Consider the following 44,631-nt stretch of genomic DNA (forward strand, 5'->3'; position numbering starts at 1 on the left):
CTCCCGGGGGAACGTGGGGGTGGACGGCATGGCGATGACCGCCATGGTGAAGGACGAGCTCTCCCGGGTGGAGTGCACGAAGACCTCCGAGCGCAAGGCGGAGGTGACCGCGCTGCTGCGGTTCTCCGGTGGCCTGCACATCGTCGGAGGCCGTGTCGTCATCGAGGCGGAGCTGGACACCGGCTCGGTGGCCCGGCGGCTGCGCCGGGACATCAGCGAGGTCTACGGCTACACCAGCGGGGTGAGCGTGCTCGCCGGCGGCAACATCCGCCGGGGGGTGCGCTACCTGGTCCGCATCGCCAAGCACGGCGAGGGCCTGGCCCGCCAGACCGGGCTGGTGGACCAGCGCGGCCGCCCCGTGCGCGGCCTGCCGCCGGCCGTCGTCTCGGGCAGCATCAACGACGCCGAGGCGGCCTGGCGCGGCGCCTTCCTGGCCCACGGCTCGCTGACCGAGCCGGGGCGCTCGTCGTCGCTGGAGGTCACCTGCCCCGGCCCGGAGGCCGCGATGGCCCTCGTCGGCGCGGCCCGCCGGCTGGGCATCGCCGCCAAGGCCCGGGAGGTGCGCGGGGCCGACCGCGTGGTCGTCCGGGACGGCGACGCGATCAGCGCGCTGCTCACTCGGATGGGCGCGCACGACGCGGTGCTGGCCTGGGAGGAGCGGCGGATGCGCCGCGAGGTGCGGGCCACCGCCAACCGTCTGGCCAACTTCGACGACGCCAACCTGCGCCGCTCCGCGCGGGCCGCCGTCGCCGCGAGCGCCCGGGTCGAGCGGGCGCTGGAGATCCTCGGCGAGGACGCGCCCGAGCACCTGCTGGTCGCCGGCCGGCTGCGCCTCGAGTTCGGCCAGGCCTCGCTGGAGGAGCTCGGCCAGCGGGCCGACCCGCCGATGACCAAGGACGCCGTCGCCGGGCGGATCCGGCGGCTGCTGGCCATGGCCGACAAGCGCGCCAAGGACCTCGGCATCCCGGACACGGAGTCCGTCGTCACCGACGACATGCTGGCCCAGTAGAAGGACCCCCTCGCCCCCGCGCCTCGTCCCTCGGCGCGGGTTCCTGGTCGGGGTGTCCTTGCCCGACGTCGAGGGTCCGGGCTCACCGTCGGTGCTGAGCCAGGACCTTCTCGATCAGGTGACCTGGCCGACAGGGAGCGGGAGCCAGGGCCCAGCGCGACCGATAGGGTCTCCACGGAGCGAGGCCGCGCGGTCCGCGCGGCAACCGACGTGACGGTTCCCATGGGAGGTCTGCAGTGACGGTCCGGGTAGGCATCAACGGATTCGGCCGGATCGGCCGCAACTTCTGGCGGGCCGCCGCGGCCAGCGGCCAGGACATCGAGATCGTGGCGGTCAACGACCTGACCAGCAACGAGGCGCTGGCGCACCTGCTGAAGTACGACAGCATCCTGGGCGTCCTGAAGGAGGACGTCGCCGCCGACGGCGAGGGCATCAAGATCGGCGGGAGGACCATGAAGGTCCTCTCCGAGCGCGACCCGGCCAACCTGCCCTGGGGCGACCTCGGCGTCGACGTCGTCGTCGAGTCGACCGGCTTCTTCACCAAGGCCGCCGACGCCCGCAAGCACGTCGACGCCGGTGGCGCCAAGAAGGTCATCATCTCCGCGCCGGCCACCGACGACGACATCACGATCGTCATGGGCGTCAACGACAACCTCTACGACGGCTCGCAGACGATCATCAGCAACGCCTCGTGCACCACCAACTGCCTCGCGCCGCTGGCCAAGGTGCTCAACGACGCCTTCGGCATCGAGCGCGGCCTGATGACCACGATCCACGCCTACACCGCCGACCAGAACCTCCAGGACGGCCCGCACAAGGACCTGCGCCGGGCCCGCGCCGCCGCGCTGAACATGGTGCCGACCTCCACCGGCGCCGCGAAGGCCATCGGCCTGGTCCTGCCCGAGCTCAAGGGCAAGCTCGACGGCTACGCCATCCGCGTGCCGGTCCCCACGGGATCGGCCACCGACCTCACGGTGCAGGTCTCCCGCGAGGCCTCGGCCGACGAGATCGACGCCGCCTACCGCGAGGCCGCCGCCGGGCCGCTGGGCAAGTACCTCACCTACACCGACGCGCCGATCGTCTCCTCGGACATCGTCACCGACCCCTCGTCGTGCATCTACGACGCCAAGCTGACCAAGGTCTTCGGCCCGATGGTCAAGGTCCTGGGCTGGTACGACAACGAGTGGGGCTACTCCAACCGCCTCGTCGACCTGACCACCCTGGTGGGCAAGTCCCTCTGATGCGCTCCGTCGACGACCTCATCTCCGAGGGCGTCTCGGGCCGGCGCGTGCTGCTGCGCGCCGACCTGAACGTCCCGCTGGACAAGAAGACCGGCGAGATCACCGACGACGGCCGGATCCGCGCCAGCCTGCCCACGCTGCAGGCGCTGCGGGAGGCCGGGGCGCGGGTGCTGGTCGCCGCGCACCTCGGCCGGCCCAAGGGCACGCCCGACCCGCAGTTCTCGCTCGCGCCGGTGGCCGCCCGGCTGGGCGAGCTGCTCGGCACCACCGTGCCCCTCGCCGCCGACGTGGCGGGGGAGGACGCGCGCGAGCAGGCGGCCGCCCTCGGCGACGGCGACGTCCTGCTGCTGGAGAACGTCCGCTTCGAGGCCGCCGAGACGAGCAAGGACGACGCCCAGCGGGGCGAGCTCGCCGACCGGCTCGCCGCGCTGGCCGACGTCTACGTGGACGACGCGTTCGGCGCCGTCCACCGGGCGCACGCGTCGGTCTTCGACGTCGCCGAGCGGATCCCGCACTACGCCGGGCGGCTGGTCGCCCGCGAGCTCGACGTGCTCACCCGGCTGACCACCGACCCCGAGCGGCCCTACGTCGTGGTGCTGGGCGGCTCGAAGGTCAGCGACAAGCTCGCGGTGATCGAGGCCCTGCTGCCCAAGGTCGACCGGCTGCTCGTCGGCGGCGGGATGTGCTTCACCTTCCTGGCCGCCCAGGGCCACGGGGTGGGGAAGTCCCTCCTGGAGGCCGACCAGGTGGAGACCTGCCGGCGGCTGCTGGCCGAGGCGGGGAGGAGGATCGTGCTCCCGGTCGACGTCGTCTGCGCGCCCGAGTTCAGCGCGGACGCCCCGACCACCACCGTGCCGGTCGACGCCATCCCCGAGGACCAGATGGGTCTGGACGTCGGCCCGCGCACCGTGGAGCTGTTCGGCGCCACGCTGGGCGACGCCCGCACGGTGTTCTGGAACGGCCCGATGGGCGTCTTCGAGCTGGCGCCCTTCCAGGACGGCACCCGCGGTGTGGCGCAGGCGGTCTCCGCCGTCGACGGGCTCTCCGTCGTGGGTGGCGGGGACTCGGCGGCCGCGGTGCGGGTGCTCGGTCTCGACGAGAGCGCCTACGGGCACATCAGCACCGGTGGCGGCGCGTCGCTGGAGTACCTCGAGGGCCGGGACCTCCCGGGCCTCGCGGTGCTGGCCGACTGAGCGAGGAGCGACATGGCACGCAACCGGTCCACCCCGGCGCCCGAGGGGCGCCGGCCGCTGATCGCCGGCAACTGGAAGATGCACCTGACCCACCTGGAGGCCATCGGCCTGGTCCAGAAGGTGGTGTTCACGCTCAAGGAGAAGGAGCTCGAGGCCGCCGAGGTCGTCGTCCTCCCACCGTTCACCGCGCTGCGCAGCGTGCAGACCCTGGTGGCCGGCGACAAGCTCGACATCGGCTACGGCGCCCAGGACCTCTCCGCCCAGGACTCCGGGGCCTACACCGGTGAGGTCAGCGGCGGCATGCTGAGCGCCCTGGCCTGCGGCTACGTCACCGTCGGGCACTCCGAGCGGCGGGCGCTGCACGGGGAGGACGACGCGGTCGTCGCCGCGAAGGTGCAGGCGGCGCTCCGGCACGGCCTGGTGCCGATCCTGTGCGTGGGGGAGGGGCTCGACGTCCGCCGGGCCGGCGAGCACGTCGCCCACTGCACCCGGCAGCTGGACGCCGCGCTCGAGGGGCTCTCCGCCGAGCAGGTCGCCGGCCTGGTCGTCGCCTACGAGCCGGTGTGGGCCATCGGCACCGGCGAGGTCGCCACGCCCGACGATGCGCAGGAGGTCTGCGGGGCGCTGCGGGCGCGGCTCGCCGAGCGCTTCGGCGACGAGACGGGCGCGGCCGTCCGTATCCTCTACGGCGGGTCGGTGAAGGCCGCGAACACGGCCGGGATCCTGGCCGGGGCGGACATCGACGGTGCGCTCGTCGGCGGGGCCAGCCTGGACGCCGACGAGTTCGCGCAGATCTGCCGGATCGCCGCGGGCGGTAGCTGAACCCTGCTGCCCGCCCCCGGCCGGACACGGATGGGGGTGGGCAGCAGGTGGAGCCTTCGACGGCGGATCGGCTGCCGGGCTGGGCCCGTGGCTGGTCGCGCCGGCGCCTGCTCGGCTCGGCGGCGGTCATCGCGCTGGTCGTCGTCCTCGCCGTCAGCTGCCTCGGCGGCGCGGGCGGGCGGGCCGACGTGCCGGTGCTGGGCGACGGTCCCGACGCCGGCGTCGAGGGCGTCCGGTCGCCGTCGGACGAGCGCGGCGGCACGCTGCGGGTCGTCGCCCCCACCCTGGACAGCCTGGACCCGCAGCGCTCCTACCTGCCCGGCGTGTGGAACCTGATGCGGCTCTACGCCCGCACCCTGGTGACGTTCGCCAGCGCGCCGGGGGGGACGACCGAGCTGGTGCCCGACCTCGCCACCGACCTCGGGACGGTCTCCGAGGACGGGCTGAGCTGGACCTTCACGCTGAAGGAGGGGGTCCGCTTCGAGAGCGGCCGGCCGATCACCAGCGGGGACGTCAAGTACGGCATCCAGCGCTCGTTCGCCTCGGACGTGATCGTCGGCGGCCCCACCTACCTGGTCGGCCTGCTCGACGACCCCGCCAACCCCTACCCGGGCCCGTACTCCACCGAGGAGGACGACCCGGTCCTGTCCTCGATCGAGACGCCCGACGAGCGCACGATCGTCTTCCGGCTGCGGGCCCCGCAGCCGGACCTCCCGTACGTGCTGGCGCTGCCGTCGGCCAGCCCGGTGCCGGCCGAGGCCGACACCCGCGGCGAGTACGGCGCCGACCCGGTGTCCTCGGGCCCCTACGCGGTCTCCTCGGTGGACCCCGAGACCGGCATCCTGCTGGAGCGCAACCCCGAGTGGGACCCCTCCACCGACGAGGTGCGCACGGCGCTGCCCGACGCCGTCGTGGTGCGCACCGGGCTCTCCGGCCTGGCCCGGGACCAGGCGCTGCTCGCCGGCTCCGCGGACCTCGACCTCTCGGGCACCGGGGTCATGCCGGCGACGACGGCCCGCCTGGCCGGGGACGGTGGCGAGGAGCTGCTGGACCGGGTCGACGACGTCACCACCGGCGCCGTCCGCCTGCTCGCGCTGCCCACCGACGTCGTCCCGATGGACGACGCCGGTTGCCGCGCCGCCGTCGCCGCCGCCATCGACCGCCGCGGCATCCAGGAGGCGCTCGGCGGTGCGGTCGACGCGGTGCGCAGCAGCACCCTGTGGCCGCGGGCGCTGGCCGGCGGCCCCGACGCCGGTGAGCTGGAGCCCGATCTCGACGCTGCCCGCGCCGCTCTCGAGGAGTGCGGCCGGCCCGACGGGTTCACCACCGTCCTGGCGGTCCCCGACGTGAGCAGCAGCGTCGACGTCGCCGAGGAGATCGCCGCCCAGCTCGCCGAGGTCCGGATCGACGTCGAGGTCCGGCCGCTGGACCCGGCCACCTTCTACGCCACCGACGTCGGCAACCCGGACAACGTCGCCGCGAGCGGCTACGGGCTGGTCCTCGCCACCCGCACGGCCGACTTCCCGACGCCGGGGTCGTTCCTCGTGCCCCTCGTCGACGGGCGGAGCATCGCCCGGGTGGGCAACCCGAACTACGCGCGGCTGGCCGATCCGGAGATCGACTCCCTCGTCGACCGCGCCCGGGCGGGGGACGCCCGGTGGGCCGAGGTCGCCGCCGCGGCGCAGGACCGGGCGGCCTACGTGCCGCTGGCCGAGACCCGCATCCAGCTGCTCGCGGGGCAGCGGCTGCGCAACGGTCTGGTCATGCGGCCGTACGACGGCTACGACGTGGCCACCGCCGGCGTCCGCTGACGGGCGCCCGCCGCGGGCGGCTGATCCGCGGGGGCGCCCTTCCCGGCAGGGCTGGACCGCGGGGTGCGGTCCGTCGGCTACCCTCGGGCGGAGAACTGGCGTCGGTCGCCGGTCGCCGACAACCTTCCGGAGAGGTCGATGGAGCTGGTCCTCAACGTGCTGCTGGTGCTCAGCAGCCTGCTGCTCGTGGTGCTCATCCTGCTGCACCGCGGCAAGGGGGGCGGTCTGTCCTCGATGTTCGGCGGCTCGGTCTCCTCCTCGCTGTCCGGGTCGTCGGTGGTCGAGAAGAACCTCAACCGGCTGACCGTGCTGACCGCGCTGGTGTGGACCGTGTGCATCGTCGGCCTCGGCATCCTGATCAAGGTCACGCCCTGACCTGCCCGTGAGTGGGCCGCTTCACAACCGGCGCGGAAAAGTGACCGGGAAGCGGCTGCCCAGGCCCTAGACTCCTCCCGCGGTGCCGGCGGCGCCGCGCCCGGACGGACGATCAGGGGGCACACGTGGCTGGTGGGAATGCGATCCGGGGCACCCGGGTCGGGGCGGGTCCGGTCGGCGAGGTGGAGCGCGGCGAGTCCGCACCCCGCCGGAGGATCCCCTACTGGTGCGCCAACGGGCACGAGACCCGCGTGGTGCTCGCGAGCGAGGCCGAGGTCCCCGAGCTGTGGGACTGCCCGCGCTGCGGGCTGCCCGCCGGGCAGGACAGCGCCGCCCCGCCGCCCGCGCCGCGGATCGAGCCGTACAAGACCCACCTGGCCTACGTGCGCGAGCGGCGCAGCGACGCCGACGGCGACGCCCTGCTCGAGGAGGCCCTCGACCGGCTGCGCGTGCGCCGCGGCGGCTGACTCAACCTCCGGCGCGGGGCAGGCGTGACGCCGCGCCGGCATCCAGCAGCCAGCGGGTGGCGCGCGTGCCGTGCACCCCGGCCGCCGGGATGTCGGCGGGGTCGGCGCCGCCCAGCGCGGCGGCCACGGCCTCGGCCTTGCCCTCGCCGGTGACGAGCACCCACACCTCCTCGGCGCTGTTGATCGCCGGGTAACCGAGGCTGATCCGGGTCGGCGGCGGCTTGGGGCAGTCGCGCACCGCGACCACCGGTCGCTCGTCGCGGACCGCCGGCGACCCCGGGAAGATGGACGCCGTGTGGCCCTCGGGCCCCATGCCCAGCAGCAGCACGTCGAAACGGGGCAGGCCGGCCCCGCCGGCGTGGGCGCGGAGCTCGGCGAGGTAGGCCTCGGCGGCCTCTTCGGGGGAGGCGCCCGAGTCCGTGGCGGGCATCGCGTGCACCCGCTCCGCGGGCACGCCGACGCGGTCGAGCAGCGCCGTCCGGGCCTGCCCCTCGTTGCGCTCGGCGTCGCCGGCGGGGACGAAGCGCTCGTCGCCCCACCAGACGTCGACGGCGGTCCAGTCGACCGTCTCCCGCACCGGCTCGGCGGCCAGGCCGGCCACCCGCTCCAGCACCGCGATGCCGATGCCGCCACCGGTCAGCACGACCGACGCGGTGCCGTGCACCGCCTGGGCGGCCGCGAGCCGGGCGACGAGCGCCTCGGCGACCGACCGGGCCAGCCGGTCGGCGTCGGGTTCGATGACGACGTCCGCCACCTGGCCCTCCTGCTGGGGCCCGGTGCCGGCCTGCGAGTGGTGGGCGGCGGGAGGGTCAGTTCTCACGAGGTCCTCCCCGGTCGGACGTCGGTGGGCGCGGGCTCCCCGGCGTTCCGCTCCCCGTGGAGGGCGACCTCGTCGGAGTCCTCGGAGTCGCCGGGCACGGTGGGGCCGGTCGGGCCGGTCGGGCCGGTCTCGTCGCCGTCGTTCTCGGCCGGGTCGAACCAGATGTGCTGCCGGGACCGCGCACGCTCGGCCAGCCCGGCGATGCCGGTGGCGGAGGAGAGCGCGTCGGCGTAGGGCTCGTCGGGGTCCAGCCGCCGCAGCTCCTCGCTGAGCAGGTCGCCCAGCACCCGCTCCGGCAGGGCGACGGTGGAGTCGGGCCGGTAGGGCTGCGAGATCACCGCGCCGCCGCGGTGGTCGGCGGCGACCCGCACCTCCTCGTCCTGGTCCAGGCGCAGCGCCACGGCCTCCACGCCCGAGGGCCCGGCGCGGCGGGTGCCCGCCTCGATGTCGACCGGGCACCCGCCGCGGGCGGCCAGCCACCCGGCGAGCAGTTGCGCGGTGGGGTTCCGCGGGTCCCCGGTGAGCTGCCCGCTGCGCACCCGGACCGGCTCGCCGCGGCGGCCGGCCACGGCGTCGAGGGTGGAGGTGAGCGTGGCCCGCCACGCGGTGCCCCGGGTCCAGGCCAGGTCGGTGTCGCCGGGCACGTAGTCCTGCCCGCGCGTGCGCAGCGCGGCGAGCGGGTCCTCGGCGAGGGAGCTGTCGGTGATCCGGCGGTCGGCGACGACGGACAGCGCGTCGGTGGCCAGCTGCTCGGGCGCCGGCGCGTGCCACCAGGCGACCACCGGTGCGTCCGCGGCCAGCAGCGGGAGGACGACGGACTCGGCGTGCAGCGCCAGGCGGCCGTACATCCGCATGACCACCGCCTCGCCCGGGCCCAGCCGCCCCCCGATGACCACCTCGGCGTCGAGCCGGGGGACCGGCGCGTCGATCTGGCGGCGGACCACGACGAGCACCCGGCAGGGGTGCATCTCGGCCGCGTGTGTCGCGGCCTCCTCGGCCTCGGCCACCCGGCTCTCGTCGGCCACGACCACCAGCGTGAGCGCCACGCCGGAGAGGACGGCGCCGCCGGTGCGGCGCTGGGCGGCCAGTTCCTTGACCACCGCAGAACCGGTGGTGTCCCAGAGGGTCGTCACGGGGTCTCCTCCGCTCGTGGCTGCAGGCCGGTCGCGCGCCCGCCGGTCACGGCCGCCGCCAGCGGCGGCCCTCGGCGGCCAGCATCGCGTCGGCCGCGCGCGGCCCCCACTCACCGGCCCGGTACGGCGCGGGCTCCGAACCGGCCCAGAACTCCTCCAGCGGGTCGATCACCGCCCAGGAGGCCTCCACCTCGGCGTTGCGCGGGAAGAGCGTCGCGTCGCCGAGGAGCACGTCGAGCAGCAACCGCTCGTAGGCCTCGGGGCTGGTCTCGGTGAACTGCTCGCCGTAGAGGAAGTCCATGGACACGTCCCGGACCTCCATCACGCTGCCGGGGACCTTCGACCCGAACTTGAGGGTGACCCCCTCGTCGGGCTGCACGCGGACGACGAGCTGGTTGTTGCCCAGCTCCTCGGTGTCGGTGTCGGCGAAGGGCAGGTGCGGCGCCCGCTTGAAGACCAGGGCGATCTCGGTGACCCGGCGGGGCAGCCGCTTGCCTGCGCGGAGGTAGAAGGGCACGCCCGCCCAGCGGCGGGTCTCCACGCCCAGCCGCACCGCCGCGAAGGTCTCGGTCGTCGACGCGGGGTCGACCCCCTCCTCCTGGCGGTAGGCCCGGACGCGCTCCCCGGCGAGCCACCCCTGCTCGTACTGCCCGCGGACCGCGAAGGTCGAGAGGTCCTCGGGCAGCGAGACCGCCCGCAGCACCTTGAGCTTCTCGGTGCGGATCTCCTCCGCCGAGAACTCGACCGGCTCCTCCATCGCGGTCAGGGCCAGCAGCTGCAGCAGGTGGTTCTGCAGCACGTCGCGGGCCGCGCCGGTCTTCTCGTAGAAGCCCGCCCGGCCGCCGATGCCGACGTCCTCGGCCATGGTGATCTGCACCGAGTCCACGTGGTGGCCGTTCCAGACCGGCTCGAACAGGCTGTTGGCGAACCGCAGCGCCATCAGGTTCTGGACGGTCTCCTTGCCCAGGTAGTGATCGATGCGGAAGACGTCGTCGGCGCTGAACACCGAGTCGACGAGCGCGTTGAGCTCCCGGCTGGAGGCCAGGTCGGTGCCGAAGGGCTTCTCGACGACGACGCGGCGCCACCGCCCGGGGGTGTTCTCGGCCATGCCGGTGCGCTGCATCTGCTTGAGCACCACCGGGAACATCCCCGGGGGGATCGACAGGTAGAACGCGGCATTACCGCCGATGCCGTGCGTCCCCTCGAGCTCGCCGAGCGCCGCGGCGAGCTCGTCGAACGCGGTGTCGTCGTCGAACGACCCCTGGACGAAGTGGACGCTGCCGGCCAGCCGCTCCCACACCTCCTCGCGCCAGGGGGTGCGGGCGTGCTGGCGGATCGCGTCGCGGGCGAGCTCGGCGAACTCCGTGTCGCCCCAGTCGCGCCGGGCGAACCCGAGGAGGGCGAAGTTGGTCGGCAGCAGCCCCCGGTTGGCGAGGTCGTAGACGGCGGGCAGCAGCTTCTTCCGCGCCAGGTCCCCGGTGATGCCGAAGACGACCAGGGCGCACGGTTCGGGCACCCGGGGCAGTCGCCGGTCCCGGGGGTCGCGCAGCGGATTGACGATCATCGCGGACCGCGCAGCGGGTGGGAGGTCATCGTCCGTCCTCGTGGTCGGGGGCCCGCCGTCCGGTCCGGGCGGACCGGACGGCGGGGAGGGGCGGGCGCGGCTCGGGCGGCTCCCCGGCCGGCTCGCCGCCCTCAGCAGTGCAACGCGGTGAGCAGCTGGTCGATGCCCGCCGCCCGGTCGGTCAGGTGCAGGTGGAGCAGCGGGCGGTCCCGATCGGCCAGCGCCTTGCGGTCGCCGGCGGCCTGTGCCGCCTGCAGGGTGCCGAAGGTGTACGGCTGGTCGGGGACCGGCAGGTCCTCGTCAGCGGCGCCGGTGATCTGCAGGAAGACCCCGACCTGCGGCCCGCCCTTGTGGTACTGCCCGGTGGAGTGCAGGAAGCGCGGGCCCCACCCGAAGGTGACCGCCTGCTCGGTGCGCTTCGCCAGCGCGGCGCGGACCTCGGCGGCGCGCGCGTCCCGGAGCCGGTCCAGGTAGGCCATGACGGCCAGGTAACCGCGGGGCGGGACGGCGGCCAGCAGCGCGTCCAGCGTCAGCGACAGCCCGTCGTGGGAGGTGAGGTCCACCCCCTGGAGCAGCTCGGCGGTGCCGCGGATCTCCACCGCGCCGATCGTGGCCTCGGCCGGCTCGTCGGGCAGCCCGGCGGCGAGGATCGCCTGGGTGTTCTCCTTGCTCTCGGTCACGTTGGGCTGGTCGAAGGGGTTGATGCCCAGGACCCGTCCGGCGACGGCGGTGGCGTACTCCCAGCCGAGGAACTGCGCCCCCAGCGGACCGGTGACGCAGACCGCCGGACCGGCCGGCGGGGCGTCGGCACCGACCAGGCCCAGCAGCACGTCGGGCCCCGAGCCGCCGGGCGCCTCCGGGGACTCCAGCACGACGGGCAGGATGCCGCGGCCCTCCTTGCCCGTCGACTCGGCGATGAGCTGCTCGGCCCAGTCGCCGAAGCCCTCGATCGGGGTCTCCCCGGCGTCGGCGAGCGCGAGCTTGTCGCGGTCGGCTCGGAACGCCGCACCCAGCGCCAGGCCCAGCTCCAGCGCGGGGTTGCCCGGCTCGGCCAGCCGCTCGGCCAGCCGCTCGGCGTCGTCGACGAGCGCGGTGACGTCGGCCCCGGCCAGCGCCGAGGGCACCAGCCCGAAGGCCGACAGCGCGCTGTACCGCCCGCCGACGGTGGGGTCGGCGAGGAACACCGCCCGGGCACCCATGGCCGAGGCGGTCTCGGCGAGCGGGGAGCCGGGATCGGTGACGACGACGAAGCGCCGGCCGGTCTCGGCCTCGTCGAGCCCGGCGCGGGCGAACGCGGCCACGAACGCCCGGCGCTGGCTCTCCGTCTCCACGGTGCCGCCCGACTTGGAGCTCACCACCACGACGGTGCGCTCCAGGTCGGTCATGGCCGCGAGCACCTGGCCCGGGTCGGTGGTGTCGAGCACGACCAGCGGCACACCGGCGGTCCGGCAGATGACCTCCGGGGCGAGCGACGAGCCGCCCATGCCGCACAGGACGATGCGGTCCAGGCCCTCGGCGACCAGTTCGGCCCGCAGCTCGGCGAGCGAGGCGAGCAGCGGCCGCGACGTGGCCGGGAGGTCCAGCCACCCCAGCCGCACCGCGGCCTCGCTCTCGGCGTCGGGCCCCCACAGCGTCGCGTCCTTGCGCGCCAGGCGGGCGGCGACGTCGTCCTGCTCGAGCTCCGTGCGCAGCGGCCCGGGGACGTCCAGGTCGGCGCGGGTGACCTGGAGCGTCACGCCTTGTCCTCCAGCTGCTCGCGCACGGAAGTGGTGAGCTCGTCCCAGGAGTCGACGAACTTCTGCACGCCCTCCTCCTCGAGCACCCGGAACACGTCGTCGAGGTCCACGCCGGCGTCGCGCACCGCCTGCATGACCGCGGCGGCGTCGTCGTAGGACTTCTGCACCGGCGTGCCCGGGGTGCCGTGGTCGGCGTAGGCCATCAGCGTCTTCTCGGGCATGGTGTTCACCGTGCCCGGGGCGATCAGCTCGCTGATGTACATCGTGTCCGAGTACTCGGGGTTCTTGACCCCCGTGGAGGCCCACAGCGGACGCTGCGCGACCGCGCCCTCCGCCTCGAGGGCCTTCCAGCGGTCGCTGGAGAAGACCTCCTCGTACGCCTGGTAGGCCAGCTGGGCGTTGGCCACGCCGGCCTTGCCCTTCAGCGACGCGTCCGCACCCGCCGCGTCGAGGCGCTTGTCGATCTCGCTGTCCACCCGGGACACGAAGAACGACGCCACCGAGGCGATGCCGTCGAGCGACCCGCCCTCGGCGACCCGCTTCTCCAGGCCGGCGAGGTAGGCGTCCATGACCGCCTTGTACCGCTCGAGGCTGAAGATGAGGGTGACGTTGACGCTGATGCCGTTGGCGATCGTCTCGGTGATCGCCGGGAGCCCGGCCTCGGTGGCCGGGATCTTGATGAACAGGTTCGGCCGGTCGACCAGCCACCACAGGTGCGCGGCCTCGGCGGCCGTCGCATCGGTGTCGTCGGCCAGCCCGGGGGCCACCTCCAGGGAGACCCGCCCGTCACCCGGCTGCCGCTCGGCCACCGGCCGCAGCAGGTCGCAGGCGTCGCGGACGTCGGCGGCGGTGATGGTCCGCAGCGCCTCCTCGACGCTCACCTGGCGGACGGCGAGGGCGTGCAGCTGGTCGTCGTAGGACTCCGAGCCGCTGATCGCCGCCGCGAAGATCGTCGGGTTGGTGGTGACGCCGACGACGGAGTGCTCGTCGACGAGCGACTGGAGGTTGCCGCTGCGGATGCGGTCGCGGGACAGGTCGTCGAGCCAGACGGCGACCCCGGCCGAGGAGAGCTCGGCCAGCTTCTCGTTCTGTGCCATGTTCGTCAGCCCTTCTGGTGAGGTTCTGGAACGGCCCTGTCGCAGGGCCCCGGCCCGAGCTCGCGAGGGCTGGGGGGCGACGGGCTCCTTCTGCTTCAGCGGTCGCCGGTGGGGTGGGGGAGGCCGCCGGTGGCGGCCACCGGGCCGGCGGGGACGGCGTTCCCGGCGCGGGCCGCCTCGAGGCTCTCCCGCGCCGCGGAGACGACCGCCTCGTCGGTCAGGCCGAACTCCTCGTAGAGCACGGAGAAGGCGGCGCTGGCGCCGTAGTGGGTGAGCCCGACGATCCGGCCCGCGTCGCCGACGAACTCGCGCCAGCCCATCGGCACGCCGGCCTCCACGCTCACCCGGGCGCGGACCGAGGGCGGGAGCACCTCGTCCTTGTAGGCCTGGTCCTGGTCGGCGAACCACTCGACGCAGGGCACGGAGACCACGCGGGTCGGGACGCCCTCGGCCTCCAGCCGCTCCCGCGCGGCGACGGCGATCTGCACCTCGGAGCCGGTCCCCAGCAGGATCACCTCGGGGCTGCCGCCCGACGCCTCGGCCAGGACGTAGGCGCCGCGGGCCACGCCCTCGGCGGAGGCGAACTGCTCGCGGTCGAACACGGGCAGGTTCTGCCGGGACAGGAGCAGGCCGGCGGGCCGGTCGTTGTTCTCCAGGATCGTGCGCCAGGCGACGGTGACCTCGTTGGCGTCCGCGGGGCGGACGACGTCGAGCCCCGGGATGGCGCGCAACGCGGCGAAGTGCTCGATGGGCTGGTGGGTGGGCCCGTCCTCGCCGAGCCCGATGGAGTCGTGGGTCCAGACGTAGGTGACCGGGAGCTGCATGAGCGCGGCCAGCCGCACCGCGCCGCGCATGTAGTCGGAGAAGGTGAGGAAGGTGCCGCCGTACACGCGCGTGCCGCCGTGCAGGGCGATGCCGTTCATCACCGCGCCCATGGCGTGCTCGCGGACGCCGAAGTGGATGGTGCGTCCGTAGGGGCCGCCGGACCACATCTTGGTCTGCCGGTCGGCGGGCAGGAACGACGGTTCGCCCTCCACCGCGGTGTTGTTGCTCTCCGCCAGGTCGGCCGACCCGCCCCACAGCTCGGGGAGCCGCGGGTAGAGCTCGGCCAGCACCTTGCCCGAGGCCTTGCGGGTGGCCACGCCCTTCGCGTCGGCGGGGAAGGTCGGCAGCCCCTCGGCCCAGTTCTCCGGCAGCCGGCGCTCGCGCATGCGGGCCAGCAGCGCGGCGCCCTCGGGGTTGGCCTGCTCCCAGGCGGCGAACGCCTCGTCCCACTCGGCGCGGGCGGCGCGGCCGGTCTCCACCACCGAGCGGGCGTGGGCCAGCACCTCGTCGTCGACCTGGAAGGTGCGCTCGGGGTCGAAGCCGAGGATCTCCTTGGTGGCGCGGACCTCGTCCTCGCCCAGCGCGGAGCCGTGCGAGGCCCCGGTGTTCTGCTTGTTCGGCGCGGGCCAGGCGATGATCGTGCGGAGCTGGATGAACGACGGCCGGCCGGTCTCCGCCTCGGCGGCGGCGAAGGCTGCGTCCACGGCGGCGAGGTCCTCGCCGTCGTCCACGGTCTGCACGTGCCAGCCGTAGGCCTCGTAGCGGGCCGCGACGTCCTCGGTGAAGGCGACGGTCGTGTCGTCCTCGATGGAGATGCGGTTGTCGTCGTAGACGACCACCAGGTTTCCGAGCTTCTGCGTGCCCGCCAGCGACGACGCCTCGCCGCTGACGCCCTCCTCCATGTCGCCGTCGGAGGCGAAGCACCAGATGGTGTGGTCGAACAGGCTCTCGCCCTCGGGGGCGTCGGGGTCGAGCAGCCCGCGCTCGCGGCGGGCTGCCATCGCCATGCCGACGGCGTTGCCGACGCCCTGGCCCAGCGGGCCGGTCGTCGTCTCCACGCCCGGGGTGTGGTTGACCTCGGGGTGACCCGGGGTCTTGGAGCCCCAGGTGCGCAGCGCCTGGAGGTCCTCCACCTCGAGGCCGTAGCCGGCGAGGAACAGCTGCACGTAGAGCGTCAGGCTGGAGTGCCCCATGGACAGGACGAACCGGTCGCGGCCGACCCAGTTCGGGTCGCTGGGGTCGTGCTTCAGCCACTTGTGGAACAGCAGGTAGGCCGTGGGGGCCATGCTCATCGCGGTGCCGGGGTGGCCGTTGCCGACCTTCTGGACGGCGTCCATCGCGAGCACGCGGGCGGTGTCGATGGCGCGGCGGTCGAGGTCCCCGAAGCCGTCGGGGAGGGTCGGCTGCGGCTGCGCCGGGCTGCCGGTCGGCGCGTCGGTCGCGGCCTCGGCCGGTGCTTCCGGCCCGGTGCTGCGCGTGTCCATCTGGTCGGTTCTCCCTCGAGGTAGGCCTGACGTCGTGCCCGGGCGCGGCCGGCCGCCGGCGGGCTGGTGGGCCCGGAGGACGGAACGGCGTCGTCGGGTCGGGCCCTACCCGCTGCGCCGGCGGCAGCAACGTGATCAACCCTAGTCATCCGAGGTCATGCCGCGCGGCGGCCTCGGGACGGGCCGGGGCTACAGTGGGGGAGTTCCGCCCCCGGTTCGAAGGGATCCCGTGGTGCCCTGCTGCCCGCGCGCGACCGCGCACGAGGGCACCCGGTGACGGTGCTGTCCGAGCGCACCGCCGCCCCCGCCCCTGCCCCCCGCCTCGCCTCCCGCTTCCGGGCCCGCGTCGGCGCCTACGTCGGCCTCACCAAGCCGCGCATCATCGAGCTGCTGCTCATCACGACGGTGCCGGCGATGATGCTGGCCGACCGCGGCTGGCCGTCGCTGTCGCTGCTGTTCTGGACGCTGCTGGGCGGCACCCTCGCCGCCGGCGCGGCCAACGTCTTCAACTGCTACTTCGACCGCGACATCGACCGGTTGATGCAGCGCACCCAGAAGCGGCCGCTGGTGACCGGCGAGGTGACCCCGCGGGCGGCCCTCGTCTTCGGCTGCGTGCTCACCGTCAGCTCCATCGCGCTGCTGCTGGCGACGACGACCCCGCTGGCGGCGGTGCTCGCGGCGGTGGCGATCTTCTACTACGCCGTCCTGTACACGATGGTGTTCAAGCGGCACACCCGCCGCAGCACGGAGTGGGGCGGCGTGCCCGGGGCGGCGCCGGTGCTGATCGGCTGGGCCGCGGTCACCGGGTCGCTGGACTGGCCGGCGGTCGTGGTCTTCGGGATCGTGTTCTGCTGGCAGATGCCGCACTTCTGGGCGCTCGCCCTGCGGTTCAAGGACGACTACGCCCGCGCCGACGTCCCGATGCTGCCCGTGGTCACCACCGCGCTGTCGGTCGGCCGGCAGTCGGTGGCCTGGGCGTGGGCCACCGTCGCCGTCTCCCTGCTGCTGTGGCCGGTGGCCTCCGGCTACGGCATCGGGCTCGGCTACGCGATCCCCGCGGCGCTGCTGGGTGCCTGGTTCGTCGTCGAGTCCCACCGGCTGCTGGCCCGCATCAAGCGCGGGGGCGAGATGAAGCCGATGCAGCTGTTCCACGTCTCGATCTCGTACCTGTCGCTGCTGTCGGTCGCGATCGTCGTCGACGCCATCGTCTGACCCCACCGGGCAGCAGCTGGGCGCCGAGATCGAGCGGCGCCCGTGCCTGCGTTGGCGCGTGGCGCTCGTGGAGCTGGTGGGCCTCCTCGCCGACGCTGCCAGGGCGAACCGGAGAAACGGGGTGCTCCAGGTGCTGCGCGGGCCGGGCATGCCCCCGTTCACCCAGCAGCGGGCGGTCGCGGTCGGCGGTCGGAGCCACCTGCTGGATGCCGCCTACGACGACGTCCTGCTCCCCGTCGAGATGGACGGCGCGGCGTGGCACGGCTCGCGGGAGCAGCGCGAGCGGGACATCCGCCGAGACGTCGCCCTGCCGGCCACCGAGGGCTGGCAGAGGCTGCGCTCCAGCTACCGCCGGCTGAGCGCTGAGCCCGAGGAGTGCCGTCGGGAGATCCGCTCGGTCCATGCGGCCCGGCGCATCCCCCGCGACGACGGGCGCTGACCCCGGGTTGTCCCGACCCGTTCCCGGCGTGGGCGCGCACGCGGGGTTCGAGCGCGCCGATCCCGGCGTGGGCGCGCACGCCCGGCGCGGGACCGGTGCACCCGCCCGGCCGCGCGACGGCGGCTCAGCGGGCGGCGACCGCCGGCTCGGCGGGTGCGGTGAGCGGACGCTCGGACACCGGCCCGCGGACCGACCACACCAGGCGGGCGGTGTAGGCGGTGATGAGCACGGCGCCCAGCATGTGCAGGAGCACCAGCAGGATCGGCAGGCCGGTGAAGTACTGCACGTAGCCCACGACGCCCTGCGCCAGCTGCACGACGAGCAGGTCGCGGGCGGCCCGGCGCACCCGGCCGGGGGAGTCGGTCGTGTAGAGCGCCACCAGCAGGGCGACGGTGAGCCCGAGGAGCAGGAAGACGGCGTCGGCGTGCAGGTGGCTGACCAGCTCGGGGTCCAGGCCGGTGCGCCCGGCCTCGGGGTCGCCGCTGTGCGGCCCGCTGCCGGTGACCACGGTCCCCATGACGAGCACCAACGCGGTGACGGCGGCGATCGCGCCGACCAGCAGGCGGAACGGACGGCCCAGCAGCGGCTCGCCGACGCCCGGTTCCCGCGACCGGAGCCAGAGCACGGTGGTCAGCGCGACGAGGCCCATGGAGACGAGGAAGTGCGCGGCGACGGTCCACGGGTTGAGGCCCGTCAGGACGGTGATGCCGCCGACGACGCCCTGCGCGGGGATGCCGAGGAACGCCGCCACGGCCAGGGGGCGCAGGTCGCGGCGCGGTGAGCGCACCACCACGACGACGAGCGAGACGGCCAGGACGGCGAGGACGAAGGTGAGCAGCCGGTTGCCGAACTCGACCACACCGTGGATGCCCATCTCCGGCGTGGTGACGAAGCTCTCGTCGGTGCACCGGGGCCAGGTCGGGCAGCCGAGGCCGGAACCGGTGAGGCGGACGACGCCCCCGGTCAGGACGATCGCCCCGTTGGCCAGCAGGTTGGCGAACGCGACCCGCGAGATGGTCGTGGACGAGAAGGAGGCGGGCAGCACCGGCACGTCCCGATGCTAGGCCGTCGCCGGCGACCGGCAGGGGACGTCGGCCCAGCGGCTCCGCCGGATGAGCGGCCGGCCGCCGGGGGGCGAGGGCCGAGGGTGACCCGCGGGAGCTCCCCACCGGCTGTCCCGGCTGGTCACGAGGGGCTGGGGCCGCGGTGGCGTGAAGCTGATCACGAAGACCGCCCGTCGGCGCCGTTCTTAGGTCGACCTTGCTTGCGAGGTCCCCGAAATAGGACACACTCGTGTTGTGGAAATTCTCGCGGCGAAGCTCCGGCCGTCGGCGTCCGCCGACGACGGGCGCACCCGCGACCGCGTGAGCGGGCTGCTGCTGGAGCACGGGCCGCAGACGGCGACCGAGCTCGCGGGCCGCCTCGGCATCTCCCCGGCGGCCGTGCGGCGCCACCTCGACGCGCTGGTCGCCACCGGCCGCGTCGAGGAGCGGCAGGTGCGCGACGCCCACCGCGGCCGGGGGCGCCCCGCCCGGCGCTTCCACCTGACCGACGCCGGCCGGTCGGCCTTCCCGCACGCGTACGACGACCTGGCCCTGACCGCACTGCGCTACGTCGCGGCGGCCGGGGGCCCCGACGCGGTCCGCGCCGTGGCCGAGCAGCAGCTCGCCGGCCTGGAGGCGCGCGCCTCCAGCGCGGTCGAGGCGGCCACGACCGGCAGCCCCGGCGCCCCGGCCGACCGGGCCCAGGCGCTCGCCGCCGCCCTCACCGCCGAGGGCTACGCTGCCACCGCCTCGGCGCTGTCCGGCGGTGGGCAGCTCTGCCAGCACCACTGCCCGGTGGCGCACGTCGCGGCGGAGTTCCCGCAGCTCTGCGAGGCCGAGACGGCGGTGATCGGCCGGCTGGTCGGCACGCACGTCCAGCGGCTGGCCACGATCGCCCACGGCGACGGGGTGTGCACCACGCACATCCCCGGCCCGGTGCGCGCCGGGCAGGCCCTCGATCACACGCGGACGGGGAACAGATCGGCCCCCGGACGCCCTGTACCAGGTGAGCGTGCAGCGCCCGATCGCGCGCGCACCCGCACGACCGAGTCCACCAGCACCGCCCCCACGAACGACCGGGAGAGGACGCCCGCATGACCAGCACCCAGCAGCCGGCCACGGCCACGCCGCTGACGCAGGACGAGCAGATCGAGCAGCTCGGCCGCTACGAGTACGGCTGGGCCGACGCCGACGTCGCCGGCGCCTCCGCCAAGCGCGGTCTGTCCGAGGAGGTCGTCCGCGACATCTCGGCCCGCAAGAGCGAGCCCGAGTGGATGCTCGAGCGCCGTCTCAAGGCCCTCAAGCTGTTCGACCGGAAGCCCATGCCCGACTGGGGCTCGGACCTCTCCGGCATCGACTTCCAGAACATCAAGTACTTCGTCCGCTCCACCGAGAAGCAGGCGACGTCCTGGGAGGAGCTGCCCGAGGACATCAAGAACACCTACGACAAGCTGGGCATCCCCGAGGCGGAGAAGCAGCGGCTGGTCGCGGGTGTCGCCGCGCAGTACGAGTCCGAGGTCGTGTACCACCAGATCCGCGAGGACCTGGAGGAGCAGGGCGTGCTGTTCCTGGACACCGACACGGCGCTCAAGGAGCACCCGGACCTGTTCCGCGAGTACTTCGGCTCGGTCATCCCCTCCGGTGACAACAAGTTCGCCGCGCTCAACACCGCCGTGTGGTCGGGCGGCTCCTTCATCTACGTGCCGCCGGGCGTGCACGTCGAGATCCCGCTGCAGGCCTACTTCCGGATCAACACCGAGAACATGGGCCAGTTCGAGCGGACGCTGATCATCGTCGACGAGGGCGCCTACGTGCACTACGTCGAGGGCTGCACCGCGCCGATCTACAAGTCGGACTCGCTGCACTCCGCGGTCGTCGAGATCATCGTCAAGAAGAACGCGCGCTGCCGGTACACGACCATCCAGAACTGGTCGAACAACGTCTACAACCTGGTCACCAAGCGGGCCGTGGCCCACGAGGGCGCGACCATGGAGTGGGTCGACGGCAACCTCGGCTCCAAGGTGACGATGAAGTACCCGGCCGTCTGGATGACCGGTGAGCACGCCAAGGGCGAGGTCCTCTCGATCGCCTTCGCGGGCGAGGGTCAGCACCAGGACGCCGGCGCCAAGATGGTGCACGCCGCGCCGCACACCTCCTCGACGATCGTGTCGAAGTCGGTGGCCCGCGGCGGTGGCCGCACCTCCTACCGCGGCCTCGTGCAGGTCGACGAGGGCGCCTACGGCTCGAAGTCCACGGTGAAGTGCGACGCGCTGCTGGTGGACACCATCAGCCGGTCGGACACCTACCCCTACGTCGACGTCCGCGAGGACGACGTCGCCATGGGTCACGAGGCCACCGTCTCGCGGGTCAGCGACGACCAACTCTTCTACCTGATGAGCCGCGGCCTCTCCGAGGACGAGGCCATGGCGATGGTGGTGCGCGGGTTCGTCGAGCCGATCGCCCGCGAGCTGCCCATGGAGTACGCCCTCGAGCTCAACCGGCTCATCGAGCTGCAGATGGAAGGTGCCGTCGGCTGATGCCCGACCAGAACGCCCCCACCACCACCGGGCTGACCACCGAGTCGGCCACCCTCGCCGGCGAGCTGTTCGGCGACGGCGTCGGGACGCAGGCCGGTCCGCCGGCCGTCCCGGCGGCCGGCACCGGCACGGCCGGCCAGGCCGCGCCGGGCGCGCACTCGCACGGCGGGTCCACGCCGACCGGCTCCCCGGCCGAGCGGTTCACCTCGACGGACCCCGACGCCTTCGGCGTGCCCACCGGGCGCGAGGAGACGTGGCGCTTCACCCCGATGAAGCGGATCAGGCCGCTGCTGGACGGCGCCCCGTCGGACGCCCACCTGACCTGGACCACCGACCTGCCCGAGGGCGTCGAGCTGACCAGCGTCGAGGCCGGCGACCCGCTGCTGAAGGGGCTGCCCGAGCCGGTCGACCGGCTGGCCGCCCTGGCCCGCCAGCGCTGCGGCGGCGCCGCCGTCGTCCGCGTGGCCAAGGAGGCCCAGCCGGACCGCCCGGTCACGCTCGGCCTGGCCGGCACCGGCTCCGACGACGTCGTCTGGGGTCACCTGGTGATCGAGGTCGGCGCCTTCGCCCAGGCGACGATCGTGCTCGACCACAGCGGCCTGGCGAAGTACGCGGGCGGCGTCTCCGTCCTCGTCGGCGACGGCGCCCAGGTGAAGCTGGTGTCGGTCCAGGACTGGGCGCCCGGTGCCGTGCACGGCGGGCAGTACGACGCCGTCGTCGGCCGGGACGCCACCTTCACCCAGGTCGTGGTGACCCTCGGTGGTGACCTCGTCCGCCTGGTCAGCAACGTGCAGTACGCCGGCCCCGGCGGCACCGCGGAGCTGTTCGGCGTCTACTTCTCCGACGAGACCCAGCACCAGGAGCACCGCCTGTGGGTCGACCACGCGGTGCCCAACTGCACCAGCAACGTGCTCTACAAGGGCGCGCTGCAGGGTGAGGGTGCCCGCACGGTCTGGATCGGCGACGTCCGCATCCGGCCCGCGGCCACCGGCACCGAGACCTACGAGCTCAACCGCAACCTGGTGCTCACCGACGGCGCCCGCGCCGACTCGGTGCCGAACCTGGAGATCGAGACCGGCGAGATCGTCGGTGCCGGGCACGCCAGCGCCACCGGCCGGTTCGACGACGAGCAGCTGTTCTACCTCTGCTCGCGCGGCATCGACGCCGAGACCGCGCGCCGCCTGGTCGTCCGCGGCTTCTTCGCCGACGTGGTCCAGCGGATCGGCCTGGACGCGCTGCAGGACCGGCTCATGGCCTCGATCGACGAGCGCCTCGGCGCCCTGCCCGCCCTGGACGATCAGCCGGTCGAGGTGGCCTGACCATGGCCTTCGAACGCGTCTGCGCCCTCTCCGACGTCAAGGAGACGGGGGCACTGCGGGTCGAACTGGCCGACATCGACATCGCCGTCGTCCGGTTCGAGGGCGAGGTCTACGCGCTCGAGGACCGCTGCTCGCACGCCGACGTGCCGCTCACCGACGGCGACGTCGAGACCTTCGACGGCGCCCCGACGATCGAGTGCTTCCTGCACGGGTCGTGCTTCGACCTGCGCACGGGCGAGCCCACCAACCTGCCGGCCACCGAGCCGGTGCCTGTCTACCCGGTCCGCGTGGAGGGGGAGGACGTGTACGTCGACACGGAAGCAGATGCTGCGGCCGACGACCGTCGTCCCCCGGCGGCCGCCAACTGAGGAGCGAGAAGAAGTGTCCGTTCTGGAGATCCGCGACCTGCACGTCAGCGTCGGCGAGGGTGACGACGCCAAGGAGATCCTCCGCGGCGTCGACCTGACCGTCCGCTCCGGCGAGACGCACGCGATCATGGGCCCCAACGGCTCGGGGAAGTCGACCCTGGCCTACTCGATCGCCGGCCACCCGAAGTACACGATCACCGGGGGCAGCGTCACGCTCGACGGCGAGGACGTCCTCGAGATGAGCGTCGACGAGCGGGCCCGCGCCGGCCTGTTCCTCGCCATGCAGTACCCGGTCGAGGTGCCCGGCGTCTCGGTGTCGAACTTCCTGCGCACCGCCGCCACCGCCATCAAGGGCGAGGCGCCCAAGCTGCGCACCTGGGTCAAGGACGTCAAGACCGAGATGTCCGGTCTGGAGATGGACCCGGCGTTCGCCGAGCGCAACGTCAACGAGGGCTTCTCCGGCGGTGAGAAGAAGCGCCACGAGATCCTGCAGATGCGCCTGCTCAAGCCGGCCATCGCGATCCTGGACGAGACCGACTCGGGCCTCGACGTCGACGCGCTGCGGGTCGTCTCCGAGGGCGTCAACAAGAGCCGCGAGGACAGTGATGTCGGCGTCCTGCTGATCACGCACTACACGCGCATCCTGAAGTACATCAAGCCCGACTTCGTGCACGTCTTCGTCGCCGGCAAGGTGGTCGACGAGGGTGGCCCGGAGCTCGCCGCCAAGCTCGAGGACGAGGGCTACGCCGCCTACGTCAAGGGCGCCCCGGAGGTCGCATCCGCATGACCCAGACCGCCTCGCGTCCCGGAGCCGGGGCGCAGCAGGTGCCCCTGCCCCTGGACGTCGAGGCGATCCGGGCGGACTTCCCGATCCTGTCCCGCACGGTGCGGGACGGGAAGCGGCTGGTCTACCTCGACTCCGGGGCCACCTCGCAGAAGCCGCGCCAGGTGCTCGACGCCGAGCGCTGGTTCTACGAGAACGTCAACGCCGCGCCGCACCGGGGGGCCCACCAGCTCGCCGAGGAGGCGACCGGGGCCTACGAGGAGGCCCGGGCGAAGATCGGTGCCTTCATCGGCGCCCCCGAGAACGAGATCGTGTTCACCCGGAACACCACCGAGGCGATCAACCTGGTCGCCTACGCGCTCTCCAACGCCGCGACGGCGAAGGAGCCGGAGTTCCGGGCCCACGCCGTCGGCCAGGGCGACGAGATCGTCGTCACCGAGATGGAGCACCACGCCAACCTCATCCCGTGGCAGCAGCTGTGCGAGCGCACCGGGGCGACCCTGCGCTGGCTCGGGCTGACCGACGACGGCCGGCTGGACCTCTCGGACCTGGCGACGGTGGTCAACGAGCGCACCAGGCTCGTCGCCGTGACCCAGCAGTCGAACATCCTGGGCACGATCAACCCGATCGAGAAGATCGTGGCGCGGGCCCGCGAGGTCGGTGCCCTGGTCCTGGTGGACGGTGCCCAGTCGGTGCCGCACCAGCCGATCGACGTGACCGCCCTGGGCGCGGACTTCCTGGTGTTCTCCGGGCACAAGATGCTCGGGCCCACCGGCGTCGGCGTGCTGTGGGGCCGCTACGAGGTGCTGGACGCGCTGCCCCCGTTCCTCACCGGCGGCTCCATGATCGAGGTCGTGCGGATGGAGGGTTCCACCTTCATGCCGCCGCCGCAGCGCTTCGAGGCCGGCATCCCGATGACCGCCCAGGTGGTCGGGCTCGGCGCGGCCGTCGACTACCTGAACGCCCTCGGGATGGACAAGGTGGAGGCCCACGAGCGGGCGCTCACCGGGTACGCGCTGGAGAAGCTCGCCGGGATCCCCGGCGTCACGGTGATCGGCCCGCCGGACACCGTCGCCCGCGGGGGAGCGGTCTCCTTCACCGTGGAGGGCATCCACCCGCACGACGTCGGGCAGGTGCTCGACGACCTCGGCATCGCCGTCCGCGTCGGGCACCACTGCGCGTGGCCGGTCGTGCGGCGCTACGGCGTGCCGGCAACCACCCGGGCGACGTTCTACGTGCACACGGGGTACGACGACGTCGACGCGCTGGCCGACGGAATTCGCGCGGCCCAGAAGTTCTTCGGAACGGTGTGAGGTCGATCCGCTGATGCAGCTCGAGTCGATGTACCAGGAGATCATCCTGGACCACTACAAGAACCCCCACGGACGCGGTCTGCGCGACCCGTTCGACGCCGAGGTCCACCACGTCAACCCGACGTGCGGTGACGAGGTGACCCTGCGGGTGAAGCTCGACGGGGACACCGTCGCCGACGTGTCCTACGAGGGCATGGGGTGCTCGATCAGCCAGGCGTCGGTCTCGGCGATGTACGACCTGGTGGTCGGCAAGCCGGTGACGCAGGCGCTGGAGACCGGCGAGCACTTCATGACCCTCATGCAGGCCAAGGGCGACCCCGCCGTCGCCGAGAAGCTCGAGGACGAGCTGGAGGACGCCGTCGCGTTCGCCGGCGTCTCGAAGTACCCGGCGCGCATCAAGTGCGCGCTGATGAGCTGGATGGCCCTCAAGGACGCGTCCGCCCGAGCCCTCTCCACCGCCCCCCAGACCGGAGGCAGCAACTGATGAGCGAGACCACCGAGAACGCGACCCCCGCCACCGACGGCGCCCCCGGCGACCTGCCGGCCTACAAGTCGGCGCTCATCGAGGACGTCGAGGAGGCGATGCGCGACGTCGTCGACCCCGAGCTCGGGGTGAACGTCGTCGACCTGGGCCTGGTCTACGGCCTGGACGTCGACGAGAACAACGTCGCGATCATCGACATGACGCTGACCAGCGCGGCGTGCCCGCTGACCGACGTCATCGAGGACCAGGCCCGCCAGGCGCTCACCGGCGGCCCCGGCCCCGGGCTGGTCGACGACATCCGGATCAACTGGGTCTGGATGCCGCCGTGGGGCCCGGACAAGATCACCGACGACGGTCGCGAGCAGCTGCGCGCCCTGGGCTTCCGGGTGTGAGTCCTCGCCGCTGATCGATGACCTCGCCGGGCTCTGCGCCCGGCCGGGCTCGGGCGACCACCCGCCCGCCGATGCCAGCGTCACCGTGCTGCCCGCGCCCTATGGGGCGCGGGCAGTCGTCGTCGGTGGGACCGCCTGGCACCCTCGGCCCCCGAGTCGGCCGCCGTGCCGGCCCTGGTGCCACTGAGGGCCCGGGGTGGCCGGGCAGCACGGAGCGGTGTCCCCGGCTCCGCCGTTCCGGCGCCCGCAGTGCCCGCCCCGGGGACATCGCCGTCGCCGGGGGGCGCTCACCTCAGGTCGTCCAGGCGGGCGGCGAAGCCGTCGACCGGGACGCGCTCGCGCAGCACCCCCACGAAGAGGAGCACGGCACCCACCGCCAGTGCGGCGGCCACCGGCCACGGCAGCGCGCGCACCGCGACCGCCAGTGCCAGGACCAGCGCCGATCCCGCCCCGACCAGGATCGGCGCGCGGACGCCGACCCGGCTCCCCGCCACCATCGCGACCCCGGCGGCGGTGAGCACCAGCACGGCGCGCGGCCCGTCGGGGGAGAGGGCGGCCAGCGCGGTCGAGGGGACGGCCGCCACCAGCAGCCCCGGGCCCCACGACGGCCAGGACGGCTCGCGCTCCAGCGCCCGCCCCGCCGCCAGCCACAGCCCGCCGGCGGCCGGGAGGGTCCAGGCCTCCACCGTGCCGGTGCCCGCGAGCGCGGCCCCGATCCAGCAGGCGAGCACGACCTGCGCCGCACCCGCCCGCCAGGCGGCGGTGGCGTCGGTCGCGGTGCCCGGACCCGACGCCCGGCCGGTCCACCAGGCCCAGGCCAGCGTCGCCGTGCCCTGCACCGCCAGGTGGGCCAGCACCTGCGGCCGTTCACCCCGGGTGACGAGGAGCAGGACGGCGAGCGCGGCGACGACCGCGGCGGAGACGACGGTGGCCCGCCGCGAATCGCGGTCCAGCGCCGCCGCGGCGCCGAGCGCCAGCAGGTACAGCGCGGTGAGCAGGACGGCGGCGCCGGCGGGGGTGGCCCAGCCGTCGGGGAGGCCCAGGACCGCGGCCCCGGCCAGGCAGCCCACCGCGGTCGGCGCGGCCACGGCGCGGTCGTCGGGGCGCACGAGCGCCACCCACACCGTCGGGGCCGCCGTCAGGAGCAGCAGCAGCGCCAGCGCCGACCAGTGCGTGCCCGCCACCAGGCGGAGCACCGACAGGGCGGCCAGCAGCACGCCGCCGGTCAGGGCCGCGGGCAGCAGCAACCCGCGCCGCCACCCGTCGAGCACCCCGGCGGCCACGGTGGCGACCACGACACCGGCGAACCCGGCCACCGCGACGGCGACCGGCCCCCCGGCGGACGACGCCCCGGCGACCGCAGCCCCGGTGAGGGCGCCGGAGACGACGGGGACCAGGCGCGGCGGGCCGAGCAGCAGGTCGAGCGGGGCGCGCAAGCGGGCCAGCAGCAGGCCACCGGCAGCGCCGGCCACCAGCGCGGCCGCCGACCACCGGCCCGCCGCGGCGGCGGTCCAGGACTCCTGCAGGCCGGCCAGCACGCCGGTGGCGAACCAGGGCGCGGTCGACACCAGCACCAGCCGGGCCACCAAAGGCCGGGCGGACAGCGCGACCACGAGGCCGGCCAGCGCGACGCCCAGCAGGAACTCGGTCCGCACGGGGGCGGCGACGCCGTCCACCAGCCGCAGGACGGCGAGCTGGAGCCCGACCCACGCGGCGAGCGGCCAGGCAGCGGTCGCGGGGCAGGTGCGGTGCAGCAGGACGAAGGCGCCGGCCAGCACCAGCGGCAGCAGCGGGTCGCCGGTGCGCGGGGCGCCGACGTCCCCGGCGGCCAGGGCCAGGCCGGCCGAGGTGGCCGCGAAGGTCTCCGCGGAGCTGCCCAGCCGCGAGCGCTCCGCCCGCACGGAGGCGGCCGCGGCGACGGCCGCGAGCGCCAGCAGCCCACCCCGGACCAGCGGCCCGCCCTGGAGCGAGGCCAGCGCCGCGGCGCCGCTCACCAGCAGCACGGCGCCCACAGCGAGCAGCACCTGCGGCGGGCGGGCCGCGTACGGGAACGGCGGCGCCGGCGGGCCGCTCGTCCGCGCGTCCGGGGTCACCGCGGCACCCTGCCCGCCCCGGTGCCGCCCGAATCACCGCGGATCCGCTCGGAACCGGGCGGTGGAGCGCCTACCCTGGGTTCAGTGATCACGACGACCGGCCTCGAGCTGCGTGCCGGCGCCCGCATCCTCATCAGCGAGGCCAACCTGCGGGTGCAGCCCGGTGACCGCATCGGGCTCGTCGGGCGCAACGGTGCCGGCAAGACCACGACGCTCACCACACTGGCCGGCGAGCGCCTGCCGCACGCCGGGAAGGTGGAGGTCACCGGCGAGATCGGTTACCTGCCGCAGGACCCGCGCAGCGGCGACCTGGACACCACCGCGAGCGACCGCGTGCTCTCCGGCCGCGGCCTGGACGTGCTGAAGGCCCAGCTGGTCAAGGCGCAGGTCGCCATGGCCGAGCCCGCGGACGACGACGAGCGCGACCGGGCGGTCCGCCGCTACGGCCGGCTGGAGGACCAGTTCGCCGCGCTCGGCGGGTACGCCGCGGAGAGCGACGCCGCCCGCATCTGCACCAACCTGGGCCTGCCCGACCGGGTGCTCGCCCAGCCGCTGCGCACCCTCTCCGGCGGTCAGCGCCGCCGGGTCGAGCTCGCCCGCATCCTCTTCTCCGACGCCGAGACGCTGCTCCTCGACGAGCCGACCAACCACCTCGACGGCGACTCGATCACCTGGCTCAAGGGCTTCCTGGCCGGCCACAAGAGCGGGCTGATCGTCATCAGCCACGACGTCGAGCTGCTCGACGCCGTCGTCAACAAGGTGTGGCACCTGGACGCCAACCGGGCCACCGTCGACGTCTACAACCTCGGCTGGAAGCCCTACCTGGCCCAGCGGGAGACCGACGAGCGGCGCCGCAAGCAGGAGCGCGCGAACACCGAGCGCAAGATCGACACCCTCAACGCGCAGGCCGACAAGATGCGTGCCAAGGCCACCAAGGCCAAGGCCGCCAAGAGCATGGACAAGCGGGCCGAGCGGCTGGCCGCCGGCCTGGCCGACGTGCGGGTGCAGGACAAGGTCGCCAAGCTCCGGTTCCCCACGCCCGCCGCGTGCGGCAAGACGCCGCTCACCGCCGAGGGGCTGTCCAAGAGCTACGGCTCGCTGGAGATCTTCACCGACGTCGACCTCGCCGTGGACCGCGGCGCGCGCGTCGTCGTCCTGGGCCTGAACGGCGCCGGCAAGACGACCCTGCTGCGGATGCTCGCCGGCACCGAGACGCCGGACACCGGGGAGGTGAAGCCGGGGCACGGGCTGCGGGTGGGCTACTACGCGCAGGAGCACGAGACGCTCGACATGGACCGGACGCTGCTGGAGAACATGCGTTCGTCGGCGCCCGACAGCACCGACACGGAGCTGCGCCGCATCCTGGGCGCCTTCCTCTTCTCGGGGGAGACGGTCGACCAGCGCACCGGCACGCTCTCCGGCGGTGAGCGCACCCGCCTGGCGATGGCGACGCTCGTCGTCTCCGGGGCCAACGTGCTGCTGCTGGACGAGCCGACGAACAACCTGGACCCGGCCAGCCGGGAGCAGGTGCTCGAGGCCCTGCGCACCTACGCCGGGGCGATCGTCCTGGTCACCCACGACGAGGGCGCCGTCCGGGCGCTGGACCCCGACAAGGTCATCCTGCTGCCCGACGGCACCGAGGACGCCTGGAGCGAGGACCTGGCCGACCTGGTCGAGCTGGCCTGACCACCGCGGCCGCCGGTGCGGCACCATGGCACCGGCGAGTCCGCGGTCCGGGGAGGAGCGGCCGGTGGCCAGCTGGGACGACGTCCGCCGGGTCGCGTCCGCCCTGCCCGGGGTGGTCGAGGAGGACAACGGGCACAGCCGCTCCTGGCGGGTCGGGGGCAAGGCGTTCGCCTGGGAGCGGGTGCTCCGGCGCGGTGAACGGGCGCTGCTGGCCGACCGCGCGCCGGACGGGCCGGCTCTCGGCCTGCGCACCGCGGACGCCGACGTCGTCGACGTCCTGGTCAGGACGCGGCCGGACGTCTTCTTCACCGTGGCCGGGTACGGCGTGCACCCCATGGTGCTCGCCGACGTCGCCGCCGCCTCGCCCGACGACCTCGAGGAGGCGATCACCGAGGCGTGGGAGTGCCGGGCGCCGCGCCGCCTGCGCGAGCGGCTGGAGGGCTGACCCGCTCGCGTCGCGCAGGTCCCCCGTCTGGGTGATCATGGGTCGGAGGGAGCCGTGGTCGACCGGACGGCGGCACCAGGACGGACAAACCAGACGACGGGCCGTCGCACGCCGGCACCTCCGTGCCGGTGGGCCGGTGGCCGACACGGAGGGGAGCCATGGCCGACCAGAGCACTGCGGACCTCGGCAAGGGCAAGCGGATCACCGGCGGTGACCGGTCGACGCTCGCCGACGAGCTGCGCAAGCGGTACGACGAGGGCGAGAGCATCCGGTCCCTGGCCACCTCGACGAACCGGTCGTACGGCTTCGTGCACCGGCTGCTGTCGGAGTCCGGGGCCTCGCTGCGCAGCCGCGGCGGGGCCAACCGGAACAGCAAGAAGGCGTGAGCGCAGACCCCACCGGTTCCCCTCCGCCCGGCTGGGTGCGGACGAGCCGCGACGGCGCCGTCCTCACCGTCACCCTCGACCGGGCGGACCAGCTCAACGCGCAGACGCCGGACACCTGGGTGGCCCTGGCGGACGTCGGGGCGTCGCTGGACGAGGAGGTGCGCGTCGTCGTCCTGCGCGGCTCGGGCCGGTCCTTCTCGGCAGGCCTGGACCGCAGCATGTTCGACACCGGCTCCCGCACCGGTGGCGGGTTGGGCGAGCTCGTCCGGCTGCCGGTCGAGGAGGCGCAGGAGCGGATCCGGGGCTACCAGGCCGGCTTCCGATGGCTGCGCTCGCCTGGGGTCGTCTCGATCGCCGCGGTGCAGGGCCACGCCATCGGCGCCGGTGCGCAGCTGGCGCTGGCCTGCGACCTCCGGGTGCTCAGCGACGACGCGCAGCTGCGGCTGCCGGAGGTGACGCTCGGCCTCGTCCCGGACCTGACCGGCACGAGCACGCTGGTGGAGCTGGTCGGCTACGCGCGGGCGCTGGAGCTGTGCCTGACCGGTCGCGCCGTCGGCGCCGCCGAGGCGCAGGCCATCGGCCTGGCGACCGCGGTCGTGCCGCGGGCGGAGCTGGACGACGCCGTCGCCGACCTGACCGGCGCGCTCCTGGCGCCGCCGGTGGGCGCCAGCCGGGCGACCGCGGCGCTGGTGCGCTCCGCCGTCGGCAACGACGCCCCGGCCCAGGACGCCGCCGAACGGGCTGCCCAGGTGCAGCGGCTGCACGATCTCGTCAGCGGCCGCTGAGAGACTCCCAGGAACAAGCGCGGTCCCGCCCCGGTTGCAGCAGCCGCCGGGGCGCGGCCGGCGGGACGAGGGGGGTGGCGTGGACGTGAACCAGTCCATGACCTCCATGGCCGCCATGCGGTCGTTCAGGCGCGATCCGTCGGTGACCGCCCGCCGGCTCCCACCGGGCACCGTCCGGCGCATCATCGGCATCGCCCGGCCCTACCGCCGGGAGCTCGCCTTCTTCCTGGCGCTGGTGATCGGCTCGTCGGTCATCGGCGTCATCACCCCGCTCCTGGCCGGCGACATCGTCAACCGGATCGCCGGGCTGGAGGGCACCGCGGGCGACATCGTGCAGATCGCACTGGTCATCGCCGGCCTGGCCGTCGTCGACGCCGGGATCTCCCTGGGCACGCGGTGGTACTCCGCACGCATCGGCGAGGGCGTCATCTACGACCTGCGCAGCCAGGTCTTCGAGCACGTCCAGCGGATGCCGGTGGCGTTCTTCACGCGCACGCAGACCGGCGCGCTGGTCAGCCGGCTCAACAACGACGTCGTGGGCGCGCAGCAGGCGTTCACCTCGACGCTGTCCGGGGTGGTCAGCAACGTCATCGGGCTGGTGCTCACCGCGGGCGTCATGCTCACGCTGTCCTGGCAGATCACGCTGCTGTCGCTGGTGCTCGTGCCGCTGTTCGTGCTGCCCGCCCGCCGCATCGGCCGCCGGCTGCAGGAGATCACGCGGGAGTCCTACACGCTCAACGCGTCCATGAACGCCACGATGACCGAGCGGTTCAACGTCGCCGGCGCGCTCCTGGTGAAGCTGTTCGGCCGGCCGGCGGCCGAGGCGGAGTCCTTCCGCGGCCGGGCCGCCCGCGTCCGCGACATCGGCGTCCTCTCGGCCATGTACGGCCGCACCTTCTTCACCGCCCTCACCCTGGTGGCGGCGCTGGCGACGGCGCTGGTGTACGGCCTGGGCGGGTGGCTGGCCTTCACCGGTGAGCTCAGCCCCGGCGACGTCGTGGCCCTCGCGCTCCTCCTGTCCCGGCTCTACGGCCCGCTCACCGCGCTGTCCAACATCCGCGTGGACGTCATGAGCGCGATGGTCAGCTTCGACCGCGTCTTCGAGGTGCTGGACCTCCCGCCGATGATCCGCGAGGCGCCCGACGCCGTGCCGGTGCCGGCCCACGACCGGTCGATCGAGTTCGACCACGTCTCCTTCAGCTACCCGTCCGGGGCGGACGTCTCGCTGCCGTCGCTGGAGGAGGTGTCGCTGCCCGAGCACGGTGGTCCGGTCGACGTCCTGCACGACGTCTCCTTCCGGGTGGAGCCCGGTCACCTGGTCGCGCTGGTCGGGCACTCGGGGGCGGGGAAGACGACGATCGCCCACCTGGTGCCCCGGCTGTACGACGCGACCGGCGGGACGGTGCGCGTCGGTGGCGTCGACGTGCGGCAGGCGACGCTGGCCTCGCTGCGCGACGCGGTCGGCGTCGTCAGCCAGGACGCGCACCTGTTCCACGACACCATCGGGGCCAACCTGCGCTATGCCCGCCCCGAGGCCACCGACGAGCAGTTGTGGGAGGCGCTCGGCGGGGCGCGCATCGCCGAGCTCGTGCGGTCGCTGCCCGAGGGCCTGGAGACGGTCGTCGGCGACCGCGGCTACCGGCTCTCGGGCGGGGAGAAGCAGCGGCTGGCCATCGCCCGCGTGCTGCTCAAGGCGCCGGGCATCGTGATCCTCGACGAGGCGACGGCGCACCTCGACAGCGAGTCCGAGGCCGCCGTGCAGCACGCGCTCGACACCGCGCTGGCCGGGCGCACCTCCCTGGTGATCGCGCACCGGCTCTCCACCATCCGCAGCGCCGACCGGATCCTGGTCGTCGACGAGGGCCGGATCGTCGAGGCGGGGACGCACGAGGAACTGCTGGCGCGCGGAGGCCGCTACGCCGACCTGCACCGCACCCAGTTCGCGCAGGAGGAGCGCCGTTCCGCCGTCGTCGGGTGACCGCAACGATGGCGTTCCGCACACGGTCGCGCACGCACCGTGGGGGGCGCTCGGGAACGGGGAAAAGGCGCCGGTGCGGTGCGCGGAGAACTCCGGCGAGCATCGGACGAGTTGGTCACCGGGACCACTAGCGTCACACCTGTCCCAGGCGGCCGCAGCCGGGACACGTGGCCGGGCTGGCGCGGCCACGCAGGACCGCAGCACGCGTCGGGACGCACCGGCGACCGCCAGCGAGGAGGAGACGTGACCGCAGCCCACCCGCAGGACGCCCAGATCCAGGCGCTCTACGCCGAGTTCATCGACGGCTGGAACCGGCGCAGCGGTGCGGCCGTGGCCGCCGGATTCGCCGACGACGGCGACATCATCGGGTTCGACGGCAGCCACCACCGCGGCCGGCTGTCCATCGCGGCGGACCTGCGCCAGGTGTTCTCGTCGCACCAGACGCCGGCCTACGTGGCCGTGGTCCGCTCCGTCCGCCCCGTCGGCGAGGGCGTCGCGATGCTGACCGCGCACGCCGGCATGATCCCGGCCGGCGCCGGTGATCTCGACCCCGCGCTGAACGCCGTGCACACGATGATCGCCGTGGACGAGGGGCGCGGCCGCTGGCGCATCTCGCTGTTCCAGGTCACCCCCGCAGCGTGGCACCAGCACCCCGAGGCGCGCGAGGCCCTCACCGAGGAGCTGCGCGGGCTGCTCATCCCGCAGTGAGCCGGGCTCAGCCGACCGTGGCGTCCACCCGGACGTCGTCGAGCTGCTCGACCTGCACCCGTGCACCCGTCCGGCCGAGGTCGGCGATCACCCCACCCGCGACGGACAGGGCGACCTCCATCTCGGCCGGGGGGCCGACGGCCCGGAACTCGTAGGGGGAGCTCAGCAGCTCGCCGTCGATGCGGAGCGCGCCGGGGGAGCCGGTGACGGCGCTGGATGCGACGACCCGCACGCCGTCGACCTGCAGGGCCTCCGCGCCGGCGCCGCGCAGCTCCTGGACGGCGCCGAGGACCACGCTGGCGGGGACCGCGCCGTCGGGGTCCTGCACGGTCATCCGCAGCCCGGGGCCGCTGGCCGGGAGGGCGCCGGCGAGGATGCCGATGGCCTCCGCCCGGGACCGCGCCTCCTCGAGCGCGCTGCCGGACTCCTCCGACCCGTTGCCCAGATCCTCGAGCGTCTGCCGGGTGCGGCTGATCTCCTCGCGCAGGGTCTCCTCGCGGGCGTTGAGCTCGTCGAGGAGCACCACCAGGTCGGCCTCGCTGCGCACGTCCTCCTCGGCCGGCTCGGCGGTGCTGCGGATCTGCACGACGAGCGCGAACCCGAGGGCCACGGTCAACGCGGCGGTGGCCGCGACGGCCACCGGCCTGCTCCACGACCGGAACGACCCTGACCCTCCAGTGGAGGTCGAGGCTGCGTCGACGGGCGGGTCGCCGTCTCCGGGCGTCGTGTGCTCGGCCCGGGGGCCCTGGTCGGGCGGGGGACGGCCGTCGGCAGCGGCCGGCTGCCCGGGCTCCGAGGCGTTCCCCCTGTCGGCGTCCATCGGTCCCCACAGTAGGACAGCTCCCCCGCCCGGCGGTGCCGGCCGGCCGGTCGCGCCCCGCTGTGGCTGCCCGGTCGTTCCAGTCGCTGTACCGAGGTGGTCGCGGGTCAGCCGCCCGGCCGATGGGGGGTCCCCGCCCCCGCGGCGGCACGCTGCTCGGCGGAGTGGGTGCGCAGCGCGTGCAGCACCGCCCGGTTCACCACCCAGTAGAGCGCGTAGAGGAACAGGCCCACGAGGGCGAGGTAGGTGGCCAGGCCGATCAGCGACATCACCGCCGGGACGCTATCGGCCGGGCCGCTCGGCGCCGAGCACGGCGTCGTAACGGTCGAGCAGCACGGCGGCGATCCGCTCGTCGGGGAGCAGCGGCGCGGTGACGACGTCGGCCCCGGCACCGGCGAGCTTGTCGTGGAAGTGCCCCGGGGCGAGCAGGTACGACGCGACCACCACGCGGCGGGCGCCCCGCTCGCGCGCGGTTGCGACGGCATCGGGCACCGGCGGCTGCGCGGCCGAGCCGTACCCCGTGGTCACCGGACCGGCCCACGAGTGCTGCAGCAGCGCGGCCGTCCGGTCGACGTCGGCCACCGACCGGGCGTCGCTGGACCCGGCGGCGGCCAGCACGACGGCGGTGGAGGGGTCGGCCGGGTCGGCCCCGGCCTCCACCAGCCGGGCGTGCAGCACCTCGGCCAGCCGGGGATCGGGCCCCAGCGGCCGGGCGGCGACGACCGAGTCGTGCGCGGCGACGGCCCCGGCGATGTCGACGTGCACGTGGTACCCGCCGGAGAGCAGCAGCGGGACGACGACGGCAGGGCGCCCCTCGGCGGCCAGGCCGCCGACGACGTCGACGACGGTCGGCGGCTGGACGTCGACGAAGGCGGCGGTGGTGACCAGCCCCGGCCGCAGCGCCCGGGCGGCGAGCGCGAGTTCGGCGATCAGCCGGCGGCCGGTCGGGTTGCGGGTGCCGTGCGCGCAGGCGACCAGGACGGGGGCCGGGGGAGCGGTCACCGGGCGCGGGTGTCGTCGAAGGGTTGCATGGCTCCGGTCAGGTGGTCGGTGCCGAGGGCGCCCGGCGGCCGGGCCCCCTCGACGACGGGGGCCCGGGCGGCCGCGGCCCCCGCCCCCCGGCGTGAGCCGGTGAGCAGGACGCCGCGGCCGCCCGGGCCGGGGTTCATCGCGTCGTGCGGAGGGTCAGCTCTGCCGCAGCGACCGCAGCACGTACTGCATGATGCCGCCGTTGCGGTAGTAGTTCGCCTCGCCAGGGGTGTCGATCCGGACGCGGGCGTCGAACTCGACGTCACCGGCCTTGACCTTCACCGTCCGCGGGGTCTCGCCGTCGTTGAGCGCGGTGATCCCGGTGATGGTGAACTCCTCGTCGCCGGTCAGGCCGAGCGACTCGCGGTCCTGGCCCTCGGGGAACTGCAGCGGCAGCACGCCCATGCCGATGAGGTTGGAGCGGTGGATCCGCTCGTAGCTCTCGGCGATGACCGCCTTGACGCCCAGCAGCGCCGTGCCCTTGGCCGCCCAGTCGCGCGACGAGCCCGAGCCGTACTCCTTGCCGGCCAGCACGACCAGCGGGATGCCGGCCTCCTGGTAGGCCTGCGAGGCGTCGTAGATCGTCGTCGTCTCGCCGGTCAGGTGGTTCTTGGTGACGCCACCCTCGGTGCCCGGGACCAGCTGGTTGCGCAGCCGGATGTTGGCGAACGTGCCGCGGATCATGACCTCGTGGTTCCCGCGGCGGGAGCCGTAGGAGTTGAAGTCGCGGCGGTCCACGCCGTGCTCGCGGAGGTACTTGCCCGCGGGGCTGTCGGCCTTGATCGAGCCGGCCGGCGAGATGTGGTCGGTGGTCACCGAGTCGCCGAGCACCGCGAGGGTGCGGGCGCCGGTGATGTCCTCGACCGGGGCCGGCTCGGCCGGCATGCCCTCGAAGTACGGGGGACGGCGGACGTAGGTGCTGTCCTCCGCCCAGTCGAAGGTGTCCCCGGTCGGCGTGGGCAGGTTCTGCCACTGCTCGGTGCCGGCGAACACGTCCTCGTAGCTGCGGCCGAACTGCTCCGCGGAGACCGCCTGGTCGATGACCCGCTGGACCTCCTGCGGCGAGGGCCAGATGTCGCGCAGGAAGACGTCGTTGCCGTCGGCGTCCTGGCCCAGGGGGTCGTTGTTCAGGTCGACGTCCATGGACCCGGCCAGGGCGTAGGCGATGACCAGCGGCGGCGACGCCAGGTAGTTCATCTTGACGTCGGGGTTGATCCGGCCCTCGAAGTTCCGGTTGCCCGAGAGCACCGAGACGACGGCGAGGTCGGCCTCGTTGACCGCGTTGGACACCGGCTCGGGCAGCGGGCCGGAGTTGCCGATGCAGGTGGTGCAGCCGTAGCCGACCAGGTAGAAGCCGAGCTTCTCCAGGTACGGGGTGAGCTCGGCCTTCTCGTAGTAGTCCATGACGACCTTGGACCCGGGGGCCAGCGTCGTCTTGACCCACGGCTTGGTGGCCAGCCCGCGCTCGACGGCGTTCTTCGCCAGGAGCGCGGCGCCGATCATCACCTGCGGGTTGGAGGTGTTGGTGCAGGAGGTGATCGCGGCGATGACCACGTGGCCGTGGTCGACCTCGGTCTCGGTGCCGTCCTCCATGACCACGCGGGTCGGCTTGGACGGGCGCCGGCCGACGTCGTGGCCGTCGAAGTGGTGCGGCTTGCCGGCCTCGCCGTTGCCGTGCGTCTCGGCGACCGGGTCGGAGGCGGGGAAGGTCTCGGCCACGGCCTCGTCGACCGAGGAGGTGACGCCGTAGGGCTTCTCCTGCGCCGGGACCCCGGGCTTGCGGTCCTCGCCGCCGGTCTCGCCGTCGGTCACGTAGTCGGCCAGCGCCTCCCGGAAGGCGGGCTTGGCCTCGGTGATGGCGACGCGGTCCTGCGGGCGCTTCGGCCCGGCGATGCTCGGGACGACGGTGGCCAGGTCGAGCTCGAGGTACTCGGAGAACTGCGGCTCGCGCGACGGGTCGTGCCAGAGGCCCTGCTCCTTGGCGTAGGCCTCGACCAGCTTGACCTGCTCCTCGCTGCGGCCGGTGAGCTGCAGGTAGGTGATGGTCTCCTCGTCGATGGGGAACATCGCCGCGGTGGAGCCGAACTCGGGGCTCATGTTGCCGATCGTGGCCCGGTTGGCCAGCGGCACCGCCGAGACGCCCTCGCCGTAGAACTCGACGAACTTCCCGACCACGCCGTGCTGGCGCAGCATCTCGGTGATGGTGAGCACCAGGTCGGTGGCGGTGGCGCCGTCCGGGAGCTGACCGGAGAGCTTGAAGCCGACCACGCGGGGGATGAGCATCGAGACCGGCTGGCCGAGCATCGCGGCCTCGGCCTCGATGCCGCCGACGCCCCAGCCCAGCACGCCCAGGCCGTTGACCATCGTGGTGTGGCTGTCGGTGCCCACGCAGGTGTCGGGGTAGGCGACGACGCGGTCACCCTCCTGGCGCGGGAAGACCACGCGGGCGAGGTGCTCGATGTTCACCTGGTGGACGATGCCGGTGCCCGGGGGGACGACCTTGAAGTCGCTGAACGCGCCCTGGCCCCAGCGCAGGAACTGGTAGCGCTCGCCGTTGCGCTCGTACTCGATCTCGACGTTGCGCTCGAAGGACTCCGGCGTGCCGAAGACGTCGGCGATCACCGAGTGGTCGATGACCAGCTCGGCCGGCGCGAGCGGGTTGATCTTCTGCGGGTCGCCGCCGAGCTCGGCCATGGCCTCGCGCATCGTGGCGAGGTCGACGATGCAGGGGACACCGGTGAAGTCCTGCATCACCACGCGGGCCGGGGTGAACTGGATCTCCTGGTCGGGCTCGGCGTTCGGGTCCCAGCCGGCCAGCGCGCGGATGTGGTCGGCGGTGATGTCCGCGCCGTCCTCGGTGCGCAGCAGGTTCTCGAGGAGGACCTTCAGGCTGAAGGGCAGCTTCTCCGCGCCCTCCACCGCGTCGAGCCGGTAGATGTCGTACTCGGTGCCGTCGACGGCGAGCGTCGACCGGGCTCCGAAGCTGTCCTTGCTGGCTGCCACTTCTCTGCGCCTACCCCTCGTGGTTCATCACGCGTCGTTGACCACCCCCGATCATCCCAGCCCGCGGCCGGGACCACCGAGTCAGGCGACCCTTTCCTCACCCGGTGACCTGTGTCACGGGCGGCGAAACGCGCGGGCGCCGGGCGTCCCTCCCGCCCGGGCAGGCGCAGCAGCCCCACCGCTCGCCGGCGGACGGCGTGCCGGGTGCGCGCGCCGCGTCCGTGCGGGGGCGCGCGGTTAGCCTCCCGCGCCATGACCGCGCTCGACCCGTCGGCCCCCGCGCCCGCGGCGGCCCCGCCCGCCGTCGAGCCGGCCGCGTCCGGCAGGCGGGGACGCGCGGTCACCGCCGTCCTCTGGGCGGCGCTGCTGCTGGTGTTCGCGGCCACCTGCGCGGTGCGCGGCCTGCCGACCGACCGCGTCGTCCTGCTCGGCTGGGTGCTCGCGGGGCTGGCCGTCACCTCGGTGACGCACGGCCGGCGGCGGCTCGTGCGCCTGCTCGCCGACTGGCTGCCGCTGGTCGCGGTGCTGCTGGCCTACGACGCCACCCGCGGCCTGGCCGACGGCCTGGGCATGCCGGTGGCCGTCGAGGAGGTGGCCGATGCCGACCGCTGGCTCACCGGCGGGGTGCTGCCCACCGTCTGGCTGCAGGAGCACGTGCAGGCCGACTGGTGGAAGGCCGTGGCGACGCTGGTCTACAGCAGCCACTTCGTCGTCACCCCCGTGGTGCTCGCGGTGCTGTGGCTGCGCGACCGGGCCCGCTGGGCGCGCTGCGCCCGCCTGGTCGTGGCGCTGTCCCTGGCGGGGCTCGTCACCTACGTCCTCTACCCGGCGGCCCCGCCGTGGCTGGCCGCCAAGCAGGGCGTGATCGAACCGGTCGCGCGGATCAGCAGCGCCGGGTGGGAGGTGCTCGGGCTGCCCCGCGCCGGGGTGCTGCTCGACGCCGGGCAGGGGCAGGTGAACCTCGTCGCCGCCGTCCCCTCGCTGCACACCGCGTTCGCCGTTCTCGTGTGCACCGTGCTGCTCCCGCTGGCCCGGCACGGCTGGCAGCGTGCGTGCCTGGTCGCCTACGCCGTGCTCATGCCCGTCGTCCTCGTGTGGTCGGGGGAGCACTACGTCGTCGACACGCTGCTCGGCGCCGCGTACGCCTGCGCGGTGGTCCTGCTGGCGCCGCCGGCCGGGCGCGCGCTGCGGGCGGCGGGGCGTGCCGCCCGGCCCCTACCGTGGCGGGCGTGACCGGCACCGTCCCCGCCCCGCTGCCCGGCTGGCTGACCGCCGCCCGCCGCATCACCGCGCTCACCGGCGCGGGCATCTCCACCGACAGCGGCATCCCCGACTACCGAGGGCCGAACGGTGTCTGGACCCGCGATCCCGACGCCGAGAAGCTCGTGACGCTCTCCTACTACGTCGCCGACCCCGACATCCGGCGCCGGGCCTGGCTGATGCGTCGGGACATGGGTGCGTTCGACGTGCGGCCCAACCCCGGGCACGCCGCGCTGGTCGACCTCGAGCGGCAGGGCCGGCTGCGCGCGCTGGTGACCCAGAACGTCGACGGGCTGCACCAGGCGGCGGGGTCGGACCCGGCGATGGTGGTGGAGATCCACGGCACCGTGCACGAGGTCGAGTGCCTGGGGTGCCGCGCCCGGACGACGATGGCCGAGGCGCTGGACCGGGTGGCCGCCGGGGAGCCGGACCCGCCCTGCCTCGACTGCGGCGGCATCCTCAAGTCGGCGACGATCAGCTTCGGGCAGGTGCTGGAGCCCGACGTCGTCGAGGCCGCGGTGGACGCCGCGCGCGACTGCGACGTGCTGCTCGCGGTGGGCACCTCGCTGCAGGTGCACCCGGCGGCGGGGCTGGTCGACGTCGCCGTCGCCCACGGGGCGCAGGTGGTGGTGGTCAACGCCGAGCCGACGCCGTACGACGACGTCGCCGACCTCGTCGTCCGCGAGCCGATCGGGACGGCGCTGCCGCGGCTGGTCGCCGCCGGCTGACCGCAGTCCTCCCTCACCGCAGCGCGTCATCCCTCACCGCGCACCGCGAGGGAGGAGGCGCCACGATCAGGTCCCCTGATCCCGGCGGGACGGCGGAGTCGCGCGCCGCTCGTCGCCGTCCCCGCCGACCGATAGCGTGACGGGGACCACGTCGACGGCCGGCCCGCACCGGCCCAGCACCCCGGGAGCCGGCATGCGCGTACCCCTCACCAGTCGCGACTTCCTCGACCGCGCGGAGCTCGTCTACGGCGACCGCGTCGGCATCGTCGACGAGCCGGCGCAGCCCGCGCCCTCGCTGGGCGAGGTGTCCTACCGCGAGGTGGCCCGGCGCGGCCGCGCGCTCCAGGCGGGCCTCGACGAGCTCGGCGTGGGCGAGGGCGAGCGGGTGGCGATCGTCAGCCACAACTCCGCGCGGCTGCTCGAGCTGCTGCTGGCGGTGCCCTCGTCCGGCCGCGTCGCGGTGCCGGTCAACTTCCGGCTGCAGCCCGAGGAGGTCGAGTACATCGTCGGGCACTGCGGCGCCCGTGTGCTGCTGGTCGACCCCGAGCTGGAGACCTCCCTCAAGGGCGTGCGCGCCGAGCACCGGTTCGGCACGGGGGAGGAGTACGAGCAGCTGCTCCGGTTCGACGTCGAGCCGCGGCCGTGGGCGGAGCCGGACGAGGACGCCACCGCGACGATCAACTACACCAGCGGGACGACGGCGCGGCCCAAGGGCGTGCAGATGACCCACCGCAACATCTGGGTCAACGCGGTGACCTTCGGGATGCACATGCAGGTCAGCGACCGCGACGTGTACATGCACACGTTGCCGATGTTCCACTGCAACGGCTGGGGGCTGCCCTACGCGATGGCCGGCGTCAGCGCCCGCCAGGTGGTGCTCCGCAAGGTCGACGGAGCGGAGATCCTGCGCCGGGTCGACCAGCACGGCGTGACGCTGATGGCCGGCGCCCCGGCGGTGTGGAACGCCGTCCTGGACGCCGCCGCCGACTGGGACGGCGAGATCCCGGGGCGCGACCGGGTGCGGATCATCGTCGCGGGGGCGCCGCCGCCGTCGCGGACGATCGCGCGGGTGGAGGCCGAGCTCGGCTGGGAGTTCAACCAGATCTACGGCCTGACCGAGACCGCCCCGCTGCTCACCATCAACCGGCCGCGCGCCGAGTACGACGACCTCGACCCGGAGGAGCGCGCCAAGCGGCTCTCCCGGGCCGGCGTGCCGTCGATCGGCACCCGGATGGCGATCAGCGACAGCGGCGAGGTGCTGGCGCGCAGCAACACGGTGCTCGCCGGCTACTGGGAGAACCCCGACGCCTCCGCCGAGGCGCTCGAGGGCGGCTGGTTCCACACCGGGGACGGCGGCTCGCTGGACGAGCAGGGGTACCTGACGATCTCCGACCGCAAGAAGGACGTGATCATCACCGGTGGTGAGAACGTCTCCTCGATCGAGGTCGAGGACGTGGTGTTCAGCCACCCGGCGGTCGCGGAGGTCGCGGTCATCGGCATCCCCGACGACAAGTGGGGGGAGATGGTCACCGCCATCGTCGTCCTCGCCGAGGGGGAGCAGGCCACCGAGGCCGACATCATCGCCCACTGCAAGGCGCGGATCGCCGGCTACAAGGCGCCCAAGCGGGTGGAGTTCCGCGACGAGCTGGCCCGCACCGCCACGGGAAAGATCCAGAAGTTCAAGCTCCGCGAGGACTTCTGGGCCGGCTCCGAGCGCAGGGTCAACTGAGGCAGGGCCGGGCGCGGCGGCTCAGCCGTCGCGCTCGGCCACCATCCGGTCGGTGACCCGCCGGATGCGGGCCGCCTGCCGGGAGAGCGTCATGTCGAGGACGCGGTCGACCGGTGGGACCTCGCCGAGCCGCGCCAGGCCCATCCACCGCGGCACGGAGACCGTGCGCGACCAGTAGGACCCCAGGCTGCGCGCCACCTGGTCGGCCACCCGCTCCGTGCGGATGCCGGGGGAGAGCCGCCCCTCGGCGTCCTCGTCGGAGACCGGCGGCTCGCCCCGGCCGCGGACGAGCCACTCCGTCGACACCGGCCCGGGGGCGATCGAGTGGACCCGCACGCCGCGGGCGGTGACCTCCCGCCGCAGCCCCTTCACGAAGCCGTGCGCGCCGGCCTTGGTCGCGGAGTAGACGGCCAGCGGCGGCACCTGCGACAGCGCGGCGGCGGAGGCGGTCACGAGGACGTCGGCGCGGCCCCGCTCGGCGGCCGCCGCCAGCAGGTGGGGGAGGGCGAGGCGGGCGAGGTCGACGACCCCGGTGAGGTTGGTGGCGATCATCGTCTCGACGGCCTCCTGCGGCGTGTCCTCGACCAGCCCGGCGTAGCCGATCCCCGCGTTGAGCACCACCGCGTCCAGGCGGCCGTGCTCGGCGAGCACCCGCTGGACCAGCGCCACCCGGTCGGTGGGGGAGCGGACGTCGGCCGGTGCCCCGGTCGCCCCGTCGACGCCGGCCAGCGCCTCGGTCAGCCGGTTCCGGTCGCGGGCGCAGGCCACCACCCGCGCGCCGCCGGCGGCCAGGCGGTGGACGACGGCGCGACCGATGCCGGTGCTCCCGCCGGTGACGAGGACGACGCGGTCCTGGAGGTCGGGCACGGCGCGGTTGTGCCCAGGCCCCACCGGGCACAACCGCGCCGTGCCCGACACGAACCCCGTCCCGCCCACCTACGTCGACGCCACCCGGCTGTGGGTCGACTCCCGGCCCCGGGCGTTCGTCCAGCGCCGGGCCGAGGCGGCGATCCTGCGACGCCTCGGCGGCGACGTCCGCGGTGGCACCGTCCTGGAGCTGGGCACCGGACGGCGGGGCACCGGCCTGCGTCTGGCCCTCGACGTCTTCGGGGCCGGCCGTGCCGAGGGCGTCGAGCGGTTCCCGGCGAGCGTGGCGGCCTGCCGGGCGGCGGTCGCCGACCTCGGGAACCGGGTCGAGGTGCGCGAGGGCGACGTCACGGCCCTCGCTGCCGGGGGCGGGTCCTACGACGCGGTCTTCGCCTACCACGTGCTGCACCACGCCGAGGCCTGGCGGGACGTGGTCCGCGAGGTGGCGCGCGTGCTGCGGCCGGGCGGCCGGTTCTACTCCTGCGAGATGACCGCCCGCTTCGTCGACAGCCGCCCGTTGCGCGCGGTCGCCTTCCACCCCGCCGACGGCGACCGGCCCACCCCGGCGGCGCTGGCCACCGCCTGCCGTGAGGCCGGGCTGGACGTCGTCGCGCAGGAGACCCGCCTCGCCGGCTGCTGGACGGCGCTCGTCGCGACCCGGCCCTGACCGCACGCGGACCCCACCCGGAGGGGTGAGGCCTCCTCAACGGTCCCGCGCCACCGTCCGATGCACCCCGAGGGTCACCCGTCCGGGTGCCCCTCGGACGTCGGGAAGAGGCAGCGGTGGGCAGCGGAGCGCGGACGTGCGCGGAGCGCAGCAGGACCGGGACCACGACCGGGCGCGGCCGGACGGCGCGGCGGGCCCTCGTCGCGGTGCTCCTGGCCGCGACCGCCGTCGGCCTGACGCCGTCGGCGGCCGGTGCGGCGCCGCGCAACCCCAGCGACGCCGAGCTCGGTGCCGCCCAGCAGGCCCGGGCCGACGCCGCCGCGCGCGTGGGGCAGATCGGCGCGGAGCTGGCGCAGGCCCGGACGCACGTCGAGGAACTGCACCAGCAGGCGCTCATCGCGCTGCAGGACTACGAGGACAAGCAGGCGGCCCACGACGCCGCCCGGGCCGCCGCCGACGCCGCGGCCGCCGCGGCGGTGCAGGCGGCCGCCGACCTGCAGCAGGGACGTGACGACGTCGCCTCCTTCGCGCGGGCCAGCTACATGCAGGGCTCGACCTCCCCGGGCATCACCGCACTGCTCAGCGCAGCGGGGCCGGCCGAGCTGATCGAGCGCTCGGCCCTGCTGGACGCCGCCGGGGTGAACCGGGTCGAGGTGGTCGCCGAGCTCACCGTCCTGGAGCAGCAGGCCGCGACGGCGGAGCAGGTCGCCCGGCAGGCGACCGAGCAGGCCGCCGCCGTCCAGCAGGAGGCGGCCGCGCTGCTGGCGAGCGCCCAGTCCCAGGAGGTCGAGGCGCGCCGGCAGGCGGATGCGCTCGACGCCCGGGAGGACGGCCTCCAGGCCGAGCTGCAGCAGGCCCAGCAGGTGCTCGACGGCCTCGAGGGCGCCCGGACGGCCGCGCAGGAGGCCGCGGCCCGCCAGGCCGCCGCGCCGGCGCCGCCGCGCACCCCGGCCCGACCCGTCGCCACCCCGAGCGCGCC

General features: G+C 74.3%; 41 protein-coding genes and 1 pseudogene. 28 read left to right on the top strand and 14 right to left on the bottom strand.

The features are described from left to right. From whiA to E9549_RS11640, 7 genes are all read left to right on the top strand, one after another. Positions 1-1,009 (top strand): DNA-binding protein WhiA (gene whiA / locus E9549_RS11610; protein ID WP_236826696.1); only part of this gene is annotated, 1,009 nt, incomplete at its 5' end. Between the two features lie 236 nt (positions 1,010-1,245). Continuing rightward, complete coding sequence (gene gap / locus E9549_RS11615; protein ID WP_236826697.1) at positions 1,246-2,250, top strand: type I glyceraldehyde-3-phosphate dehydrogenase; 1,005 nt, start codon at positions 1,246-1,248, stop codon at positions 2,248-2,250. After that, complete coding sequence (pgk, locus tag E9549_RS11620) at positions 2,250-3,443, top strand: phosphoglycerate kinase (RefSeq protein WP_236826698.1); 1,194 nt, start codon at positions 2,250-2,252, stop codon at positions 3,441-3,443. The genes gap and pgk overlap by 1 nt, the downstream gene beginning before the upstream one ends. 12 nt (positions 3,444-3,455) lie before the next feature. Next, the gene (gene tpiA / locus E9549_RS11625; protein ID WP_236826699.1) at positions 3,456-4,265 is read left to right on the top strand and encodes a triose-phosphate isomerase; all 810 of its coding nucleotides are present in this window, start codon (positions 3,456-3,458) and stop codon (positions 4,263-4,265) included. A gap of 47 nt (positions 4,266-4,312) precedes the next feature. Next, positions 4,313-6,076 (top strand): ABC transporter substrate-binding protein, encoded by a 1,764-nt coding sequence (locus E9549_RS11630; protein ID WP_236826700.1) that lies wholly within the window; start codon positions 4,313-4,315, stop codon positions 6,074-6,076. A gap of 138 nt (positions 6,077-6,214) precedes the next feature. Then, positions 6,215-6,451: a preprotein translocase subunit SecG gene (gene secG, locus E9549_RS11635; RefSeq protein ID WP_236826701.1), complete on the top strand. Its 237-nt coding sequence runs from the start codon at positions 6,215-6,217 to the stop codon at positions 6,449-6,451. Positions 6,452-6,576: 125 nt separating this feature from the next. After that, the gene (locus E9549_RS11640; protein ID WP_236826702.1) at positions 6,577-6,918 is read left to right on the top strand and encodes an RNA polymerase-binding protein RbpA; all 342 of its coding nucleotides are present in this window, start codon (positions 6,577-6,579) and stop codon (positions 6,916-6,918) included. Between the two features lies 1 nt (position 6,919). On the opposite strand, the gene pgl is transcribed toward E9549_RS11640, so the two are convergent. The 6 genes from pgl to tkt all read right to left on the bottom strand — a co-directional run bounded on the left by pgl (position 6,920) and on the right by tkt (position 15,577). Then, positions 6,920-7,738, bottom strand: a complete 819-nt coding sequence (gene pgl / locus E9549_RS11645; protein WP_236826703.1) for a 6-phosphogluconolactonase — start codon at positions 7,736-7,738, stop codon at positions 6,920-6,922. Further along, the gene (locus E9549_RS11650; RefSeq protein ID WP_236826704.1) at positions 7,735-8,871 is read right to left on the bottom strand and encodes a glucose-6-phosphate dehydrogenase assembly protein OpcA; all 1,137 of its coding nucleotides are present in this window, start codon (positions 8,869-8,871) and stop codon (positions 7,735-7,737) included. Before E9549_RS11650 ends, pgl begins: the two co-directional genes overlap by 4 nt. Positions 8,872-8,917: 46 nt before the next feature. Beyond that, positions 8,918-10,435 (bottom strand): glucose-6-phosphate dehydrogenase, encoded by a 1,518-nt coding sequence (zwf, locus tag E9549_RS11655; protein ID WP_236826705.1) that lies wholly within the window; start codon positions 10,433-10,435, stop codon positions 8,918-8,920. 131 nt (positions 10,436-10,566) lie between these two features. Beyond that, positions 10,567-12,171, bottom strand: a complete 1,605-nt coding sequence (locus tag E9549_RS11660; RefSeq protein WP_236826706.1) for a glucose-6-phosphate isomerase — start codon at positions 12,169-12,171, stop codon at positions 10,567-10,569. Then, positions 12,168-13,268: a transaldolase gene (gene tal, locus E9549_RS11665; RefSeq protein WP_236826707.1), complete on the bottom strand. Its 1,101-nt coding sequence runs from the start codon at positions 13,266-13,268 to the stop codon at positions 12,168-12,170. The genes E9549_RS11660 and tal overlap by 4 nt, the downstream gene beginning before the upstream one ends. 95 nt (positions 13,269-13,363) lie before the next feature. Beyond that, a complete protein-coding gene (tkt, locus tag E9549_RS11670; protein ID WP_236826708.1) occupies positions 13,364-15,577 on the bottom strand; it encodes a transketolase in 2,214 nt (737 codons plus the stop codon). Between the two features lie 273 nt (positions 15,578-15,850). On the opposite strand from tkt, the gene E9549_RS11675 reads away from it, so the two are divergent. Further along, positions 15,851-16,789 carry a heme o synthase gene (locus E9549_RS11675; protein WP_236826709.1) on the top strand — a complete coding sequence of 313 codons (939 nt, stop codon included), beginning with the start codon at positions 15,851-15,853 and terminating at the stop codon, positions 16,787-16,789. A 58-nt stretch (positions 16,790-16,847) separates the two neighbouring features. Continuing rightward, positions 16,848-17,228: a hypothetical protein gene (locus tag E9549_RS11680; RefSeq protein WP_236826710.1), complete on the top strand. Its 381-nt coding sequence runs from the start codon at positions 16,848-16,850 to the stop codon at positions 17,226-17,228. Between the two features lie 124 nt (positions 17,229-17,352). On the opposite strand, the gene E9549_RS11685 is transcribed toward E9549_RS11680, so the two are convergent. Next, positions 17,353-18,279, bottom strand: a complete 927-nt coding sequence (locus E9549_RS11685) for a heme A synthase (RefSeq protein WP_236826711.1) — start codon at positions 18,277-18,279, stop codon at positions 17,353-17,355. 247 nt (positions 18,280-18,526) lie between these two features. Between E9549_RS11685 and E9549_RS11690 the strand changes: the two genes are divergently transcribed. From E9549_RS11690 to E9549_RS11725, 8 genes are read left to right on the top strand one after another with little or no spacing between them, the layout of a single operon-like run. Further along, positions 18,527-19,369 carry a helix-turn-helix domain-containing protein gene (locus E9549_RS11690; RefSeq protein WP_236826712.1) on the top strand — a complete coding sequence of 281 codons (843 nt, stop codon included), beginning with the start codon at positions 18,527-18,529 and terminating at the stop codon, positions 19,367-19,369. Then, positions 19,366-20,808, top strand: coding sequence for a Fe-S cluster assembly protein SufB (gene sufB, locus E9549_RS11695; protein ID WP_236826713.1), 1,443 nt, complete (start codon positions 19,366-19,368; stop codon positions 20,806-20,808). The genes E9549_RS11690 and sufB overlap by 4 nt, the downstream gene beginning before the upstream one ends. Beyond that, positions 20,808-22,127: a Fe-S cluster assembly protein SufD gene (gene sufD / locus E9549_RS11700; protein WP_236826714.1), complete on the top strand. Its 1,320-nt coding sequence runs from the start codon at positions 20,808-20,810 to the stop codon at positions 22,125-22,127. The genes sufB and sufD overlap by 1 nt, the downstream gene beginning before the upstream one ends. A 2-nt stretch (positions 22,128-22,129) precedes the next feature. After that, positions 22,130-22,495 carry a non-heme iron oxygenase ferredoxin subunit gene (locus tag E9549_RS11705; protein WP_236826715.1) on the top strand — a complete coding sequence of 122 codons (366 nt, stop codon included), beginning with the start codon at positions 22,130-22,132 and terminating at the stop codon, positions 22,493-22,495. A 13-nt stretch (positions 22,496-22,508) separates the two neighbouring features. Next, a complete protein-coding gene (gene sufC / locus E9549_RS11710) occupies positions 22,509-23,282 on the top strand; it encodes a Fe-S cluster assembly ATPase SufC (RefSeq protein WP_236826716.1) in 774 nt (257 codons plus the stop codon). Then, complete coding sequence (locus tag E9549_RS11715) at positions 23,279-24,592, top strand: cysteine desulfurase (protein ID WP_236826717.1); 1,314 nt, start codon at positions 23,279-23,281, stop codon at positions 24,590-24,592. The genes sufC and E9549_RS11715 overlap by 4 nt, the downstream gene beginning before the upstream one ends. Before the next feature lie 13 nt (positions 24,593-24,605). Beyond that, a complete protein-coding gene (sufU, locus tag E9549_RS11720) occupies positions 24,606-25,076 on the top strand; it encodes a Fe-S cluster assembly sulfur transfer protein SufU (protein ID WP_236826718.1) in 471 nt (156 codons plus the stop codon). Continuing rightward, complete coding sequence (locus tag E9549_RS11725) at positions 25,076-25,468, top strand: metal-sulfur cluster assembly factor (RefSeq protein ID WP_236826719.1); 393 nt, start codon at positions 25,076-25,078, stop codon at positions 25,466-25,468. Before sufU ends, E9549_RS11725 begins: the two co-directional genes overlap by 1 nt. A 287-nt stretch (positions 25,469-25,755) precedes the next feature. On the opposite strand, the gene E9549_RS11730 is transcribed toward E9549_RS11725, so the two are convergent. Further along, on the bottom strand, positions 25,756-27,561 hold the full coding sequence (locus E9549_RS11730) for an SCO7613 C-terminal domain-containing membrane protein (RefSeq protein WP_236826720.1): 1,806 nt from the start codon (positions 27,559-27,561) through the stop codon (positions 25,756-25,758). Positions 27,562-27,645: 84 nt separating this feature from the next. Here E9549_RS11730 and E9549_RS11735 point away from each other — a divergent pair, with 84 nt between their 5' ends. The 6 genes from E9549_RS11735 (at position 27,646) to E9549_RS11760 (ending at position 33,549) form a co-directional block, all read left to right on the top strand. After that, a complete protein-coding gene (locus E9549_RS11735; RefSeq protein ID WP_236826721.1) occupies positions 27,646-29,247 on the top strand; it encodes an ABC-F family ATP-binding cassette domain-containing protein in 1,602 nt (533 codons plus the stop codon). A 64-nt stretch (positions 29,248-29,311) separates the two neighbouring features. After that, positions 29,312-29,692, top strand: coding sequence for an MmcQ/YjbR family DNA-binding protein (locus E9549_RS11740; RefSeq protein ID WP_236826722.1), 381 nt, complete (start codon positions 29,312-29,314; stop codon positions 29,690-29,692). A gap of 158 nt (positions 29,693-29,850) precedes the next feature. Next, positions 29,851-30,078 (top strand): helix-turn-helix domain-containing protein, encoded by a 228-nt coding sequence (locus E9549_RS11745; RefSeq protein ID WP_236826723.1) that lies wholly within the window; start codon positions 29,851-29,853, stop codon positions 30,076-30,078. Continuing rightward, a complete protein-coding gene (locus E9549_RS11750) occupies positions 30,075-30,863 on the top strand; it encodes an enoyl-CoA hydratase/isomerase family protein (protein WP_236826724.1) in 789 nt (262 codons plus the stop codon). The genes E9549_RS11745 and E9549_RS11750 overlap by 4 nt, the downstream gene beginning before the upstream one ends. A 79-nt stretch (positions 30,864-30,942) precedes the next feature. Next, positions 30,943-32,841: an ABC transporter ATP-binding protein gene (locus E9549_RS11755; protein ID WP_236826725.1), complete on the top strand. Its 1,899-nt coding sequence runs from the start codon at positions 30,943-30,945 to the stop codon at positions 32,839-32,841. Between the two features lie 243 nt (positions 32,842-33,084). Then, positions 33,085-33,549, top strand: coding sequence for an SgcJ/EcaC family oxidoreductase (locus E9549_RS11760; RefSeq protein WP_236826726.1), 465 nt, complete (start codon positions 33,085-33,087; stop codon positions 33,547-33,549). A gap of 7 nt (positions 33,550-33,556) precedes the next feature. On the opposite strand, the gene E9549_RS23800 is transcribed toward E9549_RS11760, so the two are convergent. The 5 genes from E9549_RS23800 to E9549_RS11785 form a co-directional block, all read right to left on the bottom strand. Further along, positions 33,557-34,189, bottom strand: a complete 633-nt coding sequence (locus E9549_RS23800; RefSeq protein ID WP_236826727.1) for a DUF881 domain-containing protein — start codon at positions 34,187-34,189, stop codon at positions 33,557-33,559. Between the two features lie 287 nt (positions 34,190-34,476). Continuing rightward, a complete protein-coding gene (locus E9549_RS11770) occupies positions 34,477-34,641 on the bottom strand; it encodes a hypothetical protein (RefSeq protein WP_236826728.1) in 165 nt (54 codons plus the stop codon). A 10-nt stretch (positions 34,642-34,651) separates the two neighbouring features. Beyond that, positions 34,652-35,371, bottom strand: coding sequence for a sirohydrochlorin chelatase (locus E9549_RS11775; RefSeq protein WP_236826729.1), 720 nt, complete (start codon positions 35,369-35,371; stop codon positions 34,652-34,654). Then, a complete protein-coding gene (locus tag E9549_RS11780; protein WP_236826730.1) occupies positions 35,368-35,538 on the bottom strand; it encodes a hypothetical protein in 171 nt (56 codons plus the stop codon). Before E9549_RS11780 ends, E9549_RS11775 begins: the two co-directional genes overlap by 4 nt. Before the next feature lie 16 nt (positions 35,539-35,554). Further along, positions 35,555-38,401, bottom strand: a complete 2,847-nt coding sequence (locus tag E9549_RS11785) for an aconitate hydratase (RefSeq protein WP_236826731.1) — start codon at positions 38,399-38,401, stop codon at positions 35,555-35,557. Between the two features lie 252 nt (positions 38,402-38,653). Between E9549_RS11785 and E9549_RS11790 the strand changes: the two genes are divergently transcribed. The 3 genes from E9549_RS11790 to E9549_RS11800 all read left to right on the top strand — a co-directional run bounded on the left by E9549_RS11790 (position 38,654) and on the right by E9549_RS11800 (position 42,118). Beyond that, positions 38,654-39,634 (top strand): phosphatase PAP2 family protein, encoded by a 981-nt coding sequence (locus E9549_RS11790; protein ID WP_236826732.1) that lies wholly within the window; start codon positions 38,654-38,656, stop codon positions 39,632-39,634. Beyond that, positions 39,631-40,389 (top strand): Sir2 family NAD-dependent protein deacetylase, encoded by a 759-nt coding sequence (locus E9549_RS11795; RefSeq protein ID WP_236826733.1) that lies wholly within the window; start codon positions 39,631-39,633, stop codon positions 40,387-40,389. Before E9549_RS11790 ends, E9549_RS11795 begins: the two co-directional genes overlap by 4 nt. 193 nt (positions 40,390-40,582) lie before the next feature. Continuing rightward, positions 40,583-42,118, top strand: a complete 1,536-nt coding sequence (locus tag E9549_RS11800) for an AMP-binding protein (RefSeq protein ID WP_236826734.1) — start codon at positions 40,583-40,585, stop codon at positions 42,116-42,118. Between the two features lie 21 nt (positions 42,119-42,139). Here E9549_RS11800 and E9549_RS11805 read toward each other — a convergent pair whose 3' ends face one another. After that, entirely contained in the window at positions 42,140-42,985 is an 846-nt protein-coding gene (locus E9549_RS11805) for an SDR family oxidoreductase (protein WP_236826735.1), read from the bottom strand. A 40-nt stretch (positions 42,986-43,025) separates the two neighbouring features. Between E9549_RS11805 and E9549_RS11810 the strand changes: the two genes are divergently transcribed. Both E9549_RS11810 and E9549_RS11815 read left to right on the top strand, forming a co-directional pair. Then, positions 43,026-43,652 carry a class I SAM-dependent methyltransferase gene (locus E9549_RS11810; RefSeq protein ID WP_236826736.1) on the top strand — a complete coding sequence of 209 codons (627 nt, stop codon included), beginning with the start codon at positions 43,026-43,028 and terminating at the stop codon, positions 43,650-43,652. 116 nt (positions 43,653-43,768) lie between these two features. Continuing rightward, positions 43,769-44,631: pseudogene (locus E9549_RS11815) on the top strand (hydrolase); the annotation flags it as partial.

The organism is Blastococcus sp. MG754426 (genome assembly GCF_021699055.1).
Taxonomy (GTDB): Bacteria; Actinomycetota; Actinomycetes; order Mycobacteriales; family Geodermatophilaceae; genus Blastococcus.

Coding starts and splice junctions, on each gene's coding strand:
- pgk (WP_236826698.1), top strand. CDS start 2,250: ATGCGCTCCGTCGACGACCTCATCTCCGAGGGCGTCTCGGGCCGGCGC.
- tpiA (WP_236826699.1), top strand. CDS start 3,456: ATGGCACGCAACCGGTCCACCCCGGCGCCCGAGGGGCGCCGGCCGCTG.
- secG (WP_236826701.1), top strand. CDS start 6,215: ATGGAGCTGGTCCTCAACGTGCTGCTGGTGCTCAGCAGCCTGCTGCTC.
- zwf (WP_236826705.1), bottom strand. CDS start 10,435: ATGATCGTCAATCCGCTGCGCGACCCCCGGGACCGGCGACTGCCCCGG.
- tal (WP_236826707.1), bottom strand. CDS start 13,268: ATGGCACAGAACGAGAAGCTGGCCGAGCTCTCCTCGGCCGGGGTCGCC.
- tkt (WP_236826708.1), bottom strand. CDS start 15,577: ATGGACACGCGCAGCACCGGGCCGGAAGCACCGGCCGAGGCCGCGACC.
- sufB (WP_236826713.1), top strand. CDS start 19,366: ATGACCAGCACCCAGCAGCCGGCCACGGCCACGCCGCTGACGCAGGAC.
- sufD (WP_236826714.1), top strand. CDS start 20,808: ATGCCCGACCAGAACGCCCCCACCACCACCGGGCTGACCACCGAGTCG.
- E9549_RS11705 (WP_236826715.1), top strand. CDS start 22,130: ATGGCCTTCGAACGCGTCTGCGCCCTCTCCGACGTCAAGGAGACGGGG.
- E9549_RS11715 (WP_236826717.1), top strand. CDS start 23,279: ATGACCCAGACCGCCTCGCGTCCCGGAGCCGGGGCGCAGCAGGTGCCC.
- sufU (WP_236826718.1), top strand. CDS start 24,606: ATGCAGCTCGAGTCGATGTACCAGGAGATCATCCTGGACCACTACAAG.
- E9549_RS11725 (WP_236826719.1), top strand. CDS start 25,076: ATGAGCGAGACCACCGAGAACGCGACCCCCGCCACCGACGGCGCCCCC.
- E9549_RS11745 (WP_236826723.1), top strand. CDS start 29,851: ATGGCCGACCAGAGCACTGCGGACCTCGGCAAGGGCAAGCGGATCACC.
- E9549_RS11780 (WP_236826730.1), bottom strand. CDS start 35,538: ATGAACCCCGGCCCGGGCGGCCGCGGCGTCCTGCTCACCGGCTCACGC.
- E9549_RS11790 (WP_236826732.1), top strand. CDS start 38,654: ATGACCGCGCTCGACCCGTCGGCCCCCGCGCCCGCGGCGGCCCCGCCC.
- E9549_RS11800 (WP_236826734.1), top strand. CDS start 40,583: ATGCGCGTACCCCTCACCAGTCGCGACTTCCTCGACCGCGCGGAGCTC.